This is a genomic window from Paenibacillus yonginensis (genome assembly GCF_001685395.1).
In the GTDB taxonomy this organism is placed as follows: Bacteria; Bacillota; Bacilli; order Paenibacillales; family Paenibacillaceae; genus Fontibacillus; species Fontibacillus yonginensis.
Genome location: NZ_CP014167.1, coordinates 3510759 through 3568429 on the forward strand (window position 1 = coordinate 3510759; position 57671 = coordinate 3568429).

The following is a 57671-nucleotide window of genomic DNA, read 5'->3' on the forward strand; positions in this document are numbered from 1 at the left end:
GCCGAAACCCTCTCCTCCTAAGGAAGAATAAGGAATTGAAAGCTGGGAAATAATACACCAACATCCCTTAAAAGGAGGATTGACGATGAGTACATCACAACCCGGCCGTGCCAGTCAATCGAACAATTCCGGACCGGAGAGCGTTCCCTCTTCACGTCCGTTAATGGACTCCTTGGAAGATAACTTGAGTGAAATGTTGCGCCGTTTGGGAGCAAGCGCCGACATCGTGGTGAGAAGGCTCGACACGGAGGCTGGCCTTCCCATGGCTGTGGTTTATATTGACGGACTTATCAACACAGACATTATCAATCAATCCATTCTTCAGCCACTGACGAATATGTTTCTTCAAAATGAGGGGAAAGAGGCAAAAGGAAGCACTGCCGAACAGCTTAGAGCAAGACTGCTTCCCATCGGTCAAATCCAGGAATGCAAAACCTTCGAAAGCGCCTTCTCCATGCTTTTTGAAGGTCATACTCTCATTCTTATGGACGGGAATAAAGCGGTGCTCTCCATGGATACCACGGGCTGGGAGACGCGCAGCATCAACGAGCCGACTTCCCAGGCGGTTGTACGCGGCCCGAAGGAGGGCTTTACTGAAAACCTACGGACCGGCACCTCTTTGCTGCGCAGGAAAATCAAGTCGCCCGATTTGCGGATTGAAGAATATAAGATCGGGGAACGGACTCAAACCAACATTGCGATGGTTTACCTGAAGGGAATAACCGATGATCAGATTCTTGAAGAAGTCCGGCGCAGGCTTAATGCGATACAAACAGACGCTATTCTTGAAAGCAATTATATTGAAGAGTTTATCCAGGACGGAAAATGGACTCCTTTTCCGACCATTCAAAACTCAGAACGTCCGGATGCCGTAGCCGCAGGCATACTTGAAGGACAAGTCGCCCTCTTGATTGACGGGACACCCTTCGCTTTACTTACTCCAGCTACTTTCTTTAGCTTCTTTCAGTCCAGCGAAGATTATTATCAGCGGTACGACGTTGCTTCCTTTTTACGTATGATCCGGATCCTATCCTTTTTTGTTTCCATGATGCTGCCTGCTTTATATATTGCCATTACCACCTTTCACCAGGAAATGGTGCCGACGCCCCTGCTGGTAAGCCTCGCCGCACAAAGGGAAGGCGTTCCTTTCCCAGCTTTGGTTGAAGCTTTGGTCATGGAGCTGACGTTTGACGTGCTGAGGGAAGCAGGCGTCCGGATGCCAAGAGCCATCGGGCCGGCCGTTTCCATTGTAGGCGCGCTTGTCCTCGGGCAGGCAGCCGTACAGGCCGGCTTGGTATCTGCGGCTATGGTTATCGTGGTTTCCTTCACGGCGATCTGCAACTTCGTGATTCCTTCCCAGGTGATTTCCAATGCGCTTAGGCTTATCCGTTTTGTCATGATGATTGTAGCTGGTGTCCTGGGACTATTCGGAATCACCTCATTCCTGATGTTTCTGATGATCCATATGGCAGGGCTGAGCTCTGTCGGCGTTCCTTATCTGTCTCCGGTTGCGCCTATGACTCCCCGTTATCTAAAAGACGTATTTATAAGGGCTCCGCAGGTCCTGCTTAAGATACGCCCTAAACTTGCAGCCAAACAGGAGGCTTACAGACAAGCCCAAATCTCCAAAACAAATCCAAGCCATGACTCATCCAATAAAGGAGGCCAATCTCCATGAAACAGAAAATAGGGACCTTGCAGGCATCCTTCCTGATTGTGAATGCCATTGTACCTACTGCCATCATGGTTTTGCCTTCGATAATCAGCACCAGGCTGGAACAGGAAGGACCCTTCAGCATCGTCATATCGGCCTGTTTTGGGGTTCTTTTAGTTTTCCTCATCGCTGATTTGATCAAGAAGAGCCACCGGACTCCTTACATAGAATGGATAAGCAAAGTAAGCTCTCCGTTTGTTGGAGCTCTCATGGGAGCTCTAATTGTCGGGAATTTTATAGAGGAAACCGCCATCGTTCTGCGCCAAAGCATCAACTTTATTAATGAAAACGTCCTTTTGAATACACCGTTTGCCGTGATACTGATAATTATGGTGAGTATAGGCATTTATATAACCACCCAAGGTATAGAAGTGATGGCGCGCGTGAGTTCCATCCTGATGTTGCTGTACATCCTGCCTATCCCTGTCTACCTATCCGGGGTCGTTGATTTCAATCATTTCAGCCGGCTTTTGCCTATCTTTGAACATTCGCTAAATGATTATATTCTGAGCAGCCTGGGGCCCGCCAACTGGATTTCAGAAGTCTCATTCCTGTTATACATTGCCCCGTATCTCAAATCGCCGGAACGTTCCAGATCTATCGGCTTTTTGAGCCTAACTTTCACCTGCATCATTATTTTGATTGTCTACATCCCCACTCTGCTGGCCTTTGGACCGGAATATATAAAAGTATTAAATTACCCGGGGGTTACTTATTCCAAGCTTGTCCACCTGGGCCGCGCCTTCGAGAACCTGAACATTTTGTTTGTATCCTACTGGCTGCTGGTCAGCTATATAAAGTTGTCCTTCTTCCTGTTTGTGACCCTGGAATGTTTCAAGCAAACCTTCCGGATCAAAGAAAACCAGTCCTATTACTTGCTGGCTCTGTCTTTAATTATCGCGCTTGAATCCTACTATACCTGGGATACTCCGGCTCATCTGTACAAAAACAATCTGGAAAATCAATTTCCCGGCTTCATGCTGTTCAACGTTGTATTTCCGCTAATGGTTTACGTTATGAGTATTATTAGTCAATTGAAGACTCGGCGAAGGGAGATCAGCAGTCGTGAATAAGTTTTATTTATTGGTATCCAAGAAATGGCATACGGCTCTATGCATTTCTTTGACGGCCGTCCTGTTAGGCGGCTGCTGGGATAACAGAGAGCTGAACGAAATCGGAATCACTTCGGGTACGGCCTACGACTGGAATAACAACAAATGGACGATCACTTATCAGGTCATCAACCCCCTGTCCTCATCAGGCACTATGGGCAGCGGCGGCGAGTCCAACACACCTCCTTTCCTGACTTTCACTACACAAGGAGCGTCCATTATGGATGCCATTTCACACAGCAACATGACCAGTGTCCGCCAGCTGTTCTTCGCCCATTCCCGGATGACTGTCTTCAGCGAGAACTTGGCGCGAAAAGGCATCACGGACGTGATGGACTTGTTCCTGCGCAAACCGGATGCCCGCGAAACCGTCAATGTCTTTATAAGCCGGCGGATGGGCAGAGATATCCTGGATCAATTGATGCAAACGTCCAAGAACCAGGGGGCTGGCATACAATTAATGATGCAGCAGGAAGCTAATCTGAGTTCTTATTACCCGGGGATCAGAATGTTTGAGCTCGCCGTTAATCTGGCCTCCGAGTCCCACTGCGCAACCATTCCGGAAATTAAGTTGACAGGTAATGAAATCATGGATTCAACGCAAGAAATCGAAGTCACCGATCTGCCCAGCCGTCTGGAGCTGGGCAGTCTGGCCGTATTGAAAAACGACAGGTTGATCGGCTGGTTGTCCGTCAAGGAAGCGTTCGGTCTTACCTTCCTTACCAACCAGATTCACTCGGCAAGCATCTCTATCCCTTCAGATCCCAAAAAGGGAGAGGTTAAGGATTCCTCCTTTTCCCTGCTGCATTCCAAAACGAAAGTGAAACCTAAATGGGAAAACGACCATTTTGTCATGGATGTCAATGTCCGCGGCGGCGGTACGCTGCTTCAATTGTCAGGAGACGTCGATTTAAATAAATCCGGAGAAATTGAACAGCTGGAGCAAAACATTAATAAGGAGGTGTTAGCCTATATCCAAGAGTCTTGGAGTGCCCTGCAGAAACTAAATGCAGACGCCACCGGATTCGCCACGCTGGTTCACCGGAAATATCCGCGCAGGTGGAAGCAAATCAAAGCTGCCGAAAGCTGGGACAAAGAATTCAGGGCGATTGAGCTTCGTCCCCATGTTTCCATGAAAATCGAACGTTTCGGACTGGGCAGCAAATCTTTCAAAAGTATCGAAAATGAATAAAGAAAAGGACAGAAATTTCATGATTAATGAAATTTTGCTGATTATAGCCTATGCAGCCGTATATATTGCAGGCTGTAGACCAATAAAAGGGCAAAAGCAGGTTTATAAAAAAGCAGTGCTCGCGCTTCTGTTCGTTTGGAGCGCCGTTGAGTGGATTCTAGGAAGCAACGGGAAATGGTATCCGACCCTTTCCGTTGTCTATTTCACTTTCTATAAACCTATAGGCCAAGCCATTGTCCACTGGTTAGGAGGATAAGCGGATGAAAGCCGGAAAAGAGCAAATTACTTCGCTGCAGATCACCTTTATGGTCACCATATTCGAAATTGGCAGCGCTCCGTTATTTTTGCTGGGTTCCCACGCCCGGCAGGATGCCTGGTTGGCTACGGCGGTTGGTTCCGCAGCGGGACTGCCGCTGCTTTTCCTGTTTTTCTGGATTCAAAGCAGAGCCCCCGGCAAAGATTGGACCGGCCAGCTGAAGCTTGGTTTCGGCCCTTACATAGGCACCATTCTCGGAGCCGTATATGCCTTGTATTTCGCTTATGAATCCATGCGAAATGTCCGTGATTTAGGGGAGTTGACCAAACTTAGCTTATTGCCGGGGACCCCTATGTTTTTGACCATGCTAATTTTTATTTGGACTGGCGGTTATGCGGTATGGAAAGGGGTCGCAGTTGTCTTCAGGCTCCCGGAAATGCTGCTTCCGGTTACTTTATTTATGTATGCCGTGGTGATTGCAATCTTCTTTCTTCTCAAGGTTCCGGATTATAACCGGCTTACTCCCGTTATGGAGAACGGATTCTGGCCAATCCTCCAAGTGGCTTTGCCCGATCTTGTGTCCTTTCCTTTTGGACAAACTGTTATTTTTCTGATGTTCTGGTCCTTTTGGGAGAAAAAAGGCATCCCGATCAAACAGACCTTGATCGGGTATCTGACTGTCAGTTTATTCCTGATCTTTGTTAATTCAGTGATCCTGGCGGTTTTAAGCGCCCCTATCGCCGCGGCCAGCGAATTTCCCATGCTTAAGGCCGTGCATTCCCTTTCCAGCCTCCGTTTTGTCGAACGGCTTGAAATTCTGCTGAGCATTCTGCTGTATGTTGGACTCTTTGTGAAGATGACGATGTTTTTCCTGTGCTCGGTCCAGGCAATGGCCCATATCACAAAAAAAAACGGCCAGGTTCTGGACGATCCCGGCCGGCTTGCTGATATTTGGCGCTTCTTTTATTGAAAGGGGTTATGCCCAGCATTTTGCCATCGGGCTTGGTCCCAGCCTGAAAGTGGACGTTGTCTTTCAGGTTGTTGTTCCTGTGCTGCTGATCTGTTTCCTGTTAATTAGAGGCCGCAGGAGCAGCAGCCATCCGGCTGGATCCAAGGAATGAGCCCCTATTATTCAGGAACTGACTCTGACTGCCCTTCGGTCCCGGCAGAGACATTTACCGCTTGAGGATCTATAGCCGGCGTAATCAGATGATAGACCCGGCTTTCAAACGGCTCGAGCTTCATTTCGGCTGAAAGCCCTACCTGCTCGGAGAACCGGTTATGGAGCAGCAATCCGGCAGCCGAATATTCCAAGCTGTCCGGCAGCACGATTTCCGCCTGCTGTTCGGAGAGGTTGCTGATTACCAGCAGCTTCTCGTTGCCAAGCGTTCGTGTATAAGCATACACCTGCTTATGGTCCGGCAGGAGAAGATCATAACTGCCGTAGACAGCCACCTCATATTCGCTGCGCAGTTTGATCAGATTTTTGTAGAAATGATAGATGGAGTCGGGATCAAGCCGCTCCTGCTCTACATTGATTTCGGTGTAGTTCGGATTGACCTTAAGCCAAGGGGTACCGGTGGTGAAACCTGCATGGTCTTCACGGCCGTTCCACTGCATCGGCGTTCTGGAATTGTCACGGCCGTTCTTCCAGATCATCTGCATGATTTCGTCGTGGCTTCTCCCGTTCTCAAGCTCAATCCGGTACAGATTCTTGATGGCGACATCATTATAATCTTCGATCTCAAACTGTACATTGGTCATGCCTAGCTCCTGCCCCTGATAAATAAAAGGGGTGCCCTGCATCAGGAAATACATTGCCGCCAAGGCTTTCGCAGAAGCTTTCCAATAGGTGGTGTCGTTCCCCCAGGTCGAAACGATACGGGGCTTGTCATGATTTTCAATAAACAGGGCGTTCCAGCCGCGGTTCTCAAGCCCTTTTTGCCAGCGGGTAAGCGTTCGCTTTAGTTCGACTACGTCAAGCTCGCCCTCCACACTTTTGTCCCAGAGCTGCATATGTTCGAACTGAAAAATCATGCTGAATTTGCCGTTCTCCTCGCCAACCCACTGATCGGCATCCTCGGCGGTTACCCCGCTCGCTTCCCCGACCGTCATCACATCGTAGTGGTCCAAGGTCTGCTCTTTCAGCTCTTGCAGGAAGTCTTGGATGCCGTCCCGGTTCATATGGCCTTCAAACGAAGGGACATAAGCCAGCTGATCGGGATTCGGCATATCCGGCAGGCCGGGGATTTTTTTGATATGGGAAATCGCATCTACCCGGAAGCCGTCAATGCCTTTATCCAGCCACCATCTGATCATGCGGTAAAGCTCGCCGCGCACCTCCGGGTTCTCCCAGTTGAGATCCGGCTGCCGCTTGGAGAATACATGCAGGAAATATTGACCGGTAGCTTCGTCATATTCCCAGGCAGATCCGCCGAAGATGCTCTCCCAGTTATTGGGTTCGGCTCCGTTCTTGCCGTCCCGCCATATATAATAATCGCGTTTGGGGTTGTCCTTGCTAGACCGTGATTCCACAAACCAGGGATGTTCATCCGAGGTATGGTTGATCACCAAATCCAGAATCAGCTTCATTCCGCGCTTATGGACTTCCTGCAGCAATTCGTCAAAATCGGCCATCGTGCCGAACTCATCCATAATGTCCTGATAATCGGAAATGTCATAGCCGTTATCGTCATTAGGCGATTTGTAGGTTGGGCAAATCCAGATCACCCCAATGCCGAGGTCCGACAAATAATCAAGCTTGGAGATAATTCCCTGAATGTCGCCGATTCCGTCTCCATTGCTGTCCATGAAACTTCGCGGATATATTTGATAAGCTGTTGCTTCTTTCCACCATTTTTTGTGCACGGTCTGCAGCCCCTTCACAGAAAATATTCCTCTTCGTGTATCATTAGCTCATTTCAGGAAAATATTTTCCCAACTTTGCTTATTATAAAAGGAACCCTGCATGCGGTCAACAAGCTTTTTTCCTGTTCCATCCTATGTATGGGCCTATAAAGTAAACCTTATCAAGGAACTTCGGCACCTTTTACAGGAAAATATTTTCCCAATTCAACTTGGAACTCTCCTATTTTCCAGGGACCTTACAATTAAAGGAGACATCGGTTTGACTTCCGTTTACAATAAAACAGACAGGCTCCACCATACGGAAGTGGCGATCAGGAAGGATGTGAGTTCCTCTTATGAAAATCACCATCAAGGACATTGCCAGGATGGCGGGTGTCTCCATTTCAACCGTCTCCCGGGTCGTGAATAACAGCAAACCCGTCAACGACGACGTAAGAAGAAGAGTGATGGAAGCGATCCGGGCCACCAACTACCGCGCTGGAATGCTTCCAGGGGATTCGGCGGGTCCGCGAGCGGATGCGCTGCTGATCGGAGTTATCCTGCCCCATAACACCAACACGGTATTGGATGATTTCAATACGGGTATTACTAATGTGGCCGATTTGTACGGTTATGATGTAACCGTAGGACTTACGGATGCAACGGTAGAAAATGAACTCGGATATTTACGGCTGTTCGGGGGAATCGGCGTTCAAGGTATTATATTCGTCGGCTCTCCGCTGGAGCAACGGCATTTGGAAATTATCCGCGAACACAAGCTGCCTTGCGTTGTTGTTGGAGAGGTTTCACCGGTAACCTTCATCCCCTCTGTACATATAGACAATGTGACGGCTTCCTTTGAAGCGGTGACCTATCTGATTCAACAGGGACATCAGCGGATCGGCATCATTCGAGGCGAGGATGAAGGCGCGGTTGGAGGACAACGTTATGAAGGGTACGCCCGCGCGCTTGCGGCAGCTGGAATGGAGATCAACAAACATTGGGTCACGACCAGCGGAATGTCCGTTGAGGACGGCACGGAGGCAATGGCCCGGCTGATTGCGGGAAGCGGCGAGCAACAGCCGACGGCTGTCTTCTGTTCGACGGACTGGATGGCGATCGGAGCCATGAATTATTTGCTCGACCACGGCTATAAAGTTCCGGATGACGTGGCTGTCTTTGGCTTTGACGGAAGTTTCATGTCCGGCGTCGTCCGTCCTCAGCTGTCAACCGTCTCCTATTCCGCTACGGAGATCGGCATGACGGCCGTCCGGAACTTAATCAAATTGATTAAAGGAGAAGCCGTAACCCCTCATCATACTAATGTTCCCCATCATTTAACGATACGAGGCAGCACCCGTTAACGTTTAGCTTAACAGTATAACTTGGGAAGGAAATCGGAGCAGATCAACTGCAGATTTACAATTCAAGGGGAGCACGCCGTCCAAGCGTACTCCCCTTAGTATTAAGACTTCGATTCAGGATCCACAGGCACGGCTGTGCTGTCATCCCTATTCCCCAGCCAGCCCGCTTTGCGATCCCGCGCAGACAGCACGTTCCGGCTAAATACCGCCAGTTTATGACGATTCGCAAACCCCAGCAGGAGCAGATTAACCAACCAGAACACGAGGATCGGAGCCGGAAATCCTTCGGTGATCAAATACACGGAAAGCAGCAGCATGCCGAATACAACTTGAAATCCGTTTGCCTCGTCCGAGATGCGGCGGCTGCCTTTGAACAGAATGGCCAGGCCAAGCAGGGCAGCAAGCAAAATCGCGTAGACCAGGGCGGCCTTAAAAGAAGTTAAGGCGCTCCATACCCCGAAAGTAACGGCAATTCCTTTGCCGCCGCGGAATTTCAGAAACGGCGAGAACAAGTGCCCCAGAATCGGCGCAGCAGCCAGCAAAGCAAGACCATAGCCGCTTATGTTCTCGGCCCGGATAAGCCAAACCAGCGGAAAATATCCCTTCAGGAAATCGAGCGCAACCCCGGCTAAACCCAGCTTCCAGCCGGCAACGGCCCACAAATTAAAGGCGCCCGGATTGCCGTCGCCTACCGTGCGAACATCTTGCCGAACCAAACGTCCCAGCCAATAAGAGAACATCAGGGAACCAAACACAAACTCTACCCAAGCCAGCGTCACAATCATCATGATGATTTCCGGCCCCCTACGTCTATCGTCCTGCCTTTCCAGACCACCTTCTTCAGAAAGACCACCTGATAAGCTGAATAAATAAAAGCCACCAGAAAGAACAGGACAGACAAAGTATGCAGCAGCGGCATCAACCAGCCAAACCGGCCGACATACCGGGTCAGCAGGAAAATTTGCGCGGTGAACAGCAGATAAGCTCCCACAGCGGGCCAGGCCCAGGAGGTCGGCCACAGGAACCAGGCGGACTGCGCAGCAATCAGGGTAACAAACCAAACCGCAATCAGAGTAACCGTTAACGGACTTAATTTGGAGGTGCTTGTCACCGCCCCTTTGCTGAAGCCCTCTAATTCACTGCGCAAACCTTCCGGATACATGCGAAAAGAAACATCCCGGCCCCCGAGATAATTCGTCACCGGAATCCCCGCTTCACGAAACTTGGCTCCCAGGTTCAAGTCGTCCAGTACCTCAGAGCGGATACCGTCATGCCCGTTAATGCTCTCGTAGTCTTTCCGGGTCGCTACAATGCAGGAGCCGTAAAGCCCCTGCTGAGGATTACGCCGTTCAAACGGCGACATAAAAGCAAACAGGCCTAAAATATTCGGCACCAAAGCAAGGCGCTCATAGAGCTTCTCCGTATAATGAAACGGCACGGCCGAGATCACGCCGCCATTCTGCGAACGGGCATGAAGCAAGGCATTTAAGGCCTCAGAAGAAAGACGGATGTCGGCATCCAGGAAAATGAGCAGATCGCCGGTCGACTTCAGGAAGCCGTTCCATACCGCCCACGTTTTGCCTGTCCATCCGGCAGGGAGCGTTTCGTTCTGCACCACCTTGACTCCGTAGCTTTCAGCAACCTCACGGGTCCGGTCCTCTGATCCGTCATCCACAACGATGATTTCATCCGGACGGCGGCTCTGGTTCTTCAGGGAGTTCAGCAAATACGGCAGGTTGTGTGCTTCATTCCGTGCCGGAATGATAACCGATACCTTCCCGCCGCGATAAGGCGCATCAGCGTGAGGAAGCTTGTTCCTGCGAAGCAAAACCCATGCCGCCAGGCATCCGATCACGCTCAGTAATAATATCCACAATGTAATCCCTCGCTTTCCGGACAACCGGATTCCCCAGCTGGTCTATACACAATTGGAGAACATGCTTGGTTTTTCTAACATTTTATGTACAAAAAGACCGGGAAATGCCCGGATCGCCGAATTCTAAGGAGCGCTGCCTCCAGCAGTCTTCCCCAAAAGCTCGGCAAATCGGCTGTTCCAGGCTGTTAAATGGCTACTATGCAGCTAAATGGGAAATCTAGGACCAAAGTCCAAAACTACCTTCATCTTATTCCCTTGTCGCGTTCTTAACAAGAGTCTTTCCGCAAAAAACATTTTCTTCATAAAAAAAGGATACCGCAAACGCGGCTATAACCGTTAGTTTGCGGTATTCTGACCCCGCTGCCGGGAAAAAAGACGAACGGCGTCCGCATCCGGCAGACTGGTAATAAATCGGACCTCTTCAAGACTCAGCGCCTGCTTGCGCCCGGTCAATGACCACTGCCGAAGCATGTACCGGTATTGAGGCAGCATAGGCCTTAAGCTGTCGTAGCCTTCGGGTCTGCTGAATTCCTCGTATTGCCCGTCCTCGTCGATCACAAAGCTGGCGAAGGAGAAATGCTGGAATTCCCAATGACGGCTGAAGCCCCGGAACTCCAAAATTTCAGGATAAATCTGGCCCGGCTTGGCCGAGAGCATATCGCTGGCGGCTGGTCTGGACGCCTCCGGCTGTTCCTGACCGTCCCATTCTTCGAAGGAGAGCTGCAGAGCACGAAACATGTTCAAGATGAGAAATACCTCATCACTGATATGCTCGGGAATGTCATCACTTACCATGTCAAGCACCTGATCGTAATAATGGGCATATCCCCGCTGCAAAATTTTGATCTTCTCGTCGTAATAATCACCGTCGCCAAGATTCAGGGCCTTCAGAATTTGCAGCTGGTTGCTTAAAATAAGCCTTTCCGTCTTGGTAAGCATTGTTCCTCTCCCCTTTCATCGCTCCTAAGATTGCCGGCTGGCATCGGCCTGTTCATAAGCCCGTCATCAAACGTTCAATGGCCATTCTCTGCAGCCCTTGTAAATAATCTTTCTGCCGGTCCCGCAAGACCAGCTTGGGAACATGCTCCGCAGGAACATAGCTGGCGCAAGCCGCTTCAACCGCCCGCACGGCCTGCTCATTCAGATCCTCCCGGCAAAAAATAACCGCATGCGGATTGATCACCGCAACGAGCGTGGACACAAACCGGGCCAGACTGTCGATCATCAGTGAATCAGGCTTGGAATGCTGACAATCTTGTCTTCCCGTCTTCGTGGCCTGCATGAAGTTCAGATGGTCATATTGAGGGATATAAGAGATTTCTCCCGAGAAAAAGCTGCTGCCGCGTACCACATCGCCATTGATCAGAATGCCCGCCCCTGGTCCATTTGTACCTAGAAACAAATAGACCAGGGTGGGATTATCAGCCTTGACCAAACTTTGGTGATAGCCGAGCACCGCGGCGTTCATGTCATTTTCCACCTCAACAAGGACAGGCAGCCGGGATTCATAATACGTCTTCAAATCAAAGTTCTGATAAGCCGGATAATTCGGAATATGAAACGTGATGCCGTTCTTGACCGCGCCGGGAACGCCAAGGCTGAGCACCTTGATGCCCGGGAAACGCTCCAGAACAGCCTGCACAATAGCGGTTAACGTGTCCGGATTGTCTTCCCAGTGAATCTCGGATGTCCCCTGCTCCAGCACTTCGCCCACATAATTGCTTACGGTATATATGGCATCATTTCTTTCGATATAAAGAGCCAGCCCGAGCTTGAAATCGGGGTTAAGCCCGTACCGCTGGGCTCGGCGGCCGCCGCTGGACTCATCGGTGCCCACGAGGAAAATCTCCTTATCCCCTTCCAGCTGGTCAACGATCTTGCTGACCGTCGGGAAGCTGATATCCGCTATTTTGGCAATTTCCGTCTTGGTCGCACTTCCGAGCCGCAGCAGCTCCATGCGGACTCTCCTGACGACAAGCTCGCTCATCTGTTTCGGCGAAACAAACCGCTCTTTCATAAAGCCCTCCTTGGGCAGATTTTTTAAAGTAATTTAATAAGTATTTGATTTGAGTTTAGCATACGCTGTCGGCAGAGACAATGCGGGTTTTTCAAGGTTCTTATCTTGAATTTACGGATTCCCGGCTATTCGTCTGGAAAGATGACATCCAAACCCCAAAAGCCCATTTTTTAATGGTTAAAAATTTAGAAAATCAAGAAAACAGGCAGGAAAAGGCAGCCGAAAGCTAGAATTTCCCTTTCGAGTTAAAGTCCTGAACAGGAGGGGGTTGCTCGTGTCGAGTGAAAATGAACTTATCAGGGAAACTTTTTCCAGGCAAACATTCCATTATGCACCCATCGGGATGGCTGTTTTGTCCGCCAGCGGCAGATTGTTAAAAGTGAATCCCGCCCTATGCCGGCTGCTGGGATATTCGGAATCCGAACTGGAGGCCAAAACATTTAAAGATATCTCGCACCCCGAAGATTTGCCAAAGGACGTAAGCCCTATCACGCTGTTTTTTGAGAGCAAGCTGGACGTATACGAGACAGAGAAACGGTATCTTCACAAAAATGGACGGGAAATATGGGCCATGCTGGCCGTAACCCCGGTTAAAGACGAAACAAACACTCCGATCTACCTGGTTGCCCATATTGTGGATCTGACCCAGAAGAAACTTGCGGAGGCCGATCTGATCGAGCAGCAGCGCCTGCTTCAAGAGAAAGAGCTGCTATACCAGTCCATTGCCGACAACAGCTTTGATTTCATTACCCGCCACGACCTCGACGGTACATTCCGGGAGGTGTCGGCATCGTGCCATCAAGTGCTTGGTTACACCAAACAGGAAATGGTCGGTCAGCCCGCCTTCGCTTTTCTCCATCCTGATGAAATGCAGCACATCCGTGAACAATGCAAAAGCCTTTTTCATACAAGCTATAAATTGGTTATCACTCACCGTTTCCGCCGGAAGGACGGCTGCTATCTGTGGATTGAGTCGACATTAATCGCCATTCCGGAAGAGGAGACCGGCGGAGTCAAGGAATTCGTTATCGTCTCCCGGGATATCAACGAACGTATAGAGACCTTTGAGCAGCTGAAGGAATCGCAGAGGAAATACCGCATGATCGCAGACAATGCCAGAGAAATTATTACCTTCACTAATCCCCAAGGAAAAATTCAATATATTTCCCCTGCCGTCACGCCTCTGCTGGGTTACGGCGAAGATGAGGTTGTCGGCACCAGCATCTTCGATTACTGGCATCCGGCTGAACGCCGGGTCAAACAAAGCAGTGAACTGAGCGGCAGCTGGTCCAGCAGCACTCCCTACAGCCGCCTGCGCCATAAGGATGGCGGGTATGTCCAAATCGAAACGACTTTCCAGCCCATCCACAGTGAAACCGGAGACATCGTGCAGGTTCTGTGCATCAGCAGGGACATCACCAAACGGAAGCAGGCTGAAGATGAGCTGCGAATGACCAAAGAGAAGCTGGAATCCTTCATCTCCAACCATGCTGACGCCGTCTGGATGGTCGACCGCGATGGTTATGTCCAGCAGGTCAACGCTGCCTTTCAAAGGTTGTTCCAATGGAGCCCGGCTGAAACCTTGTCCTTTCAGCTGCCGGTCATTCTTTCGCAGGAACAGAAGCGGGTAGACGAGCTGAGAACCAAAGTATTATCCGGCGGTTCCGTAGTTGGGTACGAATCCGTCTGGCAGCGCAAAGACGGCTCCCTGGTAGAGGTGAGCACAACGCTGTTCCCGATCCGGGACAGCAGCGGCCGTATTACCGGATTGGCCGGAACAACCCAGGACATCAGCGAGAAAAAGAATGCGGAACGAAAGCTGAAGGCCTCCAAGGAACAATTTAAAGCCTATCTGGAGCAGAACATCGATCCGGTGCTGATTCTCGATATGCATTACCGCGTGATCCGGGTCAATCCAGCCTTTGAATCCACCTTTGGCTGGTCCATAGACGAGATTGTAGGAACTCGTGTGTTTGATTTGCCAAGTGTTCCTCTTGATACTCCCCACCGGCTCGGTCCAACTTTCGAGAAGATGGAGCCCCAATCCATAGAAATCGTCAAGCAGAAGAAAGACGGCACCTTGATCCCCGTCCTGATCTCGATCTTCCGGCTGCTGGATGAAGCCGGCACGCACAACGGCTGGGCCCTGAACCTGCGGGACATGACCGCCTACAAACAGGCCGAACAGCTGCTGATCAACTCGGAGAAGCTCTCTGTTGCCGGGCAGCTCGCCGCGGGCATTGCCCACGAAATCCGCAACCCGATCACCGCCATCAAGGGGTTTATCCAGCTGATGAGTTCAGGGATTGCGGAGAAGCAGCTCTATTATGAGATTATGGCTTCGGAAATTGAACGAATCGAAATGATCTTAAATGAGCTGCTGATTCTGGCCAAACCTCAGGCCGTGCAAACGAGGCCGTCCGACGTGCGCCTTCTGCTGAATCAGGTCGTCACTCTATTGGATTCCCAGGCCAATATGAACAACGTTCAAATCATAACAGGGTTTGATACCGGCCCAGCCTGGATTCTGTGCGATGAGAACCAAATCAAGCAGGTCTGCATTAATCTCATCAAAAATGCGATCGAAGCCCTGCCTGGCGGCGGAATTCTACAGATTCACCTCGGCCATCAAGAGCATGACCGTTTGATTGTCCGGTTCACCGATAATGGAATCGGTATACCCGAAGCCGTTCTGAACAGGCTCGGACAGCCTTTCTACACGACCAAAGAAAAAGGCACCGGTCTCGGCTTTATGGTCAGCAAAAAAATTATTGAAAGCCATAACGGTACCATTACCATCCGCAGTAAAGAAAACGAAGGCACCACCATCGAGCTGAACCTGCCTGGCCTGCCGGCTTTTCACGGTTCCTTGAGTCCAAGCCGCTCGGAAGTGGAGGTTTTGGGAGGCGTGCAGGACTAACAGAATGAAAACGCTTAAAATAACTGCAAAACAAAGCCAGTCTCCCAGAGGCAACCGTGAGGTTGTCTTTTTTGTCTGGGTTTAAAGAGAGCCCGCTTCCAATCAACCTTTGACAAGTGACCGGATTGGCAGTACATTGATTCCATAGAATCAAAAAAAGATAACCGAGGAGGATCACCATGTCTACCCTGCTTTATGTTGCCGCTCATCCGTTAACCCGCCAGCAATCCGGTTCCTTGAGTACCGGCGAAGTGTTCTTGAAGGCTTACCGCGACTTTCATCCGGGAGATGAAATCATAGAATTAAACCTGTTTGAAACCGCCGTCCCTCCTATTGACGAAGTGGCTTTCCGTGCCTGGGGAAGGCTGCGCAAGGGCACTCCTCTGGAGCAACTGGCTCCGGAGGAGCAGCAAGCCGCAAGCGCCCATGCCCGGTTTAGCGATCAGTTCGTGGCAGCCGACAAATATGTGTTTGTGAACCCGATGTGGAATCACTTTCTGCCCAGCCAGATGAAAGCTTATTTGGACACCCTTTGTGTAGCGGGAAAAACCTTCCGTTATACGTCCCAGGGCCCGATTGGCCTGCTGCAAAACAAAAAAGCGCTGCATATTCAAGCCGCAGGCGGCGTATACGACCGCAGCTCCCCTTTCATCAAGGATTTCGGCCATGCTTATTTAGCCCATATCATGGACTTCTTCGGGATTCAGGAGCTGCAGAGCCTGTTCATTGAAGGGCGGGATGCCCGCCCGGACCAGGCCGCAGCAATCCTGGCGGACGCCCATGAACAGGCCGTTCAACTTGCCCGCCATTTCTGATATTCTTATAGAATCAGTCCAGGAGATTTTTGTCTGATCAGAAGGCGTACAGGAGGCGTAATCCAGTTATGGAACCGGAACCGGCTCATTCCATTATCCGCAAACTTGAGCAAGTGCTCGGGCAGCGTGAGCAATGGGAGAAAGAGAAGCAGCAGCACATTCAGGAAAGGCTCGGCAAGACTGATTTGACTTCCGAGCCGGTGTCGCTGGCCGAACTTCATGTTCTGGCCCTCATCGGCCACGATCCCCGGCTAAACGTTATCAACATCGCCAAGCAGATGCAGATGACCCGCGGAGCGATTTCCAAAATCTGCGCCCGTCTGGAGCGAAAAGGACTGGTGAACAGAGTCCAGCTTCCTTCCAACCAGAAAGAGGTTTATTTTAAACTGACCCCGGGCGGTACCAGACTGTGGGAGCTGCATGAGGAGGAGCACCGGAAGGTGATCGGCAAGTACCAAACGATGCTTGACGCTTATTCCAGGGACGAGCAGAGGGTCATCGAGCGATTTCTGAATGACCTGATGCAGCGCAGATTTGAATAGCCGATCAACGAAAAAAAGCCGTGTCCATGCAGCTTAAACTGTCATGAACACGGCTTTTTTTATGGCCCGGCCGCTTGGACGCGGGAATTTATTTCAGTTTGGCCACTCCTGCCGCCGCCTGCTCCAGCAGTGTGCTTGACAGGGATTTATCCGGCGAACTTAAAGTCACGTAACGGTCGTCGATTTTAAAGGTCAACATCGGGATATCGCTTGGGGTATACCATTTGCCCTTCAGACCGCCCGCGAGCGCAACCTCCTTGGCCTCATACCCGGTCGAATAGTCGCGGGGTGATATTTGAACGCTCATGTGGCGAAACTTGAACGTAACCGAATCCCCGCCGGCAGACACGCTCTGATAATTGTCGCTTTTCGCCATCTGCATAGGCGCGTAAGCGGTAGTGAAGCCGTCAAATTTAGCAAATTCTGCTTTGATGGCCTGAATCTGCGAAGCCGTGTAACCTACGGCTGTCAAACCGATGGCCTCCGGTTGGCCGAGCTTCGTCACGCTGGCTCCAACCTGCTCCAATTGAGCCTGGGATAATTTTCCGTCAGGCGAACTTACCGTAACATAACGATCGTCCAGCTTGAAGGTCAGCATCGCCCGGTCGCCCGGCGTATACCATTTCCCCTTCAGACCGTTGGACAACGTCACATTTGTCCCCGTATACCCTTGCGAATAATCGCGCGGAGAAACGTTAATAGTCATGTTGTCGAACACCAGATTCACTCCGTCATCGGTCTGTACAGCATTTCTGAACAGATCCCCTTTCAGCATCTGCTGAGGCGCATAAGCCGCTTCATACCCATCAAAGGCTGCGAAAGCCTGGCTAATCGCTTCGGTTTGAGCAGCCGTGTACACGATCTTTACCCAGGCTTCCGGCGAAGCCGGCGTGCTGCCCGGTCCCCCCGAAGAACTGCCGATCGTAATAACGCCTGTCTTGCTGTCATAATAAACAGGGGTATTCAGCGCTTCAGACAGAGCACGCACAGGGAGATAAGTTCTATCCTGGTAAACCACCGGAAGCAGCTTGCTGCCGTCCGCATCCTTCGGAACAAAAGTTGTCCCGTTCAGATTAAAGCTGATATTCGAGTTCAGATAAGCGGTGATCTTCTGCAGATGGGTTCCGGCATATACGCCGGCGGCTCCCGAGAACGTCATTCCGGCTACCATCAACGCCATGACGGATCTTTTGACTTGTTTATTCATTTTGAAATCTCTCCTTGGGTTCTAGTAATTCCAGGGCAGCCATCCCTGCTCCACATTAGCGCTGCTCCCTTATGACACTAAGTATAAAAGTCCGTTATCTCCAAACCATTTCGGGGTTGTATCGGACTTGTAAACATTATCCGCCGCTCTTGCCAAGTCGTTAAAGCTGGCTGCAGCGGACCATTCCCGGTATATAATTCAACAAAAAAACAGCCAAACTCAAAAGTCCGGCTGCTCCCGTCCATGCCCTTATCAGGTCAAAGACGCGTAAGGGACAGAAATATTTAAAGGTTCAAATCCATAATTTGGGTCACCGGCAGCGAATCTTCACCTGCAATCGTAATGCCAAGCCGTTTGCCCGAAGGACTCCAGCTGAGCGGGTATTGGGGGAAATAACCCGGTCCGACCAGCGATAAGAGCCCTGATTCATAATCAAAAATGTAAACGCCGTTCAAACCGTTTTGATCTTCGTTATAGACAGCCAAAGCCAGTTTGGAAGAATCGGGCGACCAGGCCAGATAAGGGATCAAATTCCCTTTGGCCAAAGCTCCTCCTTCTTCCCGGCCATCCGGACCAAGCAGCCGAAGCTCGCTGGAACTCCGGTCCGTCCCGTAGGCCTGTACGGCAATATGCGCGCCATCCGGTGAAACCTCGAACTGCCCGACCTGCTTGCTGACCGTTTCCGGCCGGCTCTGCCCCGGCTTAAACGTCTTGAGCCGGCCCTGATTATCCAGGTAATAGATCGAGCCCCGGCTAACTCCAAATTCCGTAAACAGCTCCACGTCCGGGTCTTCCAGTTCCAGCTTGGCCGCCGTTCCGTCCGTTCCGATCTGCCAGAGATCCCCTCGGCCTGCCTGATCCCCAGCCGCCAGGATATAGCTGTCCGGATCAAGCCAGCCCCCAAGCTCCATATAGTTTGGCAGCTTAATTTCTTGAACGACCCCGGTCTCCTGGTTCTTCATATAGTTGCGTGCCGTATATTTGTCGGCCCAGTCCTGAATAAAGCTGTATCGGCCGTCCGGCGATACCTGCTCTTTCGTTACGGTCAAATCCTCCGGTTGAATGGGAGCGGATTCCTCCCGCTTGTCTCCGGATGACAAATCAACAACCGATGTTGTATAAACAAATTCCGGTTCCTTCTGCGCCGTACCCGCTTTGACCGGTGTAGTCGTCATAATCTTGAGCGCATCATCCGAAACCCAGGTTTCGATATTTGCCCCCTCCAGACGGTGAATCCGCTGGACGGAAACGGCCTGATGTTCCTGCTTGACCGCCCCCTCCACAACTGTCAGCTTGCGTTTGCTTTCTGAGCCTTGTCCTTCCGCCGCACCCTGATTTGTTGGGCTGCCGCCTGAACCGCCGCCCGCCGGATGTTGCTGCAGCGGCGGCTGGCAGGCCGAAAGACCGGCTGCCAAGGCGATAACGAACGCCATCACTGCGGCATATCTCTTCTGTCTCTTGTTCATGCTGCGAGCCTCCTTCTTTCGCTCATTCCGCCAACTCTGCTTGGATGCCTCAGTATACCTCCGCCCTATCTCCAAACCGTCTCCGGCTTGTAACGAATTTGTAAACAAAACAAAGAAATTACGGAGAACCCGGCGGATCACCCGGAAGCTCAAGGACAAACCGCGAGCCGCCAGCCCCGGATTCGGCCAGCCTGACAGAGCCGTCCTGCTTCTCGGCCAGGCTTCTGACGAGCGCCAGTCCAAGCCCCGTCCCTCCGGTCTCTCTGGAGCGGTCTGTACTGACCGTGAAGAAGGGATCAAAGATCCGGCTCTGCAGCTCCGCCGGAATGCCGATACCATTATCGGCCACCTCAATAATGGCGATGCGTTTGCCCTCGGCCGTTCGTTCGGTCCGGTTGGACAAAACCACCTTGCCTCCCGGACGATTATATTTAACGGCATTATCGAGCAGGTTGGTAACCATATGCATCACGTTCTCAGGATCCACCCATGCCGTTTCCTCCGTCAGCCGGGCTTCCAATACGATCTTCCGGTTCTCGGACTTGAGGCGAAGCCGCTCAAGCGCTTCCTGAAGCAGCGGCCGCAGCGGCACCGCCTCGGGATGAGTCTGGAAGTCGTAAATATCCATGGAGGAAAGCTGCAGCGCCTTCTCCACCAGTCCGTACAGCCGCTCCGCTTCTTTGGCAATCTGAGTTCTGGCTTCCTCCAGCAGCTTCGGATCATCGCTGTACATGCCCAGCAGATCGGAATAAGCGATGATGGACGTCAGCGGCGTCTTCAGTTCATGGCTGATGTTGCCGATGAACTGCTTCTGCTGCTGCTCCAGCTCCCTTAACCTGGCGATCGCCTCCAGCAGCTTCTGCTGCTCCTCATTCAGCTCACTCACATAAGCCGAGATGCTCCCGCTCATGTCGTAGATGCCTTCGGCCAATTCACCGAATTCATCTTTCCTCCGCACCGGTGGCGCATCCAGGTAATGCCCCTGACCAATCTGCTTCGCAGCCTGATTTAGCCTGGACAAGACGGAAATCTGGCGCCAGACATACAGATAGCCAACTACAAAAGCGGCCGCCAGCACAGCGGCTCCGGTTACGATAAACAAGCTGCGAATCCGCTGGTAAAAAGCATTTTGTTCCCGCAAGGAGCTGTGAAACTGTACAGTGCCCAGAAGTTCATCCGCATTATAAAGCGGAGCCAGATACAGCAGCTGGTCGCCTTCCGTAATGTAAGCCGACTTCCCCTTGGCGGTGTAAGACAGAGCGTCCTGGACATCCGTCAAAGGATGGATCGGCAACGAGGTGGCGGCAAACTCGCCGCTCGCCTGATACAAAGTGACGGGCATGCCGCTTTGCTCGCTCAGGTCAATGGCCAACCGCTGCGCATTCCGATCCATGAAATCATCCGGCGGTATGTGCTCGCCGGTCAAATATTCCTCCCGGACCCGCAGATTCGCCGAATCCGCCTGATGGGCGAAATTCTGCTCCAGCCGAACCCGCTGATCCTCCCGAATGCCGGCCAGCACAAGTGTGCTGAGCAGGACAAGCACCGAAGCGAGCAGCAGCGCCAGCAGCAGGGAGATTTTGCCTTTAAGTCCCAGCCGGAATCTCCTGCAGGGAACTGCCGGAGAGGTCATGTCAGTGCCCTCGTGCTTTTATAGCCTACCCCGTATACAGTTTGAATCAGGCCCTGCCATTCTCCCAGCTTCTTGCGCAGCCTTTGGACATGAATATCCACCGTGCGCGTCCCGCCCGCGAAATCCATCTCCCAGACCTGCTCGAGCAGCGCTTCCCGCGAATAGACACGCTCCGGGTGACGAACGAGCAGAACCAGCAGATCAAACTCCTTCGGAGTCAGATCAACGGACACGCCGCCGATTCGCACCGTCCGGCTGAACGGCTCAATGGACACGCCGCCGAGCACAATAGATTCCTCGTCTGCTCCGCTTTGGCCGGCAGACTCCGCTTTCCGCCGCCTGGACAACGCCTTCACCCGGGCTACCAACTCCCGGATATCAAACGGCTTGGTCATGAAATCATCCGCCCCAAGCTCCAGGCCCAGCACTTTATCTACAATGTCATTCTTCACGGTCAGCAGCAGCACGGCGGGCCGGTTCCGCTCCTCCAGCTTGCGGCAAACCTCATATCCGCTTAACTTGGGCATCATGACATCGAGTACCATGACGTCAGGTTTGAATACTGCGGCCTTCTCAAGAGCTTCTTCACCGTCGCCAGCCGTCTCCACCTCAAAGCCTTCCCGACCGAGTGCGTACGCGACGGCGCTCGAAATACTGATTTCATCGTCTACAACAAGCACTTTAATCATAATTTGGAAACTCCTTGTCTTATAAAGAGGATAACTCTCAATGAACCTTTGCTGTACCCTAGACGACACCAACTTTGAAAAAGTTGTGCCCGGCTTGCAGGCGCCTTTTCCTTATTTTACACGATCCTGCAAGCATTTAGTCCGTTGTGGCGTTGTGGTTTAACCGGTCATCTTCGCTGGGCTGTGAACCTGTATAATCCCTAGACAAAAAACACCCCAACCAGGCGATAGCCCGATTGGGGTGCGTTTGTTATTCCTTCGTCACCAGCTTCAGCGGTGCCGGAATGGATTTCTCGACTGTTTTGCCCTGCAGCACGTCGCGCGCCGCCTGGACGGCCATTTGGCCGATCAGTTCGGGCTGCTGAGCCACCGTTGCGGTCAGCTTGCCGTCCTGGATCGCTTTGAGCGCATCGTCGCTGCCGTCAAAGCCGATGACCGGGATGTCTTTGCCTGAGCTGCGAATCGCTTCAATTGCGCCAAGCGCCATTTCGTCGTTCTGGGCGAATACCGCCTGCACGTCCGGATGCGCCTGAAGCAGGTTCTCCATCACGTTCAAACCTTTGGTGCGGTCGAAATCAGCCGCCTGGGAAGCCACAACATTCAATTCGGTATCGGCCACCTCATGGAAGCCTTGGCCGCGCTCACGGGTTGCGGAAGCGCCGGCTACGCCTTGCAGCTCCACGACTTTGGCACCTTTGCCCACCAGCTGAGCCAGGTATTCCGCAGCCATTTTACCACCTTTGACGTTATCGGAGGCAACAAACGCTTTAACGTCGCCCTTGTCGGCCGAACGGTCAATCGTAATAACCGGAATGCCCAGGTTGTTGGCATTCTCGACTTCCGTCGAAATCGCCGCCGAATCGGTCGGATTGATCAGCAGGGCGTTGACGCCTTTTTGAATCAAATCCTCCACGTCGTTGGTCTGTTTCGCCGAGTCGTTCTGCGCATCCACCACGATCGTTTCGATGCCCTGCTTCTTGGCTTCGGCTACTACGCCGTCTTTCAAAGAAACGAAGAACGGATTATCCTGCGTTGAAATTGACAGGCCAATCTTCATCTGCGTCAAATCCCCGCCGGTTTTCGGTTTCGCCCAGCTAGGGGGCTGCATGGAGCAGCCGGTCGTTAGGACAAGCAGCAGCGCTGCCATTAATAGCGTTAACTTTTTCATCGTTTAATCTCCCCTTTATGCGGATTTCTTCCGGTCGATGAGTACGGCGATCAGGATCACGATCCCTTTGACCACCATCTGGTAGAAGGAAGAGACGCCGAGCAAGTTCAGCCCGTTGTTCAGAATGCCGATGATCAACACGCCGATCAGAGTGCCGACGATGCGGCCGCGGCCGCCAGACAAGCTGGTGCCGCCGAGAACAACCGCCGCGATGGCGTCAAGCTCGTAAGAAGTGCCGGCTGTCGGCTGGGCCGAGTTCAGACGGGACGTCAGGATAGCGCCCGCAAGTGCGGAGAGCAGGCCAGCCAACGCGTAGATCATGATTTTGACGCGGGATACCTTGATGCCGGATACGCGGGCCGCTTTTTCGTTGCCGCCGATGGCGTACGTTTTGCGTCCGAAGGACGTTTTATGCAGAACCACCCACAGGATGGCAAAAGTAATAATCATCGTAACGGCCGGTACTGGAATGCCGAATTGATAACCGCGGCCAAACAGCTGGAACGCCATGCTGTCGCCAAGTCCCGTAATCGGGTTGCCGTTTGTGTACACAAGCGTCAAACCTCTGAAGATGGTCATGGTCGCCAAAGTTGCGATAAATGGAGCCATTTTACCTTTCGTAATCATGAGGCCGTTGACCGCCCCCATAACCCCGCCGGCCAGACAGCCAACGATAATCGCGAGAACAGGATCAAGGCCCGAAACCATCAAATTGGCGATAAAAGCACTGGATAAAGCGAGTATCGATCCAACCGACAAGTCGATGCCGCCGGTCAGAATAACGAAGGTCATGCCAAACGCGATCAGCGCGTTAATAGATACCTGACGCAGCATATTGAGTATGTTAAGCGGTTCCAAAAAGCTTGAATTCAATACGGAAACGATGATGATCAGAATGATCAGGCCCAGCAGCGGACCAAGCTTTTGCGTCACCTGCGACAACTGAAACCCTTTGCTTGTTTTTGCTTCATTCATTGTCGACATGTTATTGTCCCCCCGTAGCGAGTGTCATAATTTTTTCCTGCGTGGCTTCTTCCCGGCTTAATTCTCCGGTGATCCGGCCTTCGTGTACCACCACGATCCGGTCGCTCATGCCGAGCACCTCCGGCAGCTCCGACGATACCATGATGATGGCCACGCCATGTCCGGTCAGTTCATTCATCAACTGGTAGATTTCCCGTTTGGCGCCAACGTCAACCCCGCGGGTCGGTTCATCCAGAATAAGCACTCTAGGCCCGATACCTACCCATTTGGCGATAACCACCTTCTGCTGATTGCCGCCGGACAGGTTGCCCGCCGCCGTTTCGGACGTATGGGTTTTGATGCGCAGCCGCTGAATCAGCATATCGACGAACGATTTCTCTTTCTGCGCCGAGATCAGCCCTTTGGAGGTAAAGCTCTTCAGGCTCGGCAGCACCATATTCTCACGAACGGAAAAATCCAGGATCAAACCTTCATCCTTCCGGTCCTCCGTTATAAACCCGATGCCAAGCTTCACCGCGTCATCCGGTTTGCGGATCGCGGCTTTTTTGCCGAACAGCGTCACCTCGCCGCGGTCGAGCGGATCGAGTCCAAACAAGGCGCGCATGATTTCCGTGCGTCCCGAGCCCATCAGCCCGGAGAAACCAATGATTTCGCCCTCATGAACCTTAAAGCTGATGTCCTCGAACAGCCCTTTGCGGGAAGCGTGCGACACCTCGAGCGCCACTTTGCCGGGATTCGGCGTCCGCGCCGGATAACGTTCCGTCAGCTCGCGGCCGACCATTTTTCGTACCACTTCGTCGAAGTTTGTGTCCGGAATCGCTTGAGTATCCACCGTTCTGCCGTCCCGCATCACCGTAATCCGGTCGCAGATTTCGAAGATTTCCTCCATCCGGTGGGAAATGTAGACGATAGAGACGCCTTCTTTCTTCAAAGAGGCTATCACCTCAAACAGCTTGCGGATTTCCCGTTCGGTCAAGGCCGACGTTGGTTCGTCCATGATAATGACTTTGGTGTCCGTCAGCAGGGCTTTGGCGATTTCAATCATCTGCTGCTGGCCGACCGAACATTCGCCTGCTTCGATGTTCAGCGGAATATCCACCGACAGCTTGCGGAACTGCTCCGCTGCAAGCGCCTTCATTTCCTTCTCTTTTAAAAGGCCCCAGGACGACGACATCTCGCGCCCGATAAACAGGTTCTGCAGCACGGTCATGTCCGGCCATACATTCAGCTCCTGATGGATAAAAGCGATGCCCGCTTTCTCCGCTTCCTTCGGATTCGAGAAGTACGTCTCTTTGCCGTCAATCGTAATCGTCCCGGCGTCTTTCACGTACAAGCCCGTCAGAATGTTCATCATCGTGGATTTGCCGGCCCCGTTCTCGCCCATCAAAGCGTGAACTTCACCAGGCTCCAGGTCAAAGTCCACGCCGGACAGAACCTGGTTGGTGCCAAACGCTTTATGAATGCCTTTCATTTCAATACGCATAACGGCTCCTCCTTATTTCCCGAAATTAACGCCAGCCTGCAAAATCACGTTCGCATACGGTTTGGCTTCACCCGTTCGAATCACGGCTTTGGCCTTGCGGGTCAGCTGCTTGAACTGTTCATGCGGGCAGAATTCCAGCTCGGCTTCCGCAAATTTATGTTTCATATATTGAAGCGCTTGCGGATTATCCGCTTTGATTTCCTCCGCCAGCACAAGCTTCTCTACGACCATATCCTCGGACACCGCATTGACGGTGTCTTCGAAGCTTGGCGATCCTAACGTCAGCGCCAGGTCGATTTTGGGGACCCCGTCCGGAACGGGCAGTCCCACATCAGCAATAACGATGGTATCGGTATGGCCAAGATCGGCCAGCACTTTGGCAATGTGGCTATTTAATATCCCCAGTTTCTTCATCTTACATCTGCTCCTCTACCTCTTGGCGCTGCGGCATCCCGCCCTGTGCCCCAAATCGGGTTACAGACAAGGAGGCCGCTCGGTTCGCAAAACGCACGCTGTCATAGACCGGTTTGCCTTCGGCCAGCGCCACTGCAAATGCCGCGTTAAACGTGTCGCCGGCTCCTGTCGTATCCACAACTTCCACCTTATAAGACGGCACCAGCACCTCTTCTGCGCCGTCGAAATAACGTACGCCCTTGCTGCCTTCCGTAATAAACAGCTTGTTGGGATATTTCCGCAGCGCTTCGGCTATGCTGAGATCCGTGAACAGAATTTTTGCTTCATGTTCGTTTGGCGTAATATAGGCTGCGTTCTCGACCACCTCTTGCGGAATCGCTCTGGCCGGAGCCGGGTTAAGCAGCAGCGGAATGCCAAGCTGTTTAGCCAGCCGGCTTACGTAGACCACCGTCTCCTCCGGAATTTCCTGCTGAATCAGGACCATATCCGCTCCGCTGAACGCGTCCACTGCACGGGAACTGATATAGTCCGGCGTCACTTCGTCATTGGCCGCTTTCACGACGACGATGCTGTTGTCGCCTTCGGCCAGGACGATATGCGCCGTTCCGCTTTCTCTATGTGTAACCGGTTCCACATACGTGACAGAAACACGGTTTTGTTTAAAATTGTCCAGGATCTGTTCCGCGAAGTGATCATCCCCTACGCGGCCGATCATGGTCACCTCGGCGCCAAGCCGCGCTGCCGCTACGGCCTGGTTGGCTCCTTTGCCTCCGGGAACCGTCTTGAAGCTTTCGCCGAGAACCGTTTCTCCGGCTCCCGGTCGTTTGGATGCCGTTACTACCAGATCAATGGATGAGCTGCCTACCACTACAATCTTTGCCATGTTATTGTTCCGCCTTTCTCGTCGTATCCCGTTCAGTAAAGGTTACGGGCATTTGAAGGGTTGATTGTTCAATCGGTTTATTCTCTATAAAAGCAATCAGCAAGCGGGCCGCTGCCCTTCCCATATCATAAGCGGGCTGGCGGATAGTCGTCAGCGCCGGATTCAGAATCCCGCTTAGCGGGACATCGTCATAGCCGATGATCTGCACCTCTTCCGGCACCTTCTTGCCAAGCTTAAGCGCCTCATGCAGCACAGCCGCCGCCACGATGTCGTTGCTGGCGATAACCCCATCGGTATCCGGGTATTGCCTGAACAGCTGCTCGGCCCAGGTCCCGGCATCGGTGAAGGAGAAGGACGAGGTCTGCACCACGTTGTAGTCGATTCCCTGCTCCTTCAGCATCTCCACAGCGCCTTTAAAGCGGTCCTGGGCCGGCCGGACATGCTTGGGCCCTTGCATCACCGTCACGCGGCGGCTGCCGCGGGCGATCATTTCCCGGGCGGCGATCCGGCCGCCTTCCCTGCCGTCCGAATAGACGGAAGGACTGTCATCCGCCGTCCGGTCCAGGAATACCACCGGGATAGCCAGCTTCCGGTAGGTGTCTGTGTCCGGGCTGTTGGTGGAGGCGATAACGCCAACCACATTATTTTGCACAAAGGTCTGAATGTAATCCTGTTCTTTGTCCCGGTCTTCATCGCTGTTGCCGAAGATGATGCGGTAGTCGTTCTCCTGCATTTCATCTTCGACGCCGCGGGCCAGCTCGGGGAAAAACGGGTTCGTAATATCCGGCAGCAGCAGGCCGGTCAGCTTTGATTTTTTCTTATATAGAGATCTCGCGACCTCATTGGGTGTATATTGAAGTTCCTTGATAGCGGTTTCAATGTTGCGGCGGGTGTCCTCGTGGACATAACCTGTTCCGTTGATCATCCGCGAAACCGTCGCTACCGAAACTCCGGCATGTTTAGCCACATCACGTATGGTTGCCATAGCTTTCTCTCCTTATTTGGGAAACCAATGTGGAACCGGTTACATCGTTAAGATAACATATCGTTTGCGCCTTGGCAAGAGGGGAACCGGAAGAATGATTTGGAAAAAGTTAATAAGTATCCTTCCGTCCAGGCCCAACGGCAGGTTTCTGCATGGTAAAATAGACGTACATGCTGGTTATAGTTTTTTTACCTGAACCTAAGGATCTCGGTGCAGTGAGTCCATTGAAACGAAGAACCGTGCAAGCAGTTTGACTATTTGGCTTGTATTTTAACGTCCAGGGAACAGGACGGATCATTTAACAGCAAAGGACGGTTGATAAACATGAACACCGAACTGAAAATCATGTCTTTTAATATACGGACGCTCCATGGCGACGACGGGACGGTCAACTGCTGGGATAACCGGAAGGATCTGGCCGTACAGGTGATCGAGGCTTTTGCCCCGGATGTGGTTGGCCTGCAGGAGGCGTACGAAGCCCAGAGGGATTATCTGCTGGAAAACTGCGGGGCAAGTTATGTTTCAATCGGTGCATCAAGGCTGGGAGACACAAATGACGAATACGTCAACATTCTGTTCCGCAGCGATAAATTTGAAGCCTTGGAGTCCGGCCAATTCTGGCTGAGTGAAACCCCTGAAATCCCGGGCAGCCGCAGCTCCCTGGACACGGATCATCCCCGCATCTGTACCTTTGCCCGCTTGCGGGCAAAGGACGGCACCGCCGATTTTTATTATTTCAACACTCATTTTGCCTTAAAAGAACCCGCCCAGGTTCAAGGCGCCAAGCTGATTCTGGAGCGAGTCGAACAGATTGCCGGCTCTTCCGGGCTTCCCGTATTTATTGGAGGCGACCTCAACTCTACGGAGAAGGAAGAGGCTTATCTCCTGCTTGCGGACTCTGGTTTCACCGACACCTGGACCCAGTCGGGACAGGACCTGGCTGGCACCTGCACCTTCGGCAATTATACCGGCGATACGGACGGTCCGCATATCGACTGGATTTTTCAGCGCGGCGCGGGGCCTGTGAAATCAATTGTTATCAACCGCTGGAACGTTGACGGACGGTATCCGTCGGATCATTATCCGGTGGAGCTCACCATCGAGCTGCCTTGAGGTAATAACAGCCGCTAAACCAGCGGCTTTTTCTTTTATATGACATTGAATCAGCTTTATCAGCAGCTTCCTCAGGCAGAACGCATTACGCGCATCGCGTTGGCTACAGCAATTACGGTTACGCCGACGTCTGAGAACACCGCCTCCCACATGGTCGCTATGCCGAACGCGCCCAGCACCAGGAAGACGGCTTTAACACCAAGCGCAAAAATAATATTCTGCCAGACAATACGCCGGGTGCGTTTGGCCGTATGAATGGCCGCGGCTATTTTGGAAGGCTCATCGTTCATGATTACGATATCCGCCGCTTCGATAGCCGCATCCGAGCCAAGGCCGCCCATGGCGATGCCAATATCCGTACGGGCCAGAACGGGAGTGTCGTTAATCCCGTCCCCTACAAAAACAATTTTGTCTTTAGCCGATTTCAATTCGTCCAGCGCTTCAATCCGGCTGACTTTATCCTCCGGCAGCAGCTCGCTGTAAACCTCGTCAATCTTAAGCTGCTCAGCCACCGAGTCCGCTACGGATTTGATGTCCCCCGTAAGCATAACAGTTTTCTTTACGCCAAGCTCTTTCAAGGCTTGAACGGCGGCTGCCGCGTCCGCTTTTAATTCATCCGAAATGACAAGATATCCGGCGTACCGGCCGTCTAAAGCCAAATGCACCACGGTGCCGGCTGCTTTTGGCTGAGCTGCAGCCGAAATGTTGTTCTGCTGCATCAGCTTGGCATTGCCGGCCAGCACCTTTTTCCCTTTGACGAAGACCTCTACTCCATGCCCCGAAATCTCATTGTATTCGCCGACCTCATGCTCTTCCAGTTCTCCCTTGTAAGCATTCCGGATGGATTCCGCTATAGGGTGATTGGAATGAAGCTCGGCATAAGCCGCATATTCAAGCAGCTTATCCTTGGACCAGCCTTCTTCCGGAAAAATACCCGTCACTTGAAAGGAACCCTTTGTCAGCGTGCCGGTTTTGTCGAACACCACATATTTAACCGCATTTAAGGCCTCCAGGTAATTGCTCCCTTTAACGAGCACCCCCTGCCTGGACGCTGAACCGATGCCCCCGAAGAACCCAAGCGGAATCGAAACAACAAGCGCGCAGGGGCAGGAGATGACGAGAAAGATCAGCGCCCTGTACAGCCAATCTGAAAAAGAACTCCAGCCCAGGAACAACGGCGGAACAACCGCCAGAAGCACCGCAACAATTACGACAAAAGGCGTATAATATCGGGCGAATTTGGTGATGAAATTTTCCGTCGGCGCTTTTTTGCTGCTCGCATTTTCAACCAGCTCCAGAATTTTGGCAGCGGAGGATTCCCCGAACCATTTGGATACCTCAACCGTAAGCACCCCATTTTTATTGATAAATCCCGCCAGCACAGGGCTGCCAGGCTGTACCTCCCTCGGTACCGATTCTCCCGTCAGCGCCGACGTATCCACCATAGAGTTGCCCTCCAGAATCCGTCCGTCAAGCGGGACCTTTTCTCCCGGCTTCACGATAATGAGGCTCCCGATGCCGACCTCTTCAGGACGAACACGCCGGATTTCCCCGCCGTCCTTCAGATTCGCATACTCCGGCCGTATATTGATCAGCGAAGTGATGGATTTGCGCGACCGGTTTACGGCTAAGCTTTGGAACAGTTCACCTATTTGATAGAACAGCATGACGGCCACGCCTTCCGGAAACTGCCGGATAGCAAATGCTCCCAGCGTGGCGACCGACATCAGGAAATATTCATCAAACACCTGTCCTCTGACGATATTTTTCAGGGCCCGGAGAACGATATCCCCGCCGATAATCAGATAAGCCGCTCCAAACAGCACAAATTCCAGCACGCCCGAGAAAGACCCGAGCATCCCCGCAGCGGCGATTACAGCCCCTGCCACCAAACGCAGGATCAGGGTTTTGTTGAGGCCTTCCCCTTGTCCATGTGTGTGGCTGTGGTCATGACTATGGTCATGGCTGTGGCTGGAGGAGTCCCCGGCGCTGGCATCAAGTCCTTGATGGGCAGATGGCCCGCTTTTTCCAGCGCCCGGGAGACTGGATGCGGCAGCCCGGGGTCTATTTTTGACCTGCATTTGGATTCCGGGCTCCAGCCTACGAACTGTCCTGGCCGTTTGTTCCAGCACACTCTCTTCGGCTTCGGCCGTAGTCTCCAGCGACAAGGTGCGGGTCGTAAAATTGACCGAACAGGACGCAACACCAGGGATTTTTTTTACCCCGTTTTCAACCTTTAAGGCACAATTCGCACAATCCAGTCCCTCCAATACATACTCATGTTTTACATTGGTTTTAGCATTATTGTCGGCGTTGGCATTGACACTAGCGTTGGCGTTGGCACTGGCTTCGGCTTCGGCTTTGGCATTGGTGTCGCCATTAACATTAGCTTTAGAATTAGAACTCTGCATCTAAACTGCTCCTTTCCTCGAGCTCTTTGTCAACATATGATCAGTTGTTCATGTGTTTGTATTCATTATATTCTTAACCTTTCTTTTGCGTCAACGAATCGTTATAATTTTATGAGAAACAGCCCAGTTTAACGGTTTTATTTCTTGAAACGGGTAGGTGAGATTATGAAATATGAAGAAGCTGCTGCAGAAGAATGTGATCTTACCTGTAAGGGAACGGGCGAAAATCTGCAGACTGTGAAATCTGCCATGCTAAATATGGATTCCGCCGTCCAGATGGCTGACTGGTTTAAAGCTTTCAGCGATCCCACCCGGATTAGAATTGTGGATGCGCTTCGGCAAAAGGAGCTTTGTGTGCATGACTTGACGGTGCTGCTGGATATGGGGCAATCCGCCGTCTCCCATCAGCTCCGGTACCTGCGAAATTTAAGAATCGTTAAGAGACGCAAACTCGGAAAAACCGTGTTTTATTCCCTGGACGATGCTCATATTGAGCAAATTTTCGTGCAAACCCTTCAGCACATTACCCACACCTAAAATATTTTGTCCAATGCTGAAAACTGAATCCCTTAAGCTGCCTGAAGAAAAGTGCCGCTCCCTTCGGAGACGGCACTTTTTTGAATACTCAAACCTTCTAACCGCATGTACACTTTTTAGGCCTGGGAAAAATGTTAATACTCGACCTCTTTGACATTAAGCAAAGATTCAGTAGTGGCTTTTCCATACCATAGCCTTTACCTGAGTTCCTGTCTGATTCCTTGCCTAAGCACCACCCTCTGCAGTTCCCTATAAAACCAACTAAGCCTTGATCTAAACCGAATTGGTAAACACATACTCAAAACCCAGTTGGCGCATATTTTCGCGGCTTACAGAGCCGAACTCCGCGTCGGTATAAACGCCTTTGAATTCACAACAGTTTACGAACTGGCGAACGAGGAATGGGGATAAGTGGAAACAAACCAGCGATCAACTTCTCCAGTAAGCAAAAAAAGATGGCTCTCCTTTACTAGGAGACCATCTTTTGACTACATTGCCTCTACTCATCCGCGCCGATATTTACAGCAGCATCCTGTACTCTAGGCTCCCCGTCAATATCAACCTGTCCAATTATCGCGGTATCCGTCGATCCTGCATCGATTGCAGGAGATGTGGGCTGCAGGTGAAAATCACCTTTGGATGGGTCCATAAACTTAGGATCAATGAATAAGGAATGCGCATCATTGCCAGTTCCCGATTTATAAACGGAGAAGCCTGCATACTCTTTATTTTTCCATGTCCAGTTTGCTTCATCTATCCCGCCTGGGGCGTAATACAGATTATAATCTACAACATTTCCGGCATTTTGGGTGTACCCATTATATATGAGCACATTCGTGGAGTTGTTGGCCACAACAATGTTGTTTTTAATCACGTTATTTTTTGTACCGTACTGAACGTAAAGCTGGCCGCCGCCCTCGTCGATCGTATCATTTTTATAAACCGTATTGTTTACGATCGTACAGTTTATTGTAGAGCCCCGTTCGGTATCGTACCCGCCCATGGCAATCCCGGTGAGCCGGTTGCTGTAGATTACGTTGCTGCGCACCCTAATATTGCTGGTGGATTTACCCGCATGCTCGGAGGCAATTTCAATGCCAATGTCGTTACCGTAGCTGTAATTCTGTTCAATAATGCTGTCCTTACCGCCATCCACATAAATACCACCGGCGGAATGGCTGTTGTTCGGAAGCTTCTTACCGTAGGACGGGTTGTTATTGGAAGTAATATTGTACACCCGATTCCCTTTAACAAGGCCGTTGCGGACCTGATCGTATGCCGTATCCGGCGCTTTCCCTTCAAAGCCGATCAAATCTATGCCGATGTTGTCACTATCGTGTATTAGATTATTTGTCACTGTAAATGTGTCCACGTTGCCATTTAATACCAGCGATTCACTGGTGCCCAGCACGAGATTGTACAGTTCATTACCATCAATCGTGATGTCGTGAATAGATTCCGGAGCTTTCGTTCCGTAAACTGCGATCCCGTGAGCGTCGCGGCCTAGCAGATCTTCGCCTGCCGGTGTGGCGGTGTTTTTAATATCATGGACCTTGTTGCCTGATAAATGAATAAAACTGCCCGATCCATGAACATAGATCCCCACCGGCATTACGTCTCTGGTAGAAGTCATATAATTACGTATTTCAAAACCGTTAATCGAAATATAATTAACATCACTAAGATCAATCAATCCTTCAACTTCGTTCACCGAAAGTCCTGAACCGTCAATAATCGCATTCTCTTTCTCATAGCTGGAGAACACAATAGGGCCTTTTGAAGCCGATCCGGAGCGGGTGAACTTCAGCTTCTCGTTGTATACGCCACCCCGAGCATAGACCGTACTTCCCGGTGGAACCACGTCGGCCGCATGCTGCAGCGTTTTCCAAGGCGCATCCATTGTTCCCGCATTAGAGTCGCTTCCGTTCGTTGCCACATAATAAACAGCACCAACTGCCGCTGCACTTGGAGCCGCTGCACTTGAGGCTACCGCACTGGCACTTGATGCCCTAGCATTAGATGCCGTAACAGCGGCCGGGGACTGGTTCATACAGGCAGCCAAACCAATCCCCGTAACTATGCTTAAACCCAATAAGAGCATTTTTCTTACAGACATTCCTTCCAAAACCTCCGATGCTACCGTTGATAAGGTTCCCTATCATATATAATCGCAAACATTTGAAGATTGAAGTCCCGGGAACGGGAAAATAAGGCGCCTGAGTTCCAGCTTTTTGCCCCCGTTTGCAAGAACGGAACAGCACAAGAGCCCTCGGACAGATCGGAATCCGCAAGGGCTCTTGTTACACCGAAACCGCTAAGTAACAGCCGGGTTGCTGCTGTTGTTATGTCTTTTCTGGATTTCATGAACGCCCATAATGACCGCTACCAGCTCATAATCATTCAATAACTCGCTGTAATTGCAGAGTTCATAGGCGCTTGCCGAAAACCAGCCGCTCACCTTGGCAAAACGGGCAACGACGCCATAATCGTTAACGACTTCGTACTCTCTGGAAAAGGCAGGGGATAAAATATCATACTCCCCCCTCCCGTTCGTTTCGTACGTGTATTTCTTGCTGAAAAAGGTAAACCGGCTTCTCAGCACCCCCAATGTTTGCCCCTGGATGTCCTGAATCTCCCAGCGATTGGAGAAGAAAGGGAACCTCCCGCTGCAAACTTGAATACCTTCACCATAAACTTCGACCGACGAACCAAAAGCGCTCTTCAAATCCAGATAACCTACCTGCTCATTCCGTTCGTTCAGGATCTCTGTTTCCCCTGCATTAAAGAAATTGTCCCGAAAATATAAAGTCATCAGCTCACCTCCGTATATCCATCACAAATATATAAATAAATATATAAAGTTATACGAAAGTGCTGAGTTAAGGTTACATTTTTATCCAAAACAGGCAGGCTCCTATCACTCAGCAGTTAAGCGGAACACAGCATGCGTATCGCATTCATCACAGCATGACGGCCACTCCTTCCGAGTATGGGCCAATAGCAAACGCTCCAAGGGTCACCACGGTCATCACGAAATATTCATCAGAAATCCGGCTGAACAATTATTCACGTGTTTGTTTCTCGATTATATTCATGCCTTCCTTTTCCGTCAATGAATCGGTATAATTTGATGAGAAATCACTAAGCTTGAAGAAACTGCATTTCTTGAAACGGTAGGTGAGGTTATGAAATATGATGAGTTAACGGCAGAAGAATGCGATCTTACCTGCAACGGAACGGACGATGACCTGCAAACGGTGAAATCCGCTATGCTGAAAGGGGACTCTGCCGTCCAGATGGCGGATTGGTTCAAAGCGTTCAGCGATCCGACGCGGATCAGAATTGTAGACGCCCTGCGGCAGAAAGAGCTTTGCGTTCATGATTTGACCGTGCTGCTGGAAATGGGGCAATCGGCCGTCTCCCATCAGCTGCGTTATCTGAGAAATTTAAGGATCGTCAAGCGGCGCAAACTGGGGAAAACCGTTTTCTATTCCCTGGATGATACACATATTGAACAAATTTTCGTACAAACCCTTCAGCATATTACGCACGAATGAAAAGGAAGAGAGAATAATGGCGAGACCAAGGGAATTTGACCAAAACGAAGCGCTTGATAAAGCGCTTGATCTGTTCTGGAGCAAAGGGTTCGAGAAAACGTCCATTCAAGACTTGGTAGAGCATACCGGCGTTCACCGCGGCAGCCTTTATGATACATTTGGCGACAAGAATCAGCTGTTCGCAGCGTGCCTGGAGCGTTTCCATTCGCTGCATAAAGATCGGGTGTTCCAGATCTTGAAGGAGTCCGGAGAACCCCGGGAAATACTCGAACGTTTCTTCGATGAGCTGATCACTGGGGCTATGAATAACAAGGACCAGCGCAGAGGCTGCTTTATTACCAATACCGCCATGGAATTAGGCTCCGTAGACGAGCTGATCTCCGCGCGTATCGGCTCTTATTTAGGGGATATGGAGACCCACTTTAAGGACTTCCTCCAGCGGTCCCAGCCATCCGGCGATCTTAATGACAACTTAGATATTGATGAAATGGCCCGATTTCTGCTGAGTACAAGACAAGGCTTATACGTGCTCGGCAAAACGGCGACAGACCGCCGCCTGCTGGAGGATGCGAGCAAGGTAGCGATCTCGGCGATTTTAAAACCTCATCTATAAAAAATAGTTGACCGATCATTCTTAAATGATGTATTCTATCAATATGGCCGCTGAGGCTTAACTTCATTTAATTTAAGAACGGTCGTTCTTGAATCGAAAAACTTAACTCTGTCTGGCTCTTTAGGGGCATCCCCTAGGAATCAGATTCTTTTTCCCTAATTTAAGAACGATCGTTCAAAAAAAGGAGAGATAAATATGAATATTTCGAATCAAACCGCTCTGGTAACAGGCAGTAACCGGGGGTTGGGCAAAGAGCTGGCACTTGAACTTCTCGCAAGGGGAGCCAAAGTATATGCCGGGGCCAGAAATCCGGCTTCGGTCGATATACCGGGAGCTATCCCTTTGCAGCTGGATATTACAGATGCGAAGTCTGTAGCTGCAGCCGCAGCCACAGCGGGAGATGTGACGCTTCTGATCAACAACGCAGGCGTATCTACAGGCGCCTCACTGCTTACCGGCAGCCTTGAAGATATCCATCAGGAATTCGATACCCATTTCTTCGGCACGCTGGCCATGACCCGCGCCTTCACTCCGGTTATCGAGAAGAACGGCGGAGGTTCTATTCTGAATATCTTGTCTGTGTTGTCATGGTTAAGTTTAGGCGGGTCCGGCGCTTATTCGGCGGCGAAATCAGCCGCTTGGGGAATGACGAACGACCTGCGTCTGAACCTTGCGCCTAAGAATATCAGGGTTGCCGCGCTCCATGTAGGCTACATGGATACGGATATGACAGCCGGCCTTAATGCGCCTAAATCAGCCCCATCAGATATTGCCAAACTCGCCGTCGACGGAATCGAAGCGGACCGCTACGAAATTCTGGCGGACGATATTAGCAAGCAAGTTCAGCAGGGCCTCGCCGGGGGCGTGTCTGCCTTATATCCTGCCTTGACCAAATAAGAGCCGGCTTTATGCCTTTTCAATATTCAATTTCTTTAACATTCAGCAGCGATTCCACAACGGCTTTATCAGCCTTGAGCTTGCTGCCCGGCGTACGGATCTCCGGGTCATGTTCGTTTTGTCCCTCTTGCGGCTCAGTATAGGAATGGTCGCGCATGGCCTCCTGCCGATCATCTTCAAATGACTGTCCGGGTTTCTGCCGTGAGTCTGTCATAACGGATTCTCCTTTCAGGGGAGTTTCTTTTGGTCATCCTGTTAACATCCCTGCTTATTATTTACCCATTCCTACTCCGCCGATGCATAACTATAAAAATAGAACCATCCCGAAGCTGAAGGCCTCGGGATGGTTCTTTAGGCTTTTATCCAAAATGATGTGGTGAAGACTTGCTCAAAACCAAGCAGACGCATATTCTCATGGCTGGCTGAGCCAAATCTTACATCCGTATAGACCGATGTTAAACCCAGTTTTGCCGCTTCAGCCAGCCGGCGGGCAATTAAGGCCTTCTGGCAGCCCATTCCCCGGTATTCCGGGAACGTGTAGTCATTGGCCAAATACCCTTCCCTCTCATGTATAAATAAGGAGCCTATCCCTGCAATTTCATTGCCGATATAAGCCAAGTAGTTCCGAAAATGGGGCAATATAAAATACGGTTTCTTGCGTTCGAGAATTTCCGAGGGCACGCCGCCCATGATTCGGCTGATGCTGTTCAACAGATCATCGGCCAGATGTTCATCAACTTCCTTTATCTCTACGGAAGATGCCGGAGCAGTCGGAGGGCTTCCATGACCCGCTTCCAGGAAGGTAAGCTGTTCCGCACATACAAACCCCTTTTGGTGCAGAGCAGTCCCCACCTCCACGGTCATCCGGCCGGGCGGAATGTCAAAACAAGGGATCAGATCTCTGCTTTCATACTCCTGCAGGATGAGGTCAAGTTTATCCAGATCCGAAGGGCCGAAGCCTTTCACCCGGTTATAATACATGGATTCAGGTCCCGACGTTTCCATGAGCAGCAGAGAGTCCCCCAACTTAAGAACCATTGGTTTCTTGTCAGGCAACGCAAGAGCCCTGGCGGCATTGAACTGGTTCAAACGCAGCTCCATCGCCTCTATTTGTTGAACTTTATCCCCGATTCCTTGTTTTCCCATATTGTCCTCCAGACCTATCCATTACTCTCCCAGCAGCTTCATAAAATTTGCCGGCAGCATAAATTGCTTATCGTTGATCATGATTTTCTGCAATTCTTCAGCTTCCGCTTCACTGTTCGCATCTTTCACTTCCTGGATTTCCCGCTGCAGCCGCTCCATCTGGTGATCCAGCGCATTGGCGGATTCCGCGGCGGCTTTCAGCTCGTTCAGAAGGTTCTCCGGAACGGATTTGCTGTATTTATAAAAGATTTTATGCTCCAGACTAGCCCAGAAATCCATTGCAATCGTGCGGATCTGGATTTCGACGCATACGTGCTCGCAGGTATCGGACATAAAGACCGGAACCTCAACCAGCAGGTGCAGGCTGCGATACCCATTGTCTTTGGGATGCTGAATATAATCCTTGATTTCAAGCACCTTCAAATCATCCTGCTTCTGCAGCATGTCGCTGATGATGTAGATATCGGAGATAAAGGAGCAGGTAATCCGCAGCCCCGCAATATCCTTAATATTCTCTCGGATTCCGGATAAGGAGAACTCATGATTTTTACGCAGCATTTTATTCATAATGCTCTCAGGCGATTTCAATCTGGATTTCGTATGCTCAATCGGGCTGTAATCATGCAGCGTTTGAAACTCTTCCTTTAGGATGTCGATCTTCGTTTCGATTTCATCCAGCGCAAACTTGTAAATCAGCATAAAACGGGTGATCTCATATCTGAACTTTTTCAACTGGTCGATTTGGGTCAAAGCATTCATATTAAAAAAATCCCTTCTGTTCTGTCGTTACCCTCTGAATTAACTATATCCAAAACAGTGGGGAAGTTCAATTTTAGGGGCGTGATACGCCTTCTTCCGAGCACGGAGCTTGCATAGCCGAAAAAAAATACACTCCCAGCAATTTCATCAGAATAACCGTAGGTTTTTCCGATTCTATTCTAAGGAGTGCACTTCAAAAAATGTTAAGGGGTTACTGATTAGTACCTATTATTTCTTACAGGCCTGCAAAAGGATCGGTGCCTTCAGGCAGCAAAGCGGAGAACGGGATTGCATACTCCAGCAGGCCTTGGGCATACGGCACGTATTCGTACTCCTGGAAATAAATCACGAGGCTGCCGTTTTTCAAATAATAGCCCGGATTTTTGCCAAGCGTCTTGAACCCGCCCAGATAATTAGGTTCCTTTTTAAGTTTGGAGGCAATCAATTGATCAATTTTTTGGGTATAATTGCCTCCAGTTTTAAGCAGGTCGCTGAGTTCAAGCTGCTTTCCGCTGTTTAAGGAATAGGTGAAACCTTCCACGATATCAGCCCCGTGCGCGCCGCCGTAATATTCATACCGGATTTCCCGGAAGCTGATTATGCCTTTTTCATTATAAGAAACCGTATAATGGCTTTGGAATTCGTTTTTGGTTCCGGTAGGACCCGTACCGAGTTCTTTGGATTTATCCAAAGAGGCTTTCACGTAAGCTTCGGCTTTATTTTTCAGTGACTGATTGATTTTGGTCTGTACTTCAGCGTTCTTTAGACCCGATATAACCGGATACTGTACAGAGATCGTGGTTATAGAGTCCGATTTGTTAATCGATGCTGTAGTATAACGAATATCATTCAACCTCACTTTGGCAAGGCTGACGGTGCTGGTAGCCGCATTCCATTGGGATCGGTATCCGAAAAAGTCCGTAAGGAGATGAACGGAAACCAGGTTGCTGCCGTTCGTGTTTCTCCATTCATAATAGGCCGGCTGAAGTCCGCCGTTTACCGTAATCGTTGCTCCATTGGGGCCTGGCACAGCTTTGACCTGAAGTTGTCCTTGGGTCAGGGTATAGGTTTTGTTCTTGTTGTTATAGACCACATGAATGCCCAGACCGTCCCGGAGGATGCTCAAAGGGATCAGCGCAGTGCCGCTGCCTATTTGACCTTTGGCGGACAAGCTTGTTCCATTCAGGGTAAATGTGACGTTTGTCGCGGCTTGAGCCCGGATAGATACCGAAGCTGCAAAAGCTTGTCCCGGCATACTTGCAGCTGCTGTTCCAAGCAGCAGGGCGGAGGCCAGAAACAGGCCGGAAATTTTCAGGTTAGAAGTCATAAGGTTAGTCAGTCCTTTCAGGTGTTTGTCTCATCTCTGCTTGATTAATTATAGTTAACCGCAGCGACAGAGGATTTACACCCAAGGAACAACCTAGCGACATTCCGGTAACAAAGAAAACTCATAAACGAGCAGCCAAACCTCCCGGGAATTGCAGACGGGCTAACCAAGCACTGTTATTTCACTGTGATTGCGGGAGTTCCGGCAAAATTTACAGCCTGTAACTTTTGTTTCAAACTTGTATAGTTGTCGGGGTTCCCCTTTCCTTCTTCATAGCTGCTTGAAAGCCCAAAACGAGGGGTCGTCCCCTCGTTTCCATGCGATGCAAGTGCATCACCACATCCTGAAAAAAACAGATCAGGAACGCTGCGCCGACGGACGAACAATCAGTTCGTTCACATCCACCTCAGCCGGCTGCTCAATCGCATAAGCGATGGAACGGGCAATCGCCGACGCCGGAATGGCATTTTGGCGGTATTCCTTCATAAAGGCTTTGGTTGACTCGTCCGTAATGGTATCGGCAAGCTCGGACTCCGTTACGCCAGGTGAAACCAGCGTTGTGCGGATCGTATCTCCCAATTCTATGCGGAGCCCTTCGGTAATCGCACGAACCGCATATTTGGTAGCGCAATATACCGCGGCTGTACGGGTAACCGAATAAGCACCTATCGAAGCTACATTAATGATATGTCCGAATCCCTGCTCCTTCATGACTGGAACTCCGGCGGCAATGCCGTGCAGCACCCCACGGATGTTGACGTCGATCATGCGATTCCATTCTTCAATCTTTAAAGCCTCCAGTGGAGAAAGGGGCATCACGCCCGCATTATTCACAAGCACATCCACCCGTCCAAACCGGGTTTGGGCAAGTTCAACGATAACTTTTACCTGCTCCAGATCAGTTACATCTAGCTGCTGATATTCTACCGACCCTCCCTGGGAACGGATGTCGGAGGCCAAGGCCTCCAGCCGGTCCAACCGTCTAGCTCCAAGGACAACATGTGCTCCCTGCCCCGCAAGCAGCCTTGCCGTTGCTTCGCCGATCCCGCTGCTTGCTCCCGTTACGATGACTACTTTGCCGTTAATATTGTTCATGGATATGATTATTACTCCTTTAGAATTTAATTGGGTTAAAAATAGGAATTCAATATGCAAGGAACTCGATTTGCCAATTGGCATAAGGGGGACACTTTCAGGCCAAAATCTAAAGGTGCCTATTCCCGGAACAGAATCATGCCCGCATGGTAAAGCACGCCGTCTCGAAAGTCGCCGTCCGCCGTAAAGCCGGTGTCATCCACATATTCAATATGATCGCCTTCGACCGTATAATTCCCCTGATAGGCGCTTTTCCGGCTGCCCCGGGCTTCGTCGTACCTTCCGTTCGGCAGGAGCTCGTGGCGGATATAGCCGTCCTGGGTAACCCACATGCCTACATAAGGATGCGGAGGACCAGCTTCCTGTCCCGGATTAGTCTGATCCCGGTTCTGTTTAGAATGACCCTGATTCATATTTGTAAGTTTGTTCATTTTCATGCTCTCCTTCTCTCCTAGACTAGGTTTGAATTTCATCCTCTTCGCCCCGGCTCACTGCCGCTTGGCATATCCTTATTATGCCTTCCACCGGTAAATAGGAGGTAGCCGGATGATCCGCTATTATTGCCTAATCCTCCAAAAAGTCGTAAAGTGAAGACAAGAAACCCCAGCGATTGGAGTGAAACCAACATGGATACAGGCGCTTCACCCTCAGCCTATGTAAAAGAATTGTCCGAGCGCATCAGCCGCTTTGCACAGCAGGATGGAACCGTCGGCACGGCCATTCCCGCCTTGTCTTTTATTCGGGCCTCCCGGGTTTCGGAGCCGATTCATTCCGTCTACGAACCCTCTTTATGTATAGTGGCGCAGGGCTCGAAGGTAGTTATGCTGGGAGCGGAAAGCTACCGGTATGATCCGAGCAGTTATCTGACCGCTTCCGTACATCTGCCCATCACCGGACAAGTGGTGGAGGCTTCAACCGAAGCCCCTTATTTAAGCCTGCAGCTGAAATTTGACATGAATCAGATTTTGGAGGTTATCCAATCCTCCGCGGCAGCTGAACAAAACCGCCGTGAATCGGCCCGCGCCTTGTCCGTAGACAAGATGAGCAGCGCTCTCCAGGAAGCCGTTCTGAGGCTTGTCCGCCTGCTGGATACGCCGCAGGATATTCCGGTTTTAGCGCCTTATGCCATACGGGAAATTCTCTACCGGATTCTCCAGAACAAGCAGGGCAGCTCCATCAGGCAGTTTGCTTTGATCGGCAGCCATGCGCAGCGAATCTCCCAGGTCATAGAACGGCTTAGCCGGGACTTTGCAGAGCCGCTGCGTGTAGATGAATTGGCAGCGGAGGCGGGAATGAGCACCTCTTCCTTTTTCGCCTACTTTAAAGAAGTAACGGCCATGAGCCCGATCCAATATCAGAAGCAGCTGAGGCTGCAGGAAGCACGCAGGCTCCTCCTCTCCTCGGAGATGGATGCGGCCGATGCCGCTTTTCAAGTCGGCTACGAAAGTCCAACGCAGTTCAGCCGTGAATACGCCCGGTTCTTCGGTCAGCCGCCGATCCGGGATGTCCGCCATTTACGCAGCACGCTTTATAAGGCCGAAACCTTATCCTAACCCTCCATGATTAAGTAGTCCTGTAGGGCAGTCCTGTAACTCAGATCCTTAGTGGGGCGCGTTCGAACCGATTCATCTGCTTTCTTAATCCAGACGGCGTTTATCATCCATGTCATTGACACCCCTTCCGGGAACTGCACATCCATCCCTTTGAGATGCTATAATGGGCTTCACGGAAAGGAAGTGTGCGCATGGAATGGAATCTAAAAAGCTTCGATCAACTTACGGGAACAGAGGTATACAAAATCCTTCAGCTTCGTATGAATGTGTTTATGCTGGAGCAAAACTGCCTTTACCCTGAGGTAGATGATAAGGATCAGGCAAGCCACCATCTGTTTCTTGCGGCAGACGGAGAAATTGCAGCCTACTGCCGGATCCTGCCGCGCGGAGTTTCGTATCCGCAGGCTTCCATCGGCCGCGTGCTGGTCAACCCCTCCTACCGGAGACGCGGCTTGGCCCAGGAGCTGATGAGAATTGCTCTGGAATTCCTGAAAGAGGAATGGCATGAAACGGAAGTCAAAATCCAGGCCCAGCATTACCTGGAGTCCTTTTACGGCACTTTCGGCTTCCGGCCGGTTTCAGACGTGTATCCGGAGGACGGCATTCCCCATGTGGATATGGTGTTAACGGTAGGAGAGCAGCTTAAACCTGATCCTCATTAACGACAAAAAGAGGGTGTCCCAAAAGTCATCATAGATGACTAAGGGACGACCCTCTTTTACATTTCGTCAAACAAAAAGAAACCACTCTTTGGTAAAATGGAAGTACCACCAACCATTACCCTAAAGGAGAGGTTTCTTTGTACATTCAATATACCATGGATCAACTCTGTTTACCAATGGATTTAGAAGAGGACATTCCCGCAAATCACCTCGTTCGCGTGGTCAACGCCTCCGTCAATCGTCTCGACGATTCCATCTTCGACGCGGCCTACCCTGGAGGCGGACGAGACAGCTACCATCCTAAAATGCTCACCAAAGTCATTATTTACGCATACACACAGCGCATCTACTCCTCTCGCCAAATCGCCAAAGCTGTCCGCGAAAATATCATGTTCATGTGGATCGCGGGTAGACAAAGACCGGATTTCCGCACCATCAACCGGTTTCGATCAGAACGAATGAAAAGTGTACTGGAGACGGTGTTTACCGCCGTTCTTCAGTTTCTGGCCGAGGAGAACTACGTGCAGCTGGAGCATTACTTTGTGGACGGCACGAAGATCGAAGCGAATGCCAATCGATATACATTTGTTTGGGGAAAGGCCGTGGTGAAGTATAAAGCCAAGCTCCAGGAGAAAGTCCAAGCCTTGTTTGCCGCCATTGAGGAAGCCGAGAAGCAAGAAGAAGGAACGCACGGCGGCCAGGATCTTCTCGAACTGGGCGAGTCCTCTGCCATCACCAGTGAAAAGCTGGAGCAAGCCGTCAAACAATTGGAGGAGCGTCTGCAGGAGAAACCAAAGGACAAGCCGCTCAAGAAGGCGGTGCGTACGCTCCGCAAGGACTTACTTCCGCGTCTTCAAAAGTATGAAACCCAACAGGCGATTTTAGGGACTAGAAACAGCTACAGCAAAACGGACCATGACGCTACATTTATGCGAATGAAAGAAGACCATATGCGAAATGGCCAGCTCAAGCCGGGTTACAACGTACAGATCGGTACTGAAAACCAATTCATTGTCGGTTACAGTTTGCACCAGCGCCCGACCGATACCCGTTGCCTCATCCCGCATCTTGAAAAAATAAAATCGCAGTTGGGGAAGTTGCCAAGCACCATCATCGCCGATGCGGGCTATGGCGGTGAAGAAAATTATGACTATTTGGAGCAGAATGAAGTCGAAGCCATTGTGAAGTACAGCACGTATCACCGCGAAAAAAGCAAGGCATGGAAAAAGGACATCAGCAAGATGGACAACTGGACCTATAACAGCGAACAAGATACATGGACATGCGCGGCTGGACAAACGCTCCATTTCCGAAGAGGAAGTAAGGAGAAAACAGAAAGTGGGTATGAGATCGAATACCGACATTACCGAAGTGCTGGCTGTGAGGACTGTCCACTAAAGCCGCAGTGTACAAAAGCCAAAGGCGATCGGGAGATCAAAGTGAGCATGAAGTATTTGCGGCTAAAAAACCAGGCAAGGCAGAAGCTTCGCAGTGAAGAAGGTTATGCCCTGGCCGTAAGGCGCATGATCGAGCCGGAGCCTGTGTTTGGCGATATAAAGAACAATCGGGGGTTTAAAAGGTTCCTGCTTCGAGGCTTACCAAAAGTAAGCTTGGAGGTCGGGTGGCTTTCCCTTGCCCACAATTTACTCAAAAAAGCTGCCGTGGACGCCAAGAACCAAGGAGCTAAGCGAGAATAGACCGCTTAGCTCCTTGGTTTTTTACGAATACCATCTTATTTTATTGCTGAGGGTGTTCTAAAGTTTACTTTTGGGACAGCCCCTTGGTTATTTTTCAACCTTACTAATATGGTCAAATTCGTGTAAGGTCATCCTTCTGCTCTTTTATGCAGATGACGGCTTTCCCTTGTACACGTCCTTCGCCGAGGTGCCGGAGCGCCTCGGATGTTTCCTCCAGCGGGTATCGGCGACCGATGACCGGGACGATTTTCCCTGCTTCGGCCAGCTCCTTCCATACCTGCTGGTCCTCATGATTGGGCCTGTGCACAAGCACGGTCAGCGTCTTTTGTTCAAATCGCGCGCTGAAAGGGGCAGCCAGCAGAGTCCTAAGTATACGCGGCATGGGACCTCCGACCATCACATACGTTCCGCCAGTCTCAAGCGCCCTTTTAATGGCGGAAACCGGCCGGTTTCCAACGACGTCGGGAATCAGATCGTACCGTTTCCCGCCAGCAGTGAAGTCTTCCTGCCTGTAATCCAACACATGATCTGCTCCTACGGACAGCAGCAGGTTCTGTTTGTCTCCGCTGTCCACGGCTGTAACCTCTGCACCAACCCCTTTGGCGTACTGGATCCCAAATGTGCCGACGCCTCCTCCCGCCCCGTTGATTAAAACCTTCTGTCCGCTCTTTAGCTTTCCCTTGTCACGCAGCCCCTGCAAAGCAAGCACCGCGGCCTGGGGGATGGAAGCAGCCTGTTCAAAGCTGAAGTTTTCCGGTTTTAGCGTCAAAGCCGTTTCTTTAACCGAAACAAATTCCGCAAATCCGCCCCAGCCGCTGCCGGAAATATCCCCAAATACTTCATCTCCTGCCTTAAACCGCTGGACCCCGCTCCCAACGGCAGCGACCCGTCCGGAAATGTCGGCGCCAAGAATCGGGTATTGGGGTTTCCGCAGTCCTCCTAAACGGGTTACAAAAGGCTGCCCGCGGAGCAGATCCCAATCCCAGGAGTTCACGGCGGCGGCATAGACTTCAACCAGCACCTCCTGCTCCTTCGGAACAGGGATTTCTACTTCTTCAAGGCGAAGAACCTCAGGCATGCCATAAGCAGTATAGACCTGTGCCTTCATCGTCTGGCGCCCTTTCTTAACAAGATGATCTGAATCTAAATCTTGAACTCCCACTCCCATGAATCAGCCTCCAGCCGCTTAGTAGTCCTTTTTCAATATTTACGCGGGCTGGAGGATGTTGTTTCATTTTTTTTCCTGCATCTCCCTATTTGTTATATGAACAGCCCTTTTATCAAAAAGAAGCCTGAATGCAGGCACACCCCTCAGAAGGGGCGGCCTGCACAAGTAAAGGGAAGGCATTGTGCGGCCGGAGACCCTTCTGAGGGGTGTTATGTCAAAGCATGAGCCCAAAGGCTGCATACTGAATTCATCTCCTGCATGTTACTAAATTTACTAAATTACCAGGTGTTCTTAACGCAAAGTTTTCAAAGCTCCGCTCCAAGCAATAACCTGATCGAGCATTTCATTTACATTGTTGCTCAGATGAGGGGCCTGCGGTTTGAATACCGTACCGTTCTCGAAATCCGTGAACAGGGACAGCGTCGGATGGACGCGGACATCTGCAATCATCAGTTCGCCCAAAATGCCTCTCAGATGCTCGGCTGCACGGGCGCCCCCGGCAGAACCGTAGCTCACGATCCCGGCTGCTTTGTTGTTCCAAGCTTCACGGGCAAAATCCAAGGCGTTCTTTAACGCTCCCGTAATGCTGTGATTGTATTCCTGAGCGATAAATACAAAACCGTCCAGCGTTGCAAGCTTTTGATTCCAGGCCGCAATCCCAGGTTCGGAACCGTCCGTAGTGCCCAGGAAAGGCAGTTGGTAATCGGCAATGTCGACAATCTCATAATTAGCGTCTCCGCGTTTGTCTGCAATGCCTTTCACCCATTCCCCAACCTGCGGGCTTACGCGGCCTTCCCGTGTGCTTCCCAAAATAATACCGATGTTTAATTTAGCCATGACTTGTTCCTCCTTGGAATTTGTTCCCAATAGTTTGTTCCAGAAACCCATTACGCCACCACCTCTATACGACTAAGGCCTTTCTCCCGTCACTGCACGGGTCTGAAGGTCTGAAAGACATTTGAACCCAAGTGCTTGTTTCCATTTGTCATCAAGTTACTTTATGTAAGTTATTATATTTTTAATATCTTATTCCGTCAAGTGTGTAATTATTTAAATGTAATGAGGTAACATTTTTAATGTACAAGCTGGCGGCAGAACGGATGATGAAATTATTTTCACCTCTTTAGGAAGGAATATACAGAAGGGAATATCTCCTTCGCCTGCCTATATACAAAAACCGAGCCCTCCAGGACTTCTCCTGAAGCAGCTCGGTTCTGCGGTAACCCCAATTTCCTTCTTGTATTCTTTTATGAACCCTATAAATCATTCGCTCGGCATTATTCCTTCACGCCGCCCAAAGCGACACCTGCGATAATGTAACGGGATAGCAGGAAGTACACGACAAACAGCGGCAACGCGGTCAGCGCCAGTCCCAAATAGATGGAGCCGAATTCGGTTTTATAAATATCGCCGCGAAGTAGGCTGACCATAATTGGCATCGTATATTTGTCTTTCTGCGTAAGCAGGATGAGCGGCATGAACAGATTGTTCCAGTTGCCTACAAAAGCAAAGATGGCTTGTGTCGCTACAGCCGGCATCATAAGAGGAAAAATGATCCGGTTGAAGGTGGAGAACTCTCCCGATCCGTCAACGCGCGCAGCTTCCACTATTTCGAGCGACAACGTTGCAAGCAGATACTGCCGCATGAAGAACACGACAGCCGGAGCTGCAATGGCAGGCAGAATCAGCGGCCAGAAGCTGTTCGTCCAATGCAGTTTGTACATGAACTGATAGAAGCCGATGGCGCTGGCTTGGTAAGGAACCATCATCACGCACATAATGAAGGTGAAGAAAGGCTGGCGCATCTTCCAGTTGTAAGCCACAAGCCCGTAAGCCGTCAAAGACGAGAAATAAACGGTACAAATAGTGGCCGACGTTGAAATAATAAACGAGTTCAGGAACCCTCGAAGCGGGTCGAAGCTTTTATCCAGCAGCACATGCAGATTGCTCATCAAGTGAGTAGACGGAAGCAGCGAAAGCCCGCTTTGAATCTCAGGTGTAGAGCGCGTGGCGTTGACAAACATAATCCAAAACGGAAGGATGCTGAGGATCGCCAGGAAAATGCAGACGATATATATAATCGTCTTGCTGATTCTTCTTCCGACGACTTCGCTTCTTGGAGCTTTTTCCATGGATTACACCTCCCGCGCAGCTGCTTTAGCAGCCTTTTCACTTTTGTAAATATTTTTTTGGGCTTTTCTGAGCTTAGCCGCATCGCGGTCACGCATCAGATAGAATAGTATTCCGGACAATACCGCGGCAATGATAAACATAATCATACTTGCTGCCGCCGCACGGTTATACATATAGCTGCCCTTGAACGCTTGCCCGTAAATGAACATGGACGTAGTAAGCGTAGAGTCGTCCGGTCCGCCTGCCAGGAACAGCTGCGGAATATCGAACATCGTCAAACCGCCGATCATCGAGGTGATCAGGGTATAGAGCAGAATAGTGCGGAGACTTGGCAGCGTAATGCGGAAGAAGGTTTGGAACGCGTTAGCACCGTCAATCGCAGCCGACTCAAAGAGGGCCGGATTGATCCCCATGACGCCTGCCACAAGGACGATCATCGTATTGCCGTACCACATCCAGAACTGGATAAACGAAACGATGCCCCGTGCTGTCGTCTTATCCTGAAGGAAATAGATCGGCGCATCGGACCATCCCAGCATTTGAAACAAGCTGTTTACCGGACCCATCGGGTAGGCAAACAAAGAACTGAACAGCACCGCGATTGTACTCGCAGTGATGATATTAGGCATATAGAGCAATACCTTGAACGCGCCTTGGCCCTTGATGTTAAGACGCCGGTTCGTGAACCACGCCGTAAGCAACAGGGCAAGAACGATCTGAGGAATAAAGTTCGTAATCCAGAGCAGCCCTGTATTGATCAGGGACTTTCTAAACGAAGGGTTATCAAAGAGCAAATCTTTGAAGTTTTGAAACGGGTTATCCAGAATATGAATCGGTTTCGGAATCAAGCCCTTCATATCCGTAAATCCGATAACCGCTGTATACAAAATCGGGTAAAGCGAGAAGATCAGAAATGCCAAGACAAACGGGAGGGTAAAAATATAGCCATATTTTGAATAGTTGACACCCTTGCGGCGCATGCTCTCACCTCATTTATGGGATAGAAGGGGCGGGAAATTTCGCCCGCCCCTCCCCTTCCGTTCCTTCTTATTCGCTGTCAATGCCAAGCTGGTCTTTGACCTGCTGCTTGAAGGTTGCGATGGCATCGTCACGACTCTTGTTACCCGATGTGTATTCGCGAACCTGATCACGCCAGAGCTTGTTAATCGTTTCATCGTATTGAGTCAGGTTCTTACCGGAAGCGTTAGCGTTAGCCGGTACAAACACGTCAAACATGTTTTGTCCGCCGAGGAGTGGAACTTCACCGTTAGATTTCGACATGACGACGGAGGAAGCTACGCTGTCCTTTGTACCTTGCTCGCCTTCCTTGATTGTGCCGTTAGCCCAATAGTATTGGAGGCCTGTTTCGGAAGTATCGAGGGTTACCCACTTGATGAAGTCAGCAACTGCCTTTTTCTTGGCTTCGTCCTGAATGACGTTCTTGTTCGCCAGCAGCCAAGTGCCTCCCCAGAAGAAGCCAGTTGGCGGCTCTGTAACAGCCCAGTCGCCGTTTGTATCTTTCACTTGGTCGCTCATAGTGTAGTTGATCAGCCAAGCTGGACCAAAGAAACCAAAGATTGGTTTAGAGCCGGAACCGGACATGTCTGCATACCAGGCTTCTGTCCAGTCCGTTGTATCGTTGTGGTATCCGTTATCTTTCAGCTTCTTGGACAGATCCAGGAATTCTTCACGTTTAGGATCGATATGGAGTTTGCCGTCTACGATCCAGCCTTTTTCAGAGCTGTTCTCAATTGGATGCCAGATGTCGCCGTCACCGGAGACAATGCCATATCCTTTCTCTTTCAGCTTAGCTGCTGCGTCAAAGAATTTATCCCAGCCAGGACCAATTGCGCCCTTGATTGTAGCCGGATCGTCTGTTCCGAATACCTCTTTGGCAATCGAGCGGCGATAGATGAATGCACCGCCTGTAGCTTGATAACCGAGGCCTTTCAACTCACCGTCCGTGCTGGTGCCGATATCTACTGAATATTGAGCGATACCAGCGTCCTTAACCATTTGCTCGTCCAGACCCAAATCGGAGTAGTTGGCGGCATAAGTAGATGCATCGCCTTGTGTATACTTGAGAACGAACGCTGCTTCCGCTGCGTAAATATCAGGGGCATCTTTGCCGCCGGCAGCAAGTGCCTGGTCAAGAGCCGGCTGATAAGCGCCGTCCGTAGTTGCGATAACCGTTGTTTTGAACTCTACGTTTGCATCCGGATGCGTTTCCAAATATTTGTTCGTCATATTCGGAATCTCATCGGTGAAGCTCCAAAGATTAATGGTGACCTTGTCACCTTTTGAAGTCGATGCCGTGTTGTTCGATGAAGTTGAAGCATTTGAGCTTGCACTTGATGAATTGGAATTGGAATTTCCGCCACATGCTGCGAGGACCGTGGTCATCAGAAGAACTGTAGAAACCCCGGCTAAAACACGTTTCATGCGTTTCATATTTTGCCTCCCCTTTTTGATGCTTTGTATTTTGTAACCGCATTCATAATTATAGATCGTAAGTCCCTATTGCATAAGGAACCCGCTATTGGGGAAAATTCCACTTTTTATGGATTCTGATTTGGATAGTGATTTGATTATTGATGGGGGATTAAAAAATAAAACAGCGGCATTCAGGACAGTTGTTGGTTGTCCTGAATGCCGCTGTTTTATTCATCTTTTGATTTCCGAAAGATCTGCCCTGCCTCGTCTTGAAGGTGCGGAAATCCATCTTGATTACTGAAGAATCGGGCTGAATCTGCTACCCATGCTCATTCACGCCTGCTATGGGTATTAACGAACAATCGTATATCCATTCCTCTCCGCAATTTCGGAGGTCTGCATGAAATAAAACGGAGGACGTCCCGCCATTCCCCGTTTTCACCTTTAAGTTCATTCTATCAACGTGATGATTAAGACGAATCAGCGGTAGAAAATACATTTGAAAAAATACACGGCTGGCCCGGGTGAGCAGGGATTCAAAATGAACGCCGATTACGCCCTTCTCTTTATACTCAAACAGGCGGCAAAAGGAGTCGTCAACGGCACATACCCTTAAGTTTTGATCCAAGGATAAATGTCCCCCGGCGGTACTATCCAACCGTTCGTCCATTCTAAAAGGACTTCTCGCTTTCCTGCAAAGATTCCACTGAAGCAAAATATTCGCTGATGAGTCCAACTGTTTCTTCCGGATGACTTACGTGCGGACAATGCCCGGTTGCATCCATCAATTTAAATTGGCTGTCCTTCAGTTGCTGATGGACGTAGGCTCCAGCTTCCAGCGGAGCTATCAAATCATCGGAGCATTGCAGAACTAACGCAGGAATGACCACCTTGGCCAGTTCCTTACGGTAATCAGAGAGAAAAGTAGCTTCAGCAAAACTGCGTGCTGCCCGAGGATCAGTTGTGCAGAAACTTTCCTCCAGCTCCTTGGATAACTCTGGCCGGTCTTGATTCCCCATAATCACAGGAGCCAAATAACCCGCCCAACCCTGATAATTTTGATCCATCATGTCGAGCAATTCCAGTAGATCTTCCCGTTCAAATCCTCCGATGTAATCCGGCAAATCATTTAAATAACGTGCAGACGGTCCAATCAGAACAAGCCGGTCAAAGTAATCCGGCCTTTGAATAGAGGAAAGTAAACCGATAGTCGCTCCGACCGAGTGGCCCACGAGATAGGCATCCTTCAAATCAAGCGCTGCACAAATATCCAGGATATCTTGAGCATAACCATTTAAGTCACGATACACAGAAGGATCAAAGGCACTGATATCGGACTTCCCCGAACCTACAAAGTCAAACAATAACACCTTGTATTTCTCTTCAAAAGCGGGTGCTACAAAACGCCACATGCTCTGATCACAGCCAAAACCGTGGGCGAATATAATAGCCTTGGAACCACAGCCTGTTACATGAACATTATTCCGGACGAGAATCTGTTGGTTATCCATGGACTAGTCCTCCTAAGTTACTATGATTCTAGAACTTCAACTATTATAGCACTATTTAAAAATTTTGATAGGAAACCGCAGGCTGCCACGCCATACACTGCAGGAAAAAGTATTTAATGATATCAATAATGCCCTTTATCCTATATTTTCAGCCGCAATCCTAAAAGACCTCCACCCTTATAGGGGGAAGGTCTTAGTAATGAAAACAATATACATGTGTTTGCCTTGTTTGAAGGAGCACGGCCTCCTTCTTTTAAATCTGCCTATAAAATACGTGTTCCGTTTGCAACCGGTTCATCGGGCTTTAAGAGAACAACATCCCCTTCTTCAGGGACAGCGCCTATTACCAATACTTCAGAAATAAACCCAGCGATACGCATGGGAGGAAAATTTACGACGCCTATCACCTGACACCCGCATAGCTGTTCTGGCGAATATCTTCTTGTAATTTGAGCTGTTATCTATAACTATCCTTCCCGTTACCAGGTGCTTTGATCATCTTTAAGGTTCATTGATAAGCTACTAGGTGCTTTGATAAGGAAGCGGCGTTGTGGTCTTTTTTCTGCCAATTAAGCTTTTAAAATCCATGTGACTTGTTTCAGATTCATCTGCAGTATTTTTTCTCTGCGATCTCTGGACGTTCCCCAGGATAATGGCGTCATACCGAGCAAAGGTTCAATTAAGGAGTCACACAGATCCGCTTGGTAGCGAAGGCTCTCCAGTTCTAGTAACTTGAAGTGTTCGCTGAAATTACGGATTGTAGGTGCATTTGAATAAACTTGTTTGTCCGACCCTTCATGTAAAACCTCTCTTAATTCTTTTAGGTAATCCTGTTCAGGAACAACTTTAACGACCAGACCCCGACTCTTAAGCAATCTCCCGAATTCCGAATAATTGGCCGGAGATAGAATATTTATAACGAAATTGAATGGCTGATTTAATATCAATGCCTACAGCCTGCACAGGATTAAGTTTTTTTTCTTTTATTATTGCTTTTATAGCATTTAAATGAGAGCCTTCCCCGCAGCCGGCATCCAGAATATTAAACAAACCGCTTTGGATGATGAATCTCCGGTTATGGAAGATTTCTTTATCATATTTAGTAGTGATTGATCGAGATGACAGGTTTATATATCCCCGCTTTTCGATATCAAAACAGTGCCGGTTTATACACACTATACTTTTTTGATCCACTAACTGGATCCGTGATTTGCATATTGGGCACCTAAAAACCCCTTGGAGGCATTCCATTATCTCCACACTGATCAACTTTTTGCTTTTTTCATACACAAAAATCACCTCTTCATTCGTATGGGATGAATGAACAAGAGGCGCACTCAAATAAACCCAGATCTCTTCATTAAAAAAAGCTGGGTTTTATGAGCTGCACCTCTTCTTATCTCAAACGAATGAATTTGATGATCATGGCTAAAACTCTCCCTCAGGCAGACTAGTCGAACACTTCCATTTTAACATGCTCCGCGAAGTGCAAGAAACGAATACATATTGTAAAACTAAATTGCATAAATGCTCCAAATTAAGATTTAAACAGAAAAAACGCCGGTCATCCTCCCCCGGCGTCTTCTTCGCAATGATTAGTTTTGTTCGGTATAAGCTTTGAAGTTGTCCATAATCGCTTGCCAGCCTGCTTGCTGGAACTCGACGGGCTGGGTGCTTTCCGCGTCGAACGTTTCGATGACCTTCGTCTCATTCCCTTGATCAACGAAAGCAATATCCACTCTTCTTCCGTCGTCCATGGTGTAGCCGATCGCCTCATGCAGATTCACGACGTCGTACACACCGCCAAAATCAAAGCCCATGCTGCCATCTTTTGCTTCCATCTGCGTTGAAAACTTGCCGCCGACCCGCAGATCGTTCTCGGATTTCGGCGCATGCCAGTCCTCGGACGCCTGATTCCACTTCGTAATGTGCTCCGGCTCGTTCCAATAGCGCCATACCTTCTCGACGGGGGCTTGAATGACGGCCTGCACGGTTACTTTCGTTGGTTGACTCATTTCCATTTGATTGGACACCTCTCTCATGATATTGGTCGTTTGGTTAGTCTCAATGATATAGACGAACGCCAAATACGAAATTCATCGGTCGAGTCGCTCAGGCAGTCCAAATCGCGAAAATAATGTTGTATTGATGAAGTTTTGAACGTGGAGGATTTGATTCTCTTTGGTTTCAATGACGTGAATGCCCCAGGGTACCAGGCCAGATCCCTCTTTATCCGGCATATACTGGGCTAACGCCGGATAACCGCCATTCACCGTAATGGGCACAAAACGCGAACCTTCGCAATGCCAGCGAGTAAGCGAATAGAAGGCGGACAAATCATCTTTGCCGCGGATCCACATCTCGAAGGGCGGCATCGACATGCAGCCGTCTTCGTGGAACAGCGCTACGAGCGCAGCAATATCAAATTGCTCGAAGGCCTGCACATACCGGAGCAGCAGCTGCTCCTCCGGTTGAACGTCCATGCTGCTGAGCTCATCCGAGCGAAGCTGCGCCCGGTCCATCGTCTCTCGGGCTCTCTGCAAGGCGCTGTTCACCGCTGCCGGCGACATCGCGAGCGTCTCCGCGATCTGCTTGGAGGACCATTCAAGTACATCCTTCAAAATGAGTACCGCGCGCTGCCGCGGAGGCAAGGTCTGCAGGAGAGCGATGAAGCACAGTCGAAGGGTATCTCTGCGGAGGAGCCGATCCTCCGGATTGCCCCCGAAGTCGGGAGACGGCCAGATCCAGGCAGAGTCCGGCAGCGTGTCGCGCGGCTCGATGATGGCGACGGCCGGATCGAACAGGTCAACGGGAAGCGCGCGGCGTTTGGATTGTCTCAGCTTGTCCAAGCACAAGTTGGAAGCAATCCGATAGACCCAAGTTTTGAACGAGGCATCCTGTCTGAATGTGCTCCAGCTCTGCCAGACCCGAATACTCGTCTCCTGAACGGCATCATCCGCATCTTCCATAGAGCCCAGCATTCGGTAACAGAACGAGGTTAAGCCCGGCTTCAAGCTTGTAAATAATAGTTCGTCAAATCCTTTGTCGTTCATCGCAGCCCCCTTAACGATCTCCCCAAAGTGCAATACCATTATTATATGCAATGAAGCGGACAGCCTCATTGCAATTGCCTGGTTCCTGTTAAATTTATCTATCGTGATGGATAATGCAGGTTTCAGCTCAAAACAAAAAGCTTCGACACAAGCCGAAGCCTTTTTGTTGGTGAACTTACGTTCCGGCAGACTTAATGCATTGGCTGAATTAAACATTCAGACCCCGATGAACATTACGTCCTGACACCATTTCGTCCCGGTAAAAGCGAGTAAAATCACAGGGGTTCGCAATCCGTTTTGGATTAAAGGTGCACATCAAAGACGGGCGCCCCCTTATCTTTTCACTCATTTCATTGGTTTCTATTTTTGAGCCAGCTGTCAAATTCAGTTGCAACAAGGCGTTCACCTGTTAATCCTTCAGATTGCTCGGAAGCAAGATAAACGATAGGTTTTGCCATGATCTCCGGCTTCAGAAGCTGAGAGTTTCCTTCAAGATCCCTTTTCACTTCCTCGGGGATCATTCCGGTTACGGTCGCCCCGCCAGAAAGAAGCATATTTACCGTCACTCCATATTCACGCAGGTCTTCAGCCATGATAAAGGACAGGGACTCCTACATACGTTACGACAGAAGAATGTACCGATAATAGAACTGCCTGGTTTTAAGTAAGGAAGCGCTGCTCTCGTTGTGTAAAAATGGGAGTATATATTGACTTTGAAAGTGTCATCGAATTGTTCGTCTGTAATATCCAGAAGGCTTTGTTGTTGAAATTGGATGCCAACGTGGTTACAAAGAACATCCAGGCGCCCGAAGGTTTTAACTGTATGCTCTACAATGGCGATACATTGTTGTTTATCTCGCAAGTCTCCTGGCATTAATAGGCAACGTTGCCCTAGCCCTTCGATTCTTGCTTTTGTTCTATTCGCATCTTCATGTTCATCTAAATATGCAATGGCAACATCAGCACCTTCTTTTGCGAAGGCAATGGCTACTGCCGCACCAATGCCGCTATCCCCTCCTGTTATAAGAGCATTCTCGCTCATTCGCAGGATTCCACATTACGGGCCTGGCTCTTATTGCACCTATTTCTTGATATGTTTATGTTGCAACTGCTAATCCAAGTATTTAAAATCAATAAACATTTGCAGGAGTTATTTGATTACGTTATTCACACTTAACGGAGGCCGAACAACGGGTATTCCGTTAGACCGGAATCTATAGCCAGACAATGAACAAGCCCAATTCCTCAAGCTTTCCGGCTGAGAAATTGGGCTTTATGTTTTTTTATCCAATCCGTTCCCCACTATTTCGTAAAAGACAGATCATACGACTCCAGGCCCAGAATTTGTCTGGCTACCAAAGATACCCCGCCTAACAGCGTTAATTCGTGGATGTGGTCGTCAATTGAAATAATTTGACTGGACCCAAGCGGCTCCAGGGACAGGTACTCTTTAATAATCCCATCTAACAGATGAGGGAAATGGGCAATAAACCGGGAAGAAAGAAACACGGCGTCCGGGGCGGTGTATTGGATGGAGTTGTATGTAATTTGCGCGATCGCCGTAACCCATTGCTCCATAATCGCCGTAACTTCAGGGTCTTTCTTCTTCATTAAAGAAACAAAGTCCTTCAAGGTGAAATTAGAGTTCTTTTTTAATTGGCCTATCTGATCCAGCACCGCTTTCTCTGAATAAACCTCCTCCAGACGGCGTTTTTCCTTATGCCCCGTCATGATGATCGAGCGCCCGATTTCACCGGACAGTCCTTTTAGGCCTTTATATAAACGTCTGTCTATAATCGTGCCTACCCCTATCCCATTATGAATGTTGATGGCAAGAATATTATCGAATTGGACCTGGTGAGCATGCTGGTAGAAATCCCGGATATAAATCGCAGTGAGATTCGCTTCATTTTCGATCACAACAGGAACGTCAATAACCTCTTTCAACGCCTCAATGAGATCAAAGGTTTCAAAGTCCAGGAAGGGACTGTACAAAACCTGATTGCTCGACACCGGAGCGTGAACCGCTATTGCAATGCCGATTAGTCCGTTTAGGGTGCCGTAATCCTGCAGATTGACAATAATATCCTTCATCAAAGCAAAAATATCTTTCACTTTGTTGGTATAAATGTTGATCGAGTCCTGCTCGATAAGCTCGCCATTGATATAATTGACGGAATATTTCAGATGCTTAAAGCCCATATCAAACGCCAGCACCAGTCCGAACTTCCGGTTAAAGCGGATTAAGTTAGGTCTGCGGCCGCCGATGTTCGACGCTTCCCCTATGCCCAGCTCTTCAATCAGGCCCTGCTCATGCAGCTCGCGTACAATTGAGGAAACCGTGGACTTCTGAAGATTGATTTTCTCCGCTATTAAACTTCTGGAGGTCTGATCAGTATCAAATAGTGTTTTTAATACTAATTTAGTGTTATTTTCCCG

Annotated in this window: 54 protein-coding genes and 3 pseudogenes (1 of these 57 only partly in view); 19 read left to right on the forward strand and 38 right to left on the reverse strand. The window is 50.2% G+C overall.

The genetic code is table 11. The features are described 5' to 3' along the window. Positions 1–85: 85 nt before the first annotated feature. Genes AWM70_RS15940 through AWM70_RS23950 form a run of 6 tightly spaced genes read left to right on the forward strand, consistent with a single transcriptional unit; the run spans position 86 to position 5395 of the window. Complete coding sequence (locus AWM70_RS15940) at positions 86–1678, forward strand: spore germination protein (protein WP_068698047.1); 1593 nt, start codon at positions 86–88, stop codon at positions 1676–1678. Then, positions 1675–2787 (forward strand): GerAB/ArcD/ProY family transporter, encoded by a 1113-nt coding sequence (locus tag AWM70_RS15945; protein WP_068698049.1) that lies wholly within the window; start codon positions 1675–1677, stop codon positions 2785–2787. The genes AWM70_RS15940 and AWM70_RS15945 overlap by 4 nt, the downstream gene beginning before the upstream one ends. Beyond that, on the forward strand, positions 2780–4018 hold the full coding sequence (locus tag AWM70_RS15950) for a Ger(x)C family spore germination protein (RefSeq protein WP_083180357.1): 1239 nt from the start codon (positions 2780–2782) through the stop codon (positions 4016–4018). Before AWM70_RS15945 ends, AWM70_RS15950 begins: the two co-directional genes overlap by 8 nt. Beyond that, positions 4011–4274 carry a hypothetical protein gene (locus tag AWM70_RS15955; protein WP_068698051.1) on the forward strand — a complete coding sequence of 88 codons (264 nt, stop codon included), beginning with the start codon at positions 4011–4013 and terminating at the stop codon, positions 4272–4274. The genes AWM70_RS15950 and AWM70_RS15955 overlap by 8 nt, the downstream gene beginning before the upstream one ends. 4 nt (positions 4275–4278) lie before the next feature. Continuing rightward, on the forward strand, positions 4279–5244 hold the full coding sequence (locus AWM70_RS15960; protein ID WP_237167733.1) for a GerAB/ArcD/ProY family transporter: 966 nt from the start codon (positions 4279–4281) through the stop codon (positions 5242–5244). Beyond that, on the forward strand, positions 5216–5395 hold the full coding sequence (locus tag AWM70_RS23950; protein ID WP_237167734.1) for a hypothetical protein: 180 nt from the start codon (positions 5216–5218) through the stop codon (positions 5393–5395). Before AWM70_RS15960 ends, AWM70_RS23950 begins: the two co-directional genes overlap by 29 nt. Positions 5396–5402: 7 nt before the next feature. On the opposite strand, the gene AWM70_RS15965 is transcribed toward AWM70_RS23950, so the two are convergent. Further along, entirely contained in the window at positions 5403–7142 is a 1740-nt protein-coding gene (locus AWM70_RS15965; RefSeq protein ID WP_083180568.1) for a glycoside hydrolase family 13 protein, read from the reverse strand. A 335-nt stretch (positions 7143–7477) separates the two neighbouring features. Here AWM70_RS15965 and AWM70_RS15970 point away from each other — a divergent pair, with 335 nt between their 5' ends. Continuing rightward, a complete protein-coding gene (locus AWM70_RS15970; RefSeq protein WP_083180358.1) occupies positions 7478–8485 on the forward strand; it encodes a LacI family DNA-binding transcriptional regulator in 1008 nt (335 codons plus the stop codon). A 101-nt stretch (positions 8486–8586) separates the two neighbouring features. On the opposite strand, the gene AWM70_RS15975 is transcribed toward AWM70_RS15970, so the two are convergent. From AWM70_RS15975 to AWM70_RS15990, 4 genes are all read right to left on the reverse strand, one after another. After that, positions 8587–9273 carry a glycerol-3-phosphate acyltransferase gene (locus AWM70_RS15975; RefSeq protein ID WP_068698053.1) on the reverse strand — a complete coding sequence of 229 codons (687 nt, stop codon included), beginning with the start codon at positions 9271–9273 and terminating at the stop codon, positions 8587–8589. Next, on the reverse strand, positions 9270–10361 hold the full coding sequence (locus AWM70_RS15980) for a glycosyltransferase (RefSeq protein ID WP_068698055.1): 1092 nt from the start codon (positions 10359–10361) through the stop codon (positions 9270–9272). The genes AWM70_RS15975 and AWM70_RS15980 overlap by 4 nt, the downstream gene beginning before the upstream one ends. Positions 10362–10697: 336 nt before the next feature. Further along, the gene (locus tag AWM70_RS15985) at positions 10698–11300 is read right to left on the reverse strand and encodes a YfbU family protein (RefSeq protein WP_068698057.1); all 603 of its coding nucleotides are present in this window, start codon (positions 11298–11300) and stop codon (positions 10698–10700) included. Positions 11301–11352: 52 nt separating this feature from the next. Further along, positions 11353–12378, reverse strand: coding sequence for an ROK family transcriptional regulator (locus AWM70_RS15990; RefSeq protein WP_068698059.1), 1026 nt, complete (start codon positions 12376–12378; stop codon positions 11353–11355). A 274-nt stretch (positions 12379–12652) separates the two neighbouring features. On the opposite strand from AWM70_RS15990, the gene AWM70_RS15995 reads away from it, so the two are divergent. From AWM70_RS15995 to AWM70_RS16005, 3 genes are all read left to right on the forward strand, one after another. Then, positions 12653–15298, forward strand: coding sequence for a PAS domain S-box protein (locus tag AWM70_RS15995; protein WP_068698061.1), 2646 nt, complete (start codon positions 12653–12655; stop codon positions 15296–15298). Between the two features lie 179 nt (positions 15299–15477). After that, positions 15478–16113, forward strand: coding sequence for an FMN-dependent NADH-azoreductase (locus tag AWM70_RS16000; RefSeq protein ID WP_068698063.1), 636 nt, complete (start codon positions 15478–15480; stop codon positions 16111–16113). Between the two features lie 68 nt (positions 16114–16181). Then, positions 16182–16655, forward strand: coding sequence for a MarR family transcriptional regulator (locus AWM70_RS16005; protein ID WP_068698065.1), 474 nt, complete (start codon positions 16182–16184; stop codon positions 16653–16655). Positions 16656–16743: 88 nt separating this feature from the next. Here AWM70_RS16005 and AWM70_RS16010 read toward each other — a convergent pair whose 3' ends face one another. From AWM70_RS16010 to AWM70_RS16055, 10 genes are all read right to left on the reverse strand, one after another. Then, the gene (locus AWM70_RS16010) at positions 16744–17862 is read right to left on the reverse strand and encodes a stalk domain-containing protein (RefSeq protein ID WP_068698067.1); all 1119 of its coding nucleotides are present in this window, start codon (positions 17860–17862) and stop codon (positions 16744–16746) included. Between the two features lie 284 nt (positions 17863–18146). After that, on the reverse strand, positions 18147–19328 hold the full coding sequence (locus AWM70_RS16015) for a TolB family protein (protein WP_068698069.1): 1182 nt from the start codon (positions 19326–19328) through the stop codon (positions 18147–18149). A 118-nt stretch (positions 19329–19446) separates the two neighbouring features. Then, positions 19447–20961, reverse strand: coding sequence for a sensor histidine kinase (locus AWM70_RS16020; RefSeq protein ID WP_068698071.1), 1515 nt, complete (start codon positions 20959–20961; stop codon positions 19447–19449). Next, entirely contained in the window at positions 20958–21650 is a 693-nt protein-coding gene (locus tag AWM70_RS16025; protein WP_068698073.1) for a response regulator transcription factor, read from the reverse strand. Before AWM70_RS16025 ends, AWM70_RS16020 begins: the two co-directional genes overlap by 4 nt. Positions 21651–21900: 250 nt before the next feature. Next, entirely contained in the window at positions 21901–22818 is a 918-nt protein-coding gene (rbsB, locus tag AWM70_RS16030; RefSeq protein WP_068698075.1) for a ribose ABC transporter substrate-binding protein RbsB, read from the reverse strand. A gap of 15 nt (positions 22819–22833) precedes the next feature. Continuing rightward, positions 22834–23802: an ABC transporter permease subunit gene (locus AWM70_RS16035; RefSeq protein WP_068698077.1), complete on the reverse strand. Its 969-nt coding sequence runs from the start codon at positions 23800–23802 to the stop codon at positions 22834–22836. A gap of 1 nt (position 23803) precedes the next feature. Beyond that, entirely contained in the window at positions 23804–25285 is a 1482-nt protein-coding gene (locus AWM70_RS16040) for a sugar ABC transporter ATP-binding protein (RefSeq protein ID WP_068698079.1), read from the reverse strand. Positions 25286–25297: 12 nt separating this feature from the next. Next, entirely contained in the window at positions 25298–25699 is a 402-nt protein-coding gene (rbsD, locus tag AWM70_RS16045; protein WP_068698081.1) for a D-ribose pyranase, read from the reverse strand. 1 nt (position 25700) lies between these two features. Next, positions 25701–26582 (reverse strand): ribokinase, encoded by an 882-nt coding sequence (rbsK, locus tag AWM70_RS16050; protein ID WP_068698083.1) that lies wholly within the window; start codon positions 26580–26582, stop codon positions 25701–25703. Between the two features lies 1 nt (position 26583). Next, positions 26584–27567 (reverse strand): LacI family DNA-binding transcriptional regulator, encoded by a 984-nt coding sequence (locus AWM70_RS16055; RefSeq protein WP_068698085.1) that lies wholly within the window; start codon positions 27565–27567, stop codon positions 26584–26586. A 324-nt stretch (positions 27568–27891) separates the two neighbouring features. Here AWM70_RS16055 and AWM70_RS16060 point away from each other — a divergent pair, with 324 nt between their 5' ends. Beyond that, complete coding sequence (locus tag AWM70_RS16060; protein ID WP_068698087.1) at positions 27892–28680, forward strand: endonuclease/exonuclease/phosphatase family protein; 789 nt, start codon at positions 27892–27894, stop codon at positions 28678–28680. A gap of 71 nt (positions 28681–28751) precedes the next feature. Here the strand turns inward: AWM70_RS16060 and AWM70_RS16065 are convergent, their stop codons facing one another. Then, entirely contained in the window at positions 28752–31091 is a 2340-nt protein-coding gene (locus AWM70_RS16065) for a heavy metal translocating P-type ATPase (RefSeq protein ID WP_083180359.1), read from the reverse strand. A gap of 165 nt (positions 31092–31256) precedes the next feature. On the opposite strand from AWM70_RS16065, the gene AWM70_RS16070 reads away from it, so the two are divergent. Then, positions 31257–31628: an ArsR/SmtB family transcription factor gene (locus AWM70_RS16070; RefSeq protein WP_068698089.1), complete on the forward strand. Its 372-nt coding sequence runs from the start codon at positions 31257–31259 to the stop codon at positions 31626–31628. Between the two features lie 499 nt (positions 31629–32127). On the opposite strand, the gene AWM70_RS16075 is transcribed toward AWM70_RS16070, so the two are convergent. Beyond that, a complete protein-coding gene (locus AWM70_RS16075; protein ID WP_237167736.1) occupies positions 32128–33744 on the reverse strand; it encodes a right-handed parallel beta-helix repeat-containing protein in 1617 nt (538 codons plus the stop codon). A gap of 198 nt (positions 33745–33942) precedes the next feature. Continuing rightward, positions 33943–34440 (reverse strand): LURP-one-related/scramblase family protein, encoded by a 498-nt coding sequence (locus tag AWM70_RS16080; protein WP_068698091.1) that lies wholly within the window; start codon positions 34438–34440, stop codon positions 33943–33945. 373 nt (positions 34441–34813) lie between these two features. Here AWM70_RS16080 and AWM70_RS16085 point away from each other — a divergent pair, with 373 nt between their 5' ends. The 3 genes from AWM70_RS16085 to AWM70_RS16095 all read left to right on the forward strand — a co-directional run bounded on the left by AWM70_RS16085 (position 34814) and on the right by AWM70_RS16095 (position 36695). Further along, complete coding sequence (locus tag AWM70_RS16085; protein WP_068698093.1) at positions 34814–35185, forward strand: ArsR/SmtB family transcription factor; 372 nt, start codon at positions 34814–34816, stop codon at positions 35183–35185. Positions 35186–35201: 16 nt separating this feature from the next. Then, complete coding sequence (locus tag AWM70_RS16090; protein ID WP_068698095.1) at positions 35202–35798, forward strand: TetR/AcrR family transcriptional regulator; 597 nt, start codon at positions 35202–35204, stop codon at positions 35796–35798. Positions 35799–35993: 195 nt separating this feature from the next. Then, the gene (locus AWM70_RS16095; RefSeq protein WP_068698097.1) at positions 35994–36695 is read left to right on the forward strand and encodes an SDR family oxidoreductase; all 702 of its coding nucleotides are present in this window, start codon (positions 35994–35996) and stop codon (positions 36693–36695) included. A gap of 19 nt (positions 36696–36714) precedes the next feature. On the opposite strand, the gene AWM70_RS16100 is transcribed toward AWM70_RS16095, so the two are convergent. From AWM70_RS16100 to AWM70_RS16125, 6 genes are all read right to left on the reverse strand, one after another. Continuing rightward, positions 36715–36909 carry a hypothetical protein gene (locus AWM70_RS16100; protein ID WP_068698099.1) on the reverse strand — a complete coding sequence of 65 codons (195 nt, stop codon included), beginning with the start codon at positions 36907–36909 and terminating at the stop codon, positions 36715–36717. Positions 36910–37046: 137 nt separating this feature from the next. Beyond that, positions 37047–37841 carry a GNAT family N-acetyltransferase gene (locus AWM70_RS16105; RefSeq protein WP_068698101.1) on the reverse strand — a complete coding sequence of 265 codons (795 nt, stop codon included), beginning with the start codon at positions 37839–37841 and terminating at the stop codon, positions 37047–37049. Between the two features lie 21 nt (positions 37842–37862). Beyond that, positions 37863–38600: a GTP pyrophosphokinase gene (locus tag AWM70_RS16110; protein ID WP_068698103.1), complete on the reverse strand. Its 738-nt coding sequence runs from the start codon at positions 38598–38600 to the stop codon at positions 37863–37865. Positions 38601–38835: 235 nt separating this feature from the next. Then, the gene (locus tag AWM70_RS16115) at positions 38836–39927 is read right to left on the reverse strand and encodes a PdaC/SigV domain-containing protein (protein ID WP_068698105.1); all 1092 of its coding nucleotides are present in this window, start codon (positions 39925–39927) and stop codon (positions 38836–38838) included. Between the two features lie 357 nt (positions 39928–40284). Next, positions 40285–41022: an SDR family oxidoreductase gene (locus AWM70_RS16120; protein WP_068698110.1), complete on the reverse strand. Its 738-nt coding sequence runs from the start codon at positions 41020–41022 to the stop codon at positions 40285–40287. Between the two features lie 119 nt (positions 41023–41141). Continuing rightward, positions 41142–41354, reverse strand: coding sequence for an Atu4866 domain-containing protein (locus AWM70_RS16125; RefSeq protein WP_068700767.1), 213 nt, complete (start codon positions 41352–41354; stop codon positions 41142–41144). A 294-nt stretch (positions 41355–41648) separates the two neighbouring features. Here AWM70_RS16125 and AWM70_RS16130 point away from each other — a divergent pair, with 294 nt between their 5' ends. The 3 genes from AWM70_RS16130 (at position 41649) to AWM70_RS16140 (ending at position 44934) form a co-directional block, all read left to right on the forward strand. Beyond that, the gene (locus AWM70_RS16130) at positions 41649–42575 is read left to right on the forward strand and encodes an AraC family transcriptional regulator (protein WP_068698112.1); all 927 of its coding nucleotides are present in this window, start codon (positions 41649–41651) and stop codon (positions 42573–42575) included. Between the two features lie 191 nt (positions 42576–42766). After that, positions 42767–43237, forward strand: a complete 471-nt coding sequence (locus AWM70_RS16135) for a GNAT family N-acetyltransferase (protein ID WP_068698114.1) — start codon at positions 42767–42769, stop codon at positions 43235–43237. A 137-nt stretch (positions 43238–43374) separates the two neighbouring features. Further along, a complete protein-coding gene (locus tag AWM70_RS16140; protein WP_068698116.1) occupies positions 43375–44934 on the forward strand; it encodes an IS1182 family transposase in 1560 nt (519 codons plus the stop codon). Positions 44935–45046: 112 nt separating this feature from the next. Here the strand turns inward: AWM70_RS16140 and AWM70_RS16145 are convergent, their stop codons facing one another. The 5 genes from AWM70_RS16145 to AWM70_RS16165 form a co-directional block, all read right to left on the reverse strand. Further along, positions 45047–46102: an NAD(P)-dependent alcohol dehydrogenase gene (locus AWM70_RS16145; protein ID WP_237167737.1), complete on the reverse strand. Its 1056-nt coding sequence runs from the start codon at positions 46100–46102 to the stop codon at positions 45047–45049. A gap of 291 nt (positions 46103–46393) precedes the next feature. Then, positions 46394–46990 (reverse strand): NADPH-dependent FMN reductase, encoded by a 597-nt coding sequence (locus tag AWM70_RS16150; RefSeq protein WP_068698119.1) that lies wholly within the window; start codon positions 46988–46990, stop codon positions 46394–46396. Between the two features lie 389 nt (positions 46991–47379). Beyond that, entirely contained in the window at positions 47380–48234 is an 855-nt protein-coding gene (locus AWM70_RS16155; protein WP_068698121.1) for a carbohydrate ABC transporter permease, read from the reverse strand. Positions 48235–48237: 3 nt separating this feature from the next. Beyond that, complete coding sequence (locus AWM70_RS16160; RefSeq protein ID WP_068698123.1) at positions 48238–49215, reverse strand: carbohydrate ABC transporter permease; 978 nt, start codon at positions 49213–49215, stop codon at positions 48238–48240. Positions 49216–49282: 67 nt separating this feature from the next. Next, complete coding sequence (locus AWM70_RS16165) at positions 49283–50686, reverse strand: ABC transporter substrate-binding protein (protein WP_083180362.1); 1404 nt, start codon at positions 50684–50686, stop codon at positions 49283–49285. A 109-nt stretch (positions 50687–50795) separates the two neighbouring features. On the opposite strand from AWM70_RS16165, the gene AWM70_RS23515 reads away from it, so the two are divergent. Next, the gene (locus AWM70_RS23515) at positions 50796–50969 is read left to right on the forward strand and encodes a hypothetical protein (protein WP_169823461.1); all 174 of its coding nucleotides are present in this window, start codon (positions 50796–50798) and stop codon (positions 50967–50969) included. A 370-nt stretch (positions 50970–51339) separates the two neighbouring features. On the opposite strand, the gene AWM70_RS16175 is transcribed toward AWM70_RS23515, so the two are convergent. From AWM70_RS16175 to AWM70_RS16205, 9 genes and pseudogenes are all read right to left on the reverse strand, one after another. Beyond that, entirely contained in the window at positions 51340–52179 is an 840-nt protein-coding gene (locus AWM70_RS16175; RefSeq protein WP_068698128.1) for an alpha/beta fold hydrolase, read from the reverse strand. Positions 52180–52442: 263 nt separating this feature from the next. Then, a pseudogene (locus AWM70_RS22900) lies at positions 52443–52637 on the reverse strand (tRNA-binding protein); the annotation flags it as partial. Between the two features lie 409 nt (positions 52638–53046). After that, on the reverse strand, positions 53047–53229 hold the full coding sequence (locus AWM70_RS23520; RefSeq protein ID WP_169823462.1) for a hypothetical protein: 183 nt from the start codon (positions 53227–53229) through the stop codon (positions 53047–53049). Between the two features lie 120 nt (positions 53230–53349). Beyond that, positions 53350–53430: pseudogene (locus AWM70_RS24335) on the reverse strand (hypothetical protein); the annotation flags it as partial. A 344-nt stretch (positions 53431–53774) separates the two neighbouring features. Beyond that, positions 53775–54200: an SRPBCC family protein gene (locus AWM70_RS16185; protein WP_068698130.1), complete on the reverse strand. Its 426-nt coding sequence runs from the start codon at positions 54198–54200 to the stop codon at positions 53775–53777. 75 nt (positions 54201–54275) lie between these two features. Then, positions 54276–55232, reverse strand: coding sequence for a sigma-70 family RNA polymerase sigma factor (locus tag AWM70_RS16190; protein ID WP_068698132.1), 957 nt, complete (start codon positions 55230–55232; stop codon positions 54276–54278). 350 nt (positions 55233–55582) lie between these two features. Then, positions 55583–55825, reverse strand: coding sequence for a Rossmann-fold NAD(P)-binding domain-containing protein (locus tag AWM70_RS23655; protein ID WP_068698134.1), 243 nt, complete (start codon positions 55823–55825; stop codon positions 55583–55585). A 16-nt stretch (positions 55826–55841) separates the two neighbouring features. Then, a pseudogene (locus AWM70_RS23660) lies at positions 55842–56262 on the reverse strand (SDR family oxidoreductase); the annotation flags it as partial. 272 nt (positions 56263–56534) lie between these two features. Continuing rightward, a protein-coding gene (locus tag AWM70_RS16205) for an ROK family transcriptional regulator (protein WP_083180373.1) crosses the window boundary here: on the reverse strand, positions 56535–57671 show its 3' portion. The gene runs 30 nt beyond the window's last position; the window shows 1137 of its 1167 coding nt (coding positions 31–1167); its start codon lies off the right edge, out of view — the gene reads right to left on this strand; the stop codon is at positions 56535–56537.

What these genes read in the sequence shown, in the direction of transcription:
- AWM70_RS15940 (WP_068698047.1), top strand. Translation starts at nt 86, where the DNA reads ATGAGTACATCACAACCCGGCCGTGCCAGTCAATCGAACAATTCCGGA.
- AWM70_RS15945 (WP_068698049.1), top strand. Translation starts at nt 1,675, where the DNA reads ATGAAACAGAAAATAGGGACCTTGCAGGCATCCTTCCTGATTGTGAAT.
- AWM70_RS15955 (WP_068698051.1), top strand. Translation starts at nt 4,011, where the DNA reads ATGAATAAAGAAAAGGACAGAAATTTCATGATTAATGAAATTTTGCTG.
- AWM70_RS15960 (WP_237167733.1), top strand. Translation starts at nt 4,279, where the DNA reads ATGAAAGCCGGAAAAGAGCAAATTACTTCGCTGCAGATCACCTTTATG.
- AWM70_RS15970 (WP_083180358.1), top strand. Translation starts at nt 7,478, where the DNA reads ATGAAAATCACCATCAAGGACATTGCCAGGATGGCGGGTGTCTCCATT.
- AWM70_RS15975 (WP_068698053.1), bottom strand. Translation starts at nt 9,273, where the DNA reads ATGATGATTGTGACGCTGGCTTGGGTAGAGTTTGTGTTTGGTTCCCTG.
- AWM70_RS15985 (WP_068698057.1), bottom strand. Translation starts at nt 11,300, where the DNA reads ATGCTTACCAAGACGGAAAGGCTTATTTTAAGCAACCAGCTGCAAATT.
- AWM70_RS15990 (WP_068698059.1), bottom strand. Translation starts at nt 12,378, where the DNA reads ATGAAAGAGCGGTTTGTTTCGCCGAAACAGATGAGCGAGCTTGTCGTC.
- AWM70_RS16000 (WP_068698063.1), top strand. Translation starts at nt 15,478, where the DNA reads ATGTCTACCCTGCTTTATGTTGCCGCTCATCCGTTAACCCGCCAGCAA.
- AWM70_RS16005 (WP_068698065.1), top strand. Translation starts at nt 16,182, where the DNA reads ATGGAACCGGAACCGGCTCATTCCATTATCCGCAAACTTGAGCAAGTG.
- AWM70_RS16010 (WP_068698067.1), bottom strand. Translation starts at nt 17,862, where the DNA reads ATGAATAAACAAGTCAAAAGATCCGTCATGGCGTTGATGGTAGCCGGA.
- AWM70_RS16015 (WP_068698069.1), bottom strand. Translation starts at nt 19,328, where the DNA reads ATGAACAAGAGACAGAAGAGATATGCCGCAGTGATGGCGTTCGTTATC.
- AWM70_RS16020 (WP_068698071.1), bottom strand. Translation starts at nt 20,961, where the DNA reads ATGACCTCTCCGGCAGTTCCCTGCAGGAGATTCCGGCTGGGACTTAAA.
- AWM70_RS16025 (WP_068698073.1), bottom strand. Translation starts at nt 21,650, where the DNA reads ATGATTAAAGTGCTTGTTGTAGACGATGAAATCAGTATTTCGAGCGCC.
- rbsB (WP_068698075.1), bottom strand. Translation starts at nt 22,818, where the DNA reads ATGAAAAAGTTAACGCTATTAATGGCAGCGCTGCTGCTTGTCCTAACG.
- AWM70_RS16035 (WP_068698077.1), bottom strand. Translation starts at nt 23,802, where the DNA reads ATGTCGACAATGAATGAAGCAAAAACAAGCAAAGGGTTTCAGTTGTCG.
- AWM70_RS16040 (WP_068698079.1), bottom strand. Translation starts at nt 25,285, where the DNA reads ATGCGTATTGAAATGAAAGGCATTCATAAAGCGTTTGGCACCAACCAG.
- rbsD (WP_068698081.1), bottom strand. Translation starts at nt 25,699, where the DNA reads ATGAAGAAACTGGGGATATTAAATAGCCACATTGCCAAAGTGCTGGCC.
- rbsK (WP_068698083.1), bottom strand. Translation starts at nt 26,582, where the DNA reads ATGGCAAAGATTGTAGTGGTAGGCAGCTCATCCATTGATCTGGTAGTA.
- AWM70_RS16055 (WP_068698085.1), bottom strand. Translation starts at nt 27,567, where the DNA reads ATGGCAACCATACGTGATGTGGCTAAACATGCCGGAGTTTCGGTAGCG.
- AWM70_RS16060 (WP_068698087.1), top strand. Translation starts at nt 27,892, where the DNA reads ATGAACACCGAACTGAAAATCATGTCTTTTAATATACGGACGCTCCAT.
- AWM70_RS16065 (WP_083180359.1), bottom strand. Translation starts at nt 31,091, where the DNA reads ATGCAGAGTTCTAATTCTAAAGCTAATGTTAATGGCGACACCAATGCC.
- AWM70_RS16070 (WP_068698089.1), top strand. Translation starts at nt 31,257, where the DNA reads ATGAAATATGAAGAAGCTGCTGCAGAAGAATGTGATCTTACCTGTAAG.
- AWM70_RS16075 (WP_237167736.1), bottom strand. Translation starts at nt 33,744, where the DNA reads ATGTCTGTAAGAAAAATGCTCTTATTGGGTTTAAGCATAGTTACGGGG.
- AWM70_RS16080 (WP_068698091.1), bottom strand. Translation starts at nt 34,440, where the DNA reads ATGACTTTATATTTTCGGGACAATTTCTTTAATGCAGGGGAAACAGAG.
- AWM70_RS16085 (WP_068698093.1), top strand. Translation starts at nt 34,814, where the DNA reads ATGAAATATGATGAGTTAACGGCAGAAGAATGCGATCTTACCTGCAAC.
- AWM70_RS16090 (WP_068698095.1), top strand. Translation starts at nt 35,202, where the DNA reads ATGGCGAGACCAAGGGAATTTGACCAAAACGAAGCGCTTGATAAAGCG.
- AWM70_RS16095 (WP_068698097.1), top strand. Translation starts at nt 35,994, where the DNA reads ATGAATATTTCGAATCAAACCGCTCTGGTAACAGGCAGTAACCGGGGG.
- AWM70_RS16100 (WP_068698099.1), bottom strand. Translation starts at nt 36,909, where the DNA reads ATGACAGACTCACGGCAGAAACCCGGACAGTCATTTGAAGATGATCGG.
- AWM70_RS16105 (WP_068698101.1), bottom strand. Translation starts at nt 37,841, where the DNA reads ATGGGAAAACAAGGAATCGGGGATAAAGTTCAACAAATAGAGGCGATG.
- AWM70_RS16110 (WP_068698103.1), bottom strand. Translation starts at nt 38,600, where the DNA reads ATGAATGCTTTGACCCAAATCGACCAGTTGAAAAAGTTCAGATATGAG.
- AWM70_RS16115 (WP_068698105.1), bottom strand. Translation starts at nt 39,927, where the DNA reads ATGACTTCTAACCTGAAAATTTCCGGCCTGTTTCTGGCCTCCGCCCTG.
- AWM70_RS16120 (WP_068698110.1), bottom strand. Translation starts at nt 41,022, where the DNA reads ATGAACAATATTAACGGCAAAGTAGTCATCGTAACGGGAGCAAGCAGC.
- AWM70_RS16125 (WP_068700767.1), bottom strand. Translation starts at nt 41,354, where the DNA reads ATGTGGGTTACCCAGGACGGCTATATCCGCCACGAGCTCCTGCCGAAC.
- AWM70_RS16130 (WP_068698112.1), top strand. Translation starts at nt 41,649, where the DNA reads ATGGATACAGGCGCTTCACCCTCAGCCTATGTAAAAGAATTGTCCGAG.
- AWM70_RS16135 (WP_068698114.1), top strand. Translation starts at nt 42,767, where the DNA reads ATGGAATGGAATCTAAAAAGCTTCGATCAACTTACGGGAACAGAGGTA.
- AWM70_RS16145 (WP_237167737.1), bottom strand. Translation starts at nt 46,102, where the DNA reads ATGGGAGTGGGAGTTCAAGATTTAGATTCAGATCATCTTGTTAAGAAA.
- AWM70_RS16150 (WP_068698119.1), bottom strand. Translation starts at nt 46,990, where the DNA reads ATGGGTTTCTGGAACAAACTATTGGGAACAAATTCCAAGGAGGAACAA.
- AWM70_RS16155 (WP_068698121.1), bottom strand. Translation starts at nt 48,234, where the DNA reads ATGGAAAAAGCTCCAAGAAGCGAAGTCGTCGGAAGAAGAATCAGCAAG.
- AWM70_RS16160 (WP_068698123.1), bottom strand. Translation starts at nt 49,215, where the DNA reads ATGCGCCGCAAGGGTGTCAACTATTCAAAATATGGCTATATTTTTACC.
- AWM70_RS16165 (WP_083180362.1), bottom strand. Translation starts at nt 50,686, where the DNA reads ATGAAACGCATGAAACGTGTTTTAGCCGGGGTTTCTACAGTTCTTCTG.
- AWM70_RS23515 (WP_169823461.1), top strand. Translation starts at nt 50,796, where the DNA reads ATGGATTCTGATTTGGATAGTGATTTGATTATTGATGGGGGATTAAAA.
- AWM70_RS16175 (WP_068698128.1), bottom strand. Translation starts at nt 52,179, where the DNA reads ATGGATAACCAACAGATTCTCGTCCGGAATAATGTTCATGTAACAGGC.
- AWM70_RS16185 (WP_068698130.1), bottom strand. Translation starts at nt 54,200, where the DNA reads ATGGAAATGAGTCAACCAACGAAAGTAACCGTGCAGGCCGTCATTCAA.
- AWM70_RS16190 (WP_068698132.1), bottom strand. Translation starts at nt 55,232, where the DNA reads ATGAACGACAAAGGATTTGACGAACTATTATTTACAAGCTTGAAGCCG.
- AWM70_RS23655 (WP_068698134.1), bottom strand. Translation starts at nt 55,825, where the DNA reads ATGGCTGAAGACCTGCGTGAATATGGAGTGACGGTAAATATGCTTCTT.